Here is a 56,845-nt window from a genome sequence, read left to right on the forward strand (position 1 = left end):
CCACCACCGGCTCAAACACACCACACCCTGGAAACCCACCGAAGCCACCAAAACCGAACCACCCGGCTGGATCTCACCCACCGGCCGCCACTACACCAGCGAACACCCCGACTGGGAACCACCTACCTGGCCAGACCAGATTGTGGATCTACTGCCCTATGGGGACCGTGGCCTTTCCCTGCCCGAAAGCCTGTCCGAATGCCCATCCGAGTTCCCGTCCGAGTTCACGTCCGAAAAACCGGTTCCGGCTGATCCCTGGCAGGAGCTGGCGTGGCTGCGACGTCGTCTCCAGAAACCGGAGCCGGTCGCGTTTGCCTCCGTACCTGACTTCCTCTGGCTCACTGAACAGCCGCTGGCGGGCAGCGGCGCGCGTTCGCCGGCCGGCAGCACTGGCTGATTAGGTCGTACGACCAGACGGGCCCGACCACCATGCTCTTCGACGCCGAGTCACGCATCGTCCATGACCACGGGCGCGGGAACGGGCCTCTGGAAGGACGTCCGCTAGGACTCGTAGGTGAGGTTCTCGTAGTCGGTGTCGTCTTCCTCATCGAGCCGGGCATCAAGCTCTTCGAGCAGCCACGGGTTCACGCGGGCCAGAATATTGCGGATTTCCTCGGTCTCCACGGCGGCATACAGCACCGGCCGGGCGTCCCGGTACTTGGTGACCGGGGGCTTGTCCGGCCATTTCTCGGCCAGTGCCTTGACACGTTCCGGCAGGGAATTGTGGGCGTTGTCCGCGATCTTCACGAGGGCGGCGTCGTGGTCCTCAGCGATGTAGCGGATGCCAGCCTGGTAGTTATCCGGATTGTCGTGCAGCCGGTTGGTAACCCGCTCGATGATGTCCGCTGACCGCTCAGAAACGCCCATCTCCAGAAGTGCCTGCCGGGTGATCGGGGTGTCCTCGGCGATGTCGTGGAGGTAGCCTGCAATCCGGATGTCATCGTCGAAATCAGCCAATGCGTCCCCTACGGCGATGACGTGTTCGCGGTAAGGGCGTTTGAGTTTGTCCTTCTGCCGGTTGTGGGCAACCTCCGCCAGGACCTTTGCGGTCTCAACAGTGAATCTGGGCCTGGCGCTGTGCTCCATGGAGTGCTGGTCTGACATAGTCCAAGCCTACGGCCCCATAGACCGCACCGCCGTACGGCCCCTTACACTGCACCGCCCCACAGCGCCTTGCGCAGCAGCGCCTTCAGGGTGGCCACTTCAGCGGTCTCGAGGCCTTGCAGCGCCTCGGCCTCGGCCTGCGCGGCCGCCTCAGAAGCACGCTCGTGGAGTTTGGCGCCCGCCGCAGTAGCAGTCACGGTCTTGGCCCTGCGGTCCAGCTTGCCGGGAGCCCGGACCACCAGTCTCCGCTTCTCCAGCTCATCCACCAGGGCCACGATCTGGCTCGGATCCAAGCTCAAGAAATCGGCGAGCTCCCGCTGGGTTGGTTCGAGGCCGCTGTTCGCGAGGATCAGCACCGAATACGAGCGCTCCTTGAGATCAAAAGCGGCGAGGGCCCGGTTGTTGAGCACGGACCCCGCTGCGTGCAGTTTTGCCAGCAGGAATCCCATGTCGCTAGTGATCGAAGCGGCCACCAACTTGTCCTCGACGCTGCCCTGCTTTGCTCCCTGCACTTCGATGGTCATGTCACTCCAGATAGTTTTCAAAATAAATCATTGACTTCTACAACAATCCATATTCTCATGGATACAGAACAGCATCCCATGCCGGACGGCAAGGTGAACATGGTCAGCTAGCAAAGGAGCAGCAATGAGCCTGTCAGGCAAAGTAGCAATCGTCACCGGAAGCGGTCAGGGTCTTGGCCTCGCCTATGCCCGCGAACTCGCCCGCCAAGGTGCCGCCGTCGTCATCAACGACGTGAACGCGGAGACCGCTGCGCAGGCTGTGGCACAGATTGAGGCCGACGGCGGCCGGGCCACCGCCGTGGTCGCCCCCGTGGGCAGCACCGAAGCCGCCAAGGCGCTGGTGGCCGGAGCGGTCGAAGCTTACGGCCGCTTGGATATTCTGGTCACCAATGCCGGGATCCTGCGGGACAAGAGCCTGCTGAAGATGTCCGACGAGGACTTCGACCTCGTGATCAACGTCCACCTCAAGGGCACCTTCACCTGCGTCCGGGAGGCCTTCGCCCACTTCAAGGAGAACAACGTCCAAGGCCGGATCATCACCATCGGTTCCCCGACGGGTCAGCGCGGCAACTTTGGCCAGACCAACTACGCCGCAGCCAAGGCGGGCATCGTGGGCATGGTCCGCACCTGGGCGCTGGAAATGAAGAAGGCCGGCGTGACCGTCAACTCCGTCATCCCGGTTGCCGCCACCGCCATGACCAAGACCGTCCCCTACTTCCAAAAGGCCGTGGAAGCCGACGAGCGCGGCGAGGCCATGCCATCCTTCTTCCGGCACGACCTCGGCTTCGGAACGGCCGGCGACGTCGCGGGCCTCATTGCGTTCCTCGCCTCCGACGAGGCCGCCAACATCACCGGACAGGCGATCGGAGCCGGCGGCGACCGGCTGCAGGTCTGGACCCACCCGGAGCCAGCGACCACCGAATACCGCGACGGCGGCTGGAGCTACGAAGCCCTGCGCGAGAACGCCGGTGAGCTGTTCAGCGCTGACACACTCCAGAGCTACGGCGAGGAATTCCTGCCGCTGCCGGAGGAGCTCAAGCCCGAGCCGGCCCCGGCACGCTAGTCCACTGCGCGCCGGCCACTGACTGCTAAGGAAATCCATATGCGTTATGAACTGGGCATCGATGCCGCCAAACTCGATGCGATTGACATGCACGTTCACCTGGAGGTGGATGGCCACGGCCACGAATCACTGCCACAGACCCTGACCGAGGCGTCCGCGAAGTACTTCAAAGCCGAGGACCGCACCCCCTCGCTGGACCGCATCGCGGAGATCTACCGCGAACTGAACATGGCCGCCGTCGTGTTCACCGTGGACGCACGCACCCAGCTCAAGCACGAGCCGAACAGCATCCCGGAGCTGATCGCCGGCGCGGCGAAGAACAACGACGTGCTGATTCCCTTCGGCAGCGTGGACCCCCGCACCGGGGAAGATGCGATTGCCGGCGCCAAGCACCAGGCCATCGAGCTCGGTGCCCGGGGCTTCAAGTTCCACCCGTCCCTGCAGGGCTTCGACCCTTCCAACGAGCGGTTCTACCCGCTCTGGGACACCCTCCAGGAGCTCGGGCTGCCCGCGATCTTCCACACCGGACAGAACGGCATGGGCGCAGGCCTCCCGGGCGGATACGGCATCAAGCTTGCCTACTCCAACCCGCTCCTGCTGGACGCCGTCGCCGCGGATTTCCCGGAACTGCAGATCATCATGGCGCACCCTTCCGTTCCATGGCAGGACGAGGCCAACTCCATCGCGACACACAAATCGAATGTCTTCATTGACCTGTCCGGCTGGTCGCCGAAGTACTTCCCTGAGTCCCTGGTGCGGATGTCCAACTCGGTCCTGCAGGACAAGGTCCTCTTCGGCACCGACTTCCCACTCATCACCCCGCAGAAATGGCTCGGCGCGTTCGCGGACCTCCCACTCAAGGACGAGGTCCGGCCCAAAATCCTTAAGGACAACGCCGTCCGACTGCTGGGACTGGGAGCCTGAGATGGGCACGACGACGGTGGAACCCTCAGTGGGTGCCATGCCTCCCGGAGAGGGACAAGAACGCCTCTATCGATTCTCGGACTTCTACGATGCGGAGTCCCTCCTGACCGACAGCGAGCGCCGGGTCCTGGGCAGGCTCCGCACCTTCCTTGACGAGAAGGCACATCCGCTGCTGGCGGACCACTGGGAGCGCGGCGAATTTCCCACTGAACTCGCGCAGCCGCTGATCGACCTGGACCTGATGGAGCCGGCCGAACTGACGGAACCTGCCGAACCGACGGGCGCCCCGGGTGCAGGACGAGTTCCTGCCCGGGGTATCTACCAAGGGTTCCGGATCTTCGAACTCGCACGCACGGACGCTTCACTGGCAACCTGGTACACGTCGCAGGCAGGGCTCTTCCGCACGGCCATCCGCGTGGGGGCCTCAGAGGCGCAGCAGCAGGAGTGGATGCCCAAGGTCATCGACTTCTCCCTCAAGGGTGTCTTCTCCCTGACCGAGCCGGAGCACGGTTCGGACATCGCCGGCGGACTGTCCACCACCGCACGCCGCGAAGGCGACGGCTGGGTCCTGGACGGCGCGAAGCGCTGGATCGGCGGCGCGTCCACCGCAGACGTCCTGGCCGTGTTCGCCCGGGACGTGGCGGACGGGCAGGTGAAAGCGTTCCTCGTCGAGCGCGAGGCCCCGGGCGTGGCACTGGAGAAGATCCACGGCAAGACGTCCCTGCGGATGATGCAGAACGCCCACATCACCCTCACCGGGGTCAGGGTGCCCGAAGCCATGCGCCTGCACAACGTGAACTCCTTCCGCGACGTCGCAGCGATGCTGCGGGCCATGCGCTCGGACGTCGCGTGGATCGCCACCGGCATCCAGGCCGGCGCCTTCGAAGCCGCCCTGGCCTATGTCAACGAACGCCAACAGTTCGGCCGCAGCCTTGGCTCGTTCCAACTGGTCCAGGAGAAACTGGCCCGGATGCTCGGCAACATCACCTCCTCCCTGTCGTTGGTGGTCCGGTTGACCGAACAGCAGGCCAAAGGCATCTACCGCGACCAGGACTCAGCCCTGGCGAAGATGCAGACGTCCCTGCTGATGCGCGAAACCGTGGCGTTGGCCCGCGAGGTTGTGGGCGGCAACGGCATCACCCTCGACACCGACGTTGCCCGCTTCCATGCGGACGCCGAAGCCGTCTATTCCTACGAAGGCACCCATGAGATCAATGCGCTCATTGTGGGCCGCGCCCTGACCGGCGAAAGCGCCTTCACCCGCTGACCAGCGCTCAAGCACGGAACCCGGCACCCGCCGTCGTGCTTTCAACTACTAACCCCGAACCAAACCCAACCAGGAGGCAAAGATGCCCAATCTCGTCGTCGACTTCGACAAACTGCTCACCCTTTCCGGCACCGACCTGGGCGTTACCGAATACATCGAGATCACGCAGGAGCAGATCAACAAATTCGCTGACGCCACCGGTGACGACCAGTGGATCCATGTGGATCCGGAGCGAGCCAAGGACGGCCCGTTCGGGGCCCCCATCGCCCACGGCTTCCTTACCCTCTCGCTCATCATCCCGTTCTGGGGCGAGCTGTTCGACGTCGAAGGCGTCACCACCAAGGTCAACTACGGCCTGGACAAGGTCCGTTTCACGTCGCCGGTGAAGGTCGGCTCGCGGATCCGCATGCAGGCCACCATCGCCGACGTCACCGAGGTCAAGGGCGGCGCCCAGATCAAGGTCGCGAGCACCATCGAGATCGAAGGCCAGGAACGCCCCGCTGTCGTCGCCGAATTCCTGGCCCGGTTCTACAAGTAACCACCCCTCCGCGCACTTTTTTCAAAGGAACAACCATGTCCGGACTCAACCAGCTGCAAGCCCTGGGCACTGCCGAGCGTCGCAAGGAAGCACGCACCGTCATCGCCTCCAGCTACCTGGGCAGCACCATCGAGTACTACGACTTCCTGCTTTACGCCACCGCCGCCGCCGTAGTGTTCCCGAAGGTCTTCTTCAGCGGAATGGACGACTGGGTGGGCGTTGTGGCCGCCTACGGCACGTTCGCCGCCGGCTATGTAGCCCGCCCCCTGGGCGGCATCATCTTCGGCCACTTCGGCGACAAGCTCGGCCGCAAGAACATGCTGATCATCTCCATGCTGATGATGGGCATCGCGTCCACACTGATCGGCGTGGTACCCGACGCCTCCGTGGCAGGCCCCTGGGGCGCGGTGCTCCTGGTAATCCTCCGCGTCTTCCAGGGCATTGCCGTGGGCGGGGAGTGGGGCGGCGCAGCACTGATGGCGCTGGAGCATTCCGAATCCGGCAAGCGTGGCTTCGCTGCGTCCTTCGTGAACGCAGGCGCTCCCACTGGCGCCGTCCTCGGCACACTCGCCATGGGCGCATTCGCTGCCCTGCCCAATGACCAGTTCCTCAGCTGGGGCTGGCGCGTGCCGTTCCTGCTCTCCTTCGTCCTGCTGGGCGTGGGCATGTTCGTCCGCCTGAAGGTCTCCGAAAGCCCCATCTTCAAGGCTGCACTGGAACAAGAGAAGGCTGAGAAGGCAATGGCCGAACAGGCAGCCACCCGGGCAGGCATCACCCTCAAGCGTGACATTCCGCTGCTGCTGGTTCTGCGGCGTCCCAAGACCCTGATCTTCACCATGCTGGCCGGTGCCGCCGGATTCGCACTCCAGGTTGTGCTGGCGACGTTCTCGGTCACGTATGCCGTGTCCAAGGGCGCGGACCGGCAGGGTGTGCTGTACGCCTTTGCCGCAGCGTCAGCACTGTCCATCGTGTTCGTCATCCTGGGCGGCAAGCTCTCCGACAAACTTGGCCGGCGCCCGGTGATGATCGGCGGCCTGGTGCTGTTCATCATTTACCTGATCCCCATGTTTTCGCTGCTGTCCTCGAACAACATCATGCTGATCTTCGTTGCCTTTGCGATCGGCCTGATGATCCACTCCACCCTGTTCGGCCCCCTGGCGGCCTTCGTGTCCGAACAGTTCGGAACCACATCCCGCTACACCGGCGCTTCACTGGGCTATCAACTGGCAACCCTCCTGGGCGCCGGCTTCACCCCGGGCATCGTGGCCCAGATCTTCAAGGATTCGGGGCAGAACACGTCCTCGGTGGTCACCTATCTGGCCATCATGTCCGTGGTTTCCATCGTGTTCATCCTGCTCACCCGGGAACCCAAGAACAACGACCTCCTCACGGTGAAGTCCTGATGGCCTTCTCCCCCTCCGCCACCACGGACTAACCTCACAGTAGAAAGGATCCGCCATGGAGAACTTCGGTATCGGCTCGTGGCTGGAGCGGCGCCGCCCCAAGTCCGGCAGCAAGACAGCGCTCATCAACGGGGACCGGGAACTCAGCTACGAGCAACTCGCTGACCGGAGCGTCCGGCTGGCCAACGCCCTCCGGGACGGCGGGGTCAGCCGGGGGGACCGGGTGGCCTACCTCGGGGACAACCACCCGTCATTCCTTGAAACGCTCTTCGCGTGCGGACAGCTGGGAGCCATCTTCGTCCCCCTCAATACCCGGCTGGCCCCGCCGGAGATCCAGTTCCAGCTTCAGGACTGTGGAACGGAAACATTGATCCATGCCGGGAGCCTGGATCTCCTCGCCGCCGCCGGAGCGTCGGGCACGGGAGTGAACCGTCGCATCTCGGTGGATGATTCCACCGACGGCGCGGTTACCTCCGGGAGTGCCGGCGGACAAAGCACGACGGCGGCGGAAGACTTCGACGCGGTGCTCGCCTCAGGAGGGGACCAGTACGTTGATGAAGCGGTGGACCTGGCCGACGGTGCCATGATTCTCTACACCTCCGGCACCACCGGGAACCCCAAGGGGGCGCTGCTGACGCACGGGAACATCGTGTGGAACTGCATGAACGTCATCGTCGACTTCGACTTTGTTTCCACGGATGTCGCGCTGATGATCTCGCCGATGTTCCACGTGGCTTCCCTGGACATGGGTGTCCTCCCCACGCTCCTCAAGGGCGGGACGGTGGTTCTCGAGCCCAGGTTCGATCCCGCACGGACTCTGGAGCTGATCGAAAAGCATCGTGCCACAACTATCAGCGGCGTACCCACCACGTATCAGATGCTGTGCGAGCATCCGGCCTGGGACACCACCGAGCTGAGTTCGTTGAACAAGCTAACGTGCGGCGGGTCGGCTGTTCCCCTGCGGGTGCTGGAGGCCTATGAACAGCGGGGCCTGCGCTTCTCCAACGGCTATGGCATGACGGAGACCGCGCCGGGGGCCACCACCCTGCCCGCGGCCCGGTCCCGGGAAAAGGCTGGCTCCTCCGGGCTCCCGCATTTCTTCACGGATGTGCGGATCGCCGACTTCGACGGGACGGTGGCCCCTGCGGGATCTGTGGGCGAGATCCAGATCAAGGGCCCCAATGTGATCCACGAATACTGGAACCGGCCCGCGGCAAGTGCCGAGTCCTATGACGCAGGCGGATGGTTCAAGTCCGGCGATATGGGCTACAAGGACAAGGACGGCTTTGTGTTTGTGTCCGACCGCCTCAAGGACATGATCATCTCCGGCGGCGAAAACATCTATCCGGCCGAGGTGGAGCAGGCCATCACCGAACTGGATGCAGTGGGCAGCGTGGCCGTCATCGGCGTCGCCGACGAGAAGTGGGGTGAAGTCCCGCGAGCCGTCGTCCTCCTGCGTGAGGGCGCCCAGCTCACCGAGGCCGAGCTGCGGACGCATCTTGAGGGAAGGCTGGCGCGTTACAAAATCCCCAAGTCAGTGGTGTTCGTGGACGAAATGCCGCGCACTGCCAGCGGGAAAATCCGGAAGAACGATCTTCGGAAGCTCTCCGCGGGCCAGGGTTAATCGGCCAGGGGCAGGACCCCTATGCCCGTCCACACCCACGGCCCGCGGGGAAGGTCGGCGGGCCGGAACGCAGCGAGCGCTTGTTCCAAAGTCCCTGCGGGCAGGCCCAGGGACTGGAGGATGAGGTCGCGGACCTCCGTTTCAGTAGCACCGGCGAGCGCGAGGTCGGCCAGCGTAACGGCACCGTCGCGCTTGGCCAGCCGGGCGCCGCCGGAATTCACCACCAGCGGCACATGTGCATATTCCGGAACCGGCATATGCAGCAGTGAGGCGAGGTAGGCCTGCCGGGGAGTGGAGGGCAGGAGATCGTCGCCGCGGACTACCTGATCTATCCCCTGGGCGGCATCGTCCACCACCACCGCCAGGTTGTAGGCGGTCACACCGTCGTTGCGGCGCAGGACGAAGTCATCGACAACCCCGGTGAATTCCCCGCACAGGACGTCGTGCACGGTGTATTCCGTGACGTCCGCGCGGAGCCTGATGGCCGCCGGCCGCGTGGAACGTTTGTACTCCAGCTCTGCCGGATCCAGGTTGCGGCACGTGCCCGGATAGGCACCCTGCGGTGCGTGCGGCGCCGATGGCGCCTCCTGGATTTCGCGGCGCGTGCAGAAGCACTCATACGTCAGGCCCGCGGCGGACAACTGGTCAACGGCGTCGTCGTACACCGCGGTGCGCTCTGTCTGGCGGACGACGGCGCCGTCCCAAGTCACGCCGATGGCCGCCAGATCGCGGAGCTGCTCAGCCTCCGCACCGGCACGTGCGCGGTCCAGGTCCTCAATGCGCAGCAGAAAGTCCCGCCCCGTGGAGCGGGCGAACAGCCAGGCAAGAATGGCGGTGCGGAGATTACCGACATGGAGTTCACCGGAGGGGCTGGGGGCGAAGCGTCCGGCACGAGTCATGATTCAACCCTACGCACAGGGACAACGCGGGGTCAGTTACGGCCCGATATGGAGCGGCAAAATCATACGGTCGTTGCAACATTCTGATTATTTGGAGGTTGCAAATGCCGAGTGGTTATCCAGCGTCTGATGTGTTGAAGGATGAGTTCTTTTCGCTCCTGCGCCGCGGGGTGACGGTGAAGGAGGCATCTGCCCGGATTGGGGTGTGGCGCAGCACTACCCAGCGTTGGCTGGGTAAGACTGGCGGCATGCGGATGCGTATGGGTGTCAACGGCGGTGTTGAAGGTGGCCCGGTGCCGGCTGTTCGGGCGGGATCCAATCGGCTTGATCTGGTGGACCGGACGATAATCATGATCCGGTTCCGCGAGGGGGCCACGGTTGCGGCTATCGGGCGGGAGATCGGCAGGGACAGGTCGGTGGTGTGGAGGGAGGTAAGCCGGAACCAGTGCACCGATGGGACGTACCAGGCCGAAGTGGCCCAGGTACGCGCCCATCAGCGCGCCAGGCGCCCGAAGGCCTTCCGGCTTCAGCACCCGGAGCTGGCCACATACGTAGAAGATGCCATGGATGATGGCTGGTCCCCAAAGCTGGTGTCCTTGGTCCTGAAGCAAACCTTCAGCCACGATGAGAACATGCAGGTCAGCCACGAAACGATCTATCGGAGCCTCTACGTTCAGGGCCGGGGCGAACTGCGCAAGGATCTGTACCGGTGCCTAAGCACCAGCAGGAGCAAACGGACCCCGCGCGGGGAACGGCCGCGGGGAAACGTCGGCCATCCTTACCGGGATGCTCCAAAGATTTCTGAACGTCCCGCACAGGTCGCTGACCGGGCCGTTCCAGGACATTGGGAAGGGGACCTTATCCTTGGCAAGGACAACCACAGCGCCATAGGCACCCTGGTCGAGCGGAGCACCCGGTTCACGATGCTCCTGCACCTTCCAGGCCGGCACACCGCACAGGAAGTCGCCGATGCCATGATTGCCCAGATGCGCCGGCTCCCGGACCAGCTGGTCAAAACTGTGACCTGGGATCGGGGGGTGGAGATGACCCAGTACCCCCGCATCCAGATGGCCCTGGACGCGGGGGTTTACTTCTGCGACCCGCACTCACCCTGGCAGCGCGGCACCAACGAAATACCAACCGGCTGCTGCGGCACTGGTTCGAAAAAGGCACAGACCTTTCGGCCTTCACAGCCGAGGACCTTGACACCATCGCCGACAAACTCAACAACCGGCCCCGCCCAACCCTGGACCTCGAAACCCCTAAACAACGCATGCGCCAACTCATCGCCGCCGCGGCATGACCTCCAACTGTTGCAACGACCAGTTGACTTTAAGAGCTCCGGAGGGGCAGGAAGTGACCCCGCGTTGCGGCAGGACGGACGGACAACACAAGAGCCCCTCAGCTACCGATGACGCCGGAGGATCCGACGCCCGGGAGTTCAGGGGCTCTTGCCGTGTTTGCAGAATGACCGTGGTGTGAACAAGTGTCATCAGCGGCGGCCCCCTTGCGGGAGGCTGTGTCCAGGTTCCGGGTGGTGTGCCGGTGAGCCTGTAAGCCAGCGGGATGGGCGGTAGCCTGTTTCCTGCTTGTTGCCATTATTTGAGCAGACACCTTACAGTTGGCGCAACCGACCCGAGAATCAATGGTCAGACTGACCAATACGAGCCCCGGACAGCGACAGGAAATGATCAGATTGCAGGAATTGGACGTAACTGACAAGCGGATCCTCAACGCCCTGGACGAGGACCCGCGCGTTCCGATCATGGTCCTGGCCCAACGGCTTGGCCTTGCGCGCGGGACCGTACAGTCCCGCCTGGAGCGGATGACGGCGTCGGGGGCGCTCCGCCCCAACAGCAGCCGCGTCCTGCCCGCCGCCCTTGGCCGCGGGGTCGCAGCCGCCGTGAGCGCCGAACTGGACCAAAGCCATCTCAATGAAGCCATCGCCGCCCTCCGCGAGATCCCCGAAGTCCTTGAGTGCCACGCCCCCGCCGGCGACACCGACCTGCTGATCCGGGTGGTGGCAACCAGCCCGGACGATCTCTACCGCGTGTCAGAGGAAATCCGCCTCTGCCCGGGGATCGTCCGCACGTCAACAAGCATGTTCCTGCGCGAGGTCATCCCGTACAGGACCACGGGGCTGCTGAAGGACTAAACCCCCGACAGCCAATCGACTGCGGTGCAACGCGGGGTCAGTAGCGGCCAAAAGAAGGGCTCCGGAACGGCATTGAGTAACCCCGCGTTGCAGTTAGACCGGCGGACCGGTGTTGGACTTAAGGTTCTTCATCACCAGCGTGGACGTCAACCGCTCCACGCCGGGAAGTGAAGTGAGCTCGGCGTCGTAGAAACGCTGATAGGCCGGCAGGTCCTCGGCAATGACCTTCAGCAGGTAGTCCGGCGAACCGAAGAGCCGCTGCGCCTCCACAATGTTGGGCGTATCCGCCACACGGTTCTCAAAAACCTCCATCGTGGAGCGGTCCACCTGGCGCAACGTGACAAACACAATCGCCTCAAAACCCAGGCCGACGGCGGCCGGATCGATGTCCGCCTTGTAACCGCGGATCACTCCCGAAGCCTCAAGGTCACGCAGCCTCCGGTGGCAAGGCGCCACCGTCAAACCCACCTTGGCGGCCAGGGCCGTGGCAGTCATTCGGCCATCCTGTTTGAGGTGGCGCAAAATATTCCTGTCGATATGGTCAATCACGCAATAATCTTACCCATAAGGCGCCAGTCGCGGCGAAATTGGTAAGCACTTATGGCCGGAAAATTCATAGGGTTTGTCCTGTAGCCATCGGACAGGAGCCCGCCATGAACCCCCAGTTGTTTTTCGCCTTTGTGCTCGTGGCGGCCGCCCTCGCCTGCACCCCCGGCGTGGACTGGGCCTACTCCATCAGCGCAGGGCTTCGGCAGCGCAGCTTTGTTCCGGCCGTGGCCGGACTTTGCGGCGGGTATGTCCTGCACACGCTGCTGATGGTGGTTGGTCTCGCGGCCCTGCTGTCCGGAATGCCCGGCCTCCTCGGCTGGCTCACCGTCGCCGGGGCCGGATACCTGCTGTGGCTGGGCATCAGCACCCTCCGCTCCTGGCGCGGCGCCTCCTTCAGTGCGGCAGACGCCGTCGGAAAGCCCGCCAACCAGCTCCGGACCTTCCTTCAGGGCATGGGCACCAGCGGCATCAACCCCAAAGGCCTGCTGTTCTATGTGGCGCTGGTGCCGCAGTTCGTCAGCCCGGAAGCCACTCTCCCGCTGCCCGTCCAATCCGGGCTGCTGGGCCTGACGTTTGTGCTGCTGGCGGGCACTGTCTACACCTGCGTGGCGCTGCTGGCCCGCAAACTCCTCCAGTCCCGCCCCGGCGCCGCCCGCGCAGTGACGCTGGCCAGCGGCATCATCATGGTCCTCCTGGGCGCGGTGCTTCTGGCGGAGCAGGTTGTCCCACTGCTTGCCGGACTCACGCAGCAGGCTTAGACATCACGCTCCATGAACCATTCGGTGAAGTCGGAGGCGCGCCCGTCGGGCTCTAACCGGATCACCCACAGGTTGTCATAGCTGGGCCGGTCGCCCAGATAGTGCGTGAAGCCCTGCACAAAAGCCAGCCCACCGTCGGTGCCCAGCAGCGTCCAGTCGAAGGTCCATTCGTCGGGTTCGTCCCGCTCAACCAGCCAGCGGTCCACGATTTGCTCGCGGCCCCGCCACGGAGCCTTGTCATGCGGCCGGGTGGCGTAGACGGCTTCCTCGGTAAACAGCGCCCGGATGTCCTCGGGCTCGTTGGTGGTCCACGCCGCGATGTACTTTTCCATCCAGGACCTGGCTGCGTCGCTCATGCCTCCGTTGTACCCCGCCGCGGGGAGCCCCACAAGGCGTCCGCGGACCGGAAGCCTATTTCCCGTCCAGGTTTTCCCACTCCTGCTCCCACAGCCTGCGCTCGTCCACGTCCTTGCGGATCACCTCGAAGGTTTCCAGCTCCGCCGGCCGGCCCCGGAGCCAGTCCCGCGGGTTGAGGGACCTCCTGCCGTTGTCCAGCACCAGCAGCGCGCGGTCCGTCAGGGCATCGTTGCGGAGCACGGGGTCGGTTTTACGACGGCGGAGCACCTCCTGGAGAGCCTCCTGCGCCTTCGAGTGGGCGCCGAGCCGCCGCAGTGCACGGCCGCGGAGCAGCAGCAAAGCGGCCGACAGGTCGTCGGAATTCAACAGCCCCTCGGTCCAGATCACCACTTCCTTGTCCCGCCCCAGCGCGAAGGCCAGGGAGCAGCGGGCCAGGGCTGACGGCAGCGACGGCGGCAACCCGGTTACTGTCTGCAGCGCCGCTTCCAGCTGGCCCGTTTCCCGCAAGGAATGCGACAGCGCCAGGAAGACGGACTCCTGACCGAAGAGCACGGGGACTTGGACGCGTTCGGCGACCTCCACCCGGGTGACCACACGCGTCAGATACGTGGCCGCATACTGGTTGGCGTCGTCGTCGTTCCTGATGGACAGGCCCCGCTGCAGGAGTTCGGAAGCGCGCAGGTAGCCGCCGTGCTGGTACGCCAGGAGACCGGCCATGACAGAACATAGGCCCGCCCAGCCGGGATACGTGCGGCCCACGGCAATGAGCCGGTCCGGTTCCTTGCTGGTGAAGATGGCGTCATGGACTGCCCTGACCGCCCTGCCCGGCATGAGCTTCAGCCTGGGGACCTCGCCGTCCACGGCCAGGAGCGCCGCATCCCGCCTGCCCAGCACGCCGTGGATCAGCCCGCCCACAGTGCCTGCGAGTTCCCGGACGGGAGTCTGCAGTTGGACATTCCCGAACGGCGTCAGGTCACGGGTATCCCGGTAGATCGGTCCTCTGGCATCCCCCAAGGTCATCTCTCCATGCTACGTGTCAGCCCGGTGTGGTCGCCTGCGTGGCGATGCTAGGTAGCAGCCGCGATCCAGAGTCCGATCACCCAGGTGCTGGCGGCCAGGCAGGCAAGGCCGAACTCCGCGAGCATGCCCAGGCCGGTGGCTTTCAGGGCAGCCCAGCTGGTGGTGGTCGCCGTGCGGATCTGCCGGGTCCGGCGAAGCTCGCTGAGCAGCAGGCCGGCGGCGAACCCAACAAAGAGCCCCACGACGGGGATGATGAACATGCCGATCACGCCAGCGATCAGGCCGACCACCACACTCCGGTTGGGGATGCCGTGCTGCTTGAGCTTCCGGCCGGTCAGCACGGCGCTGGCCGACATGCCGGCGACCACAAAAACCATTCCCACGGCGAAGATCACCCAGCCCAGCGCTCCGGCGCCGCCCCAGATGGCCCATGCCAGCAGGCTGAGTCCGATGAGGAAGCTGCCCGGCAGCACCGGGATGATGGTGCCCGCGACTCCCACCAGGATCGCCACGCCGCACAGGATGCTTACAACGGTTTCGGAGTTCATGTGCCCCAGTTTAGGGTGGCCCAGGTGCACCGGCCGGCACCCGGCTGGCACTCCGGCTTAATGCCCGACGGCGGCGCCTCACCTTTGAAAGGAGAGACGCCGCCGTCCGGCGTTAGGGCAGTGGGTGGCTGCGGAGGTTACTCAGCTTCCACAGCGGCGGCCACGGCGGCCGTCACTGCGGGGGCAACGCGCGGGTCCAGCGGGCTCGGCACGATGTAATCAGCGGACAGGTCCTCGTCGGCCAGTTCCGCGATGGCGCGTGCCGCGGCAAGCTTCATGGCGGGCGTGATCCGGCGGGCGCCGGCGTCCAGCGCGCCGCGGAAGATTCCGGGGAATGCCAGCACGTTGTTGATCTGGTTGGGGAAGTCGCTGCGTCCGGTGGCCACAACGGCGGCGTACTTTGCGGCCACCTCGGGGAGGACTTCCGGGTCCGGGTTGGAGAGGGCGAACACGATGGAATCGGCGTTCATCAGCTTCAGGTGCGCTTCGTCCAGCTTCGAGGAGGAGACGCCGATGAACACGTCGGCGCCGAGCAGTGCTTCGCCGGGGCCGCCGGTGACGCCGCGCGGGTTGCTGCGCTGCGCCATCCGGGACTTCTTGCTCTGCGTGTCGGCCGCAATATCGGCCCGCTCGCTGTTGATGACGCCCTTGGAGTCGAGCAGGACAACATCCTCGATGCCTGCGGTCAACAGGATTTCCGCGACCGCGATGCCTGCCGCACCCGCGCCGGAAACGACGACGCGGAGGCCGGCGAGTTCGCGGCCGGTGACCTTGGCGGCGTTGGTGAGGGCGGCGAGGGCCACCACTGCGGTGCCGTGCTGGTCATCGTGCATAACCGGGCAGTCCAGGGCCTCGATGAGCTTTTCTTCCAGCTCGAAGCAGCGGGGGGCGGAGATGTCCTCGAGGTTGACTGCACCGAAGCTGGGGCGCAGCCGGACCAGGGTTTCCACGATCTCGTCGACGTCCGTGGTGTTCAGGACCAGGGGGATGGAATCCAGTTCGCCGAAGGTCTTGAACAGGGCGGACTTGCCCTCCATGACGGGCAGCGACGCGCTGGCGCCGATGTTGCCCAGGCCAAGAACGGCGGTCCCGTCGCTGACCACTACCACCAGGCGCTGCGCCCAGGTGAGGGTCTTGGCGAGCTCCGGGTTGGCGTGGATGGCGCGGCTGACCTCGGCCACACCCGGGGTGTAGGCGATGGACAGGTCGCGCTTGTTGGACAGCGGAACGGTGCTGGTGACCGAGAGCTTGCCGCCCTGGTGGGCATCGAAAATCTCGGCTTCGGTCAGGGCCGTTGCTGCGGAATTGTCAGTGGGTGCGATTGCGTCAATGGACACTTCGTTGTCTCCTGGGGCTAGCCGTGGGCGCACGGCGCAGAATGGCTCAAGCGCAGGGAGGCTCAAGATGGTGGGGTTCGGCACTTCGCGGACCCAAGGGTGACGGGTCCGGGGTGAAGTCCTTGCAGCTGCGGGTTGCCAGCCACTCCGGTATTGCAATACTAAACAGCGCCTATGGGCGAAACCGGCAGCGCGGGGACTTTGCCGCCGTGCTAAATCGATTTAGCACGCTCAAATGTGATCCACATCACGCCATAAAGACGTATTTAATCGGTCATTGGTCTAGACCAGTTACGCCGATTTGCGGGCGGCCTGCCCGTTCGGTGCCACGGGGGCAAGCAGGGTGCAGGCCTTTTTCAGGTCTTCTTCGGCCTCAAAGAGGGACAGGCGGCGGTTGCGGACGGACTGGACCAGACCAGTGACCGTCAGCAGGAGCACCCGGGCCGCCACGGCGTCGTCGGAAGCGGTGACTACTGCCCTTTCGCTCAGGTCATCGATCTCCTGCAGGAGCTCGGTGGTGTCCTTGCCCTTGAGGTACACGCCGCGCGTCAGGCACTGCTCGACGGCGGGCTGCATCACCCGCATGTGGAAGATCTCCATAACCACGCCGGTGAGGGCACGGCCGCCGAAGCTGGCAGCTGACGTGCGCGCACGCGTCTCAAGCTCGTCCAGCTGCTGGCGGTAGAGCGACAGCATGAGATGGGTTGGGGACGGAAAATACCGGTACACGGTACCGAGCGGGACGCCCGACTTTTCCGAGATTTCCGCGAGGTCCACGGATTCCAGCCCCTTGCGGGCAAACCCTCCGGCGGATTCGAGGACGCGTGCATAGCGCAGCCTCTGGCGTGGGGTGGCGGGCCGGGCGGCCATGGGCGGATGGTCGGGAAGGGTCTCGGGCATCAGCATTCCGGGGTAGTGAATTTATGGTGCAGCAGCCGGCGGATCCCCATCCCGGCCGCCCTGCAGTCCGCGTCAACTATACGGCACGGGCCGATAACGCCTCAGTCCACGCCCTTGATCTTGACCACGAACACGGCGCCCAGCAGGCCAATGACGGCCGCCGTGGTGAACAGCGTGACGTACCCGCCGAAGTGCGTCACGGCGAGGAATGCGAGGCCGGGCGCGAACACCTGCGGGAGCGAGTTGGCGACGTTGATGACCCCCATGTCCTTGCCTCGGTCGGCGGCCTGCGGCAGTACCTGCGTCAGCAGCGCGAAGTCGACGGCAAGGTAGGCGCCGAACCCCACGCCCAGGATGCCCGCTCCAACAAGTGCCCCGGTCCACACGGGGAAGAAAGCCATGGTCAGGCCCGCGGCGGCAATGATGGCGGAGGACCCGATCACAAACGGCTTCCGCCGGCCCAGCCTGTCGCTCCACGGCCCCGCGATCACAGCGGTAATCATCACCATCACCGCATAAATGCCGGTCAGGGTCAGGACCCCCACTGCCGGGTCCTCGTGCTTGAGGACGTCCCGGAGGAAAAAGAGCAGGTACACAATGGTCATCTGGTTGCAGACGTTGACCAGGAAGCGTGTGAGCCACGCCCAGGCGAAGTCCGGGTGGCGGGACGGGCTGATCCAGAAGTCGCGCAGGAAGCTGCCCCGCGAGAACGGCGGCCGGAGCTCCCTGGGCAGCGGCGGGTCATTCCGGTGGAAGAGGTACGGCAGCACCGAGAACAGAAGGGCGGCCGCACACATGGTGTACCCCACCATGTAGTTTCCGGATACCACCGCCCCGAAGACCGCGCCGAGCAGGATGCCGCCCGTCTGGCCCATCGCGGCCAGGCCGCCCACGCCGCCGCGCTGCAGCACCGGCACCCTGTCCGGGACGGCGGCGGTGATGGCGGCGTACGCGGCGTTGGCGCCCAGCTGGACCAGGCACCAGAACACGACCATCAGGGCAACAGCAGTAGCGCCGGACATCGCCAGCAGGGCGGCGGTTGCCAGGATTGCGCCCGCCAGAACCCACGGCGCACGCCGGCCGAAGCCTGAGACCGTCCGGTCAGACAGGGCACCGAAGAGCGGATTGGCCACCAGCGACACTGCGGCGCCACACATTGTGACGAGGGTCAGGATGGCTTCCTTGTTGGCCTCGTCGATACCGATGGCCTGCTGGCCGATAAAAATGTTAAGGGGACCGAAGAAGGCCGCGTTGATGCCGACGTTGACCAGCACCAGTCCGGTGACCCAGCGCGCGGTGACCTTCTGCGTCGGCTCGGCGAGCGCCGCCGTCGGACTTTCTGCTGCTGCCCGGTCCGCTGCCGGGCTGGGACCCAACGCCGGGCGGGGGTCCGCTACCGGGCTGGGATCCAACGCCGGCCCGGAATCCGAGGCCGTGCCGGAATCCGGTGCAGCGGGTGTGTCGGGCAGGCTCATGGCAGGTTCCCCCTGGAACGGTCGGTGATGCTGAAAATCAGACTATCGTGGGCTTGATCGCCCCGCTTGTCATATGTCGCAGGCGCGCAGCGGGGCGCCCCGAACATGACACCGGACATTGGAGATGCAATGAACGCACCCGCACCGAGCCCCAACCACACGGTCAACACTGCCGACCTGTACGACGAGCGCGGCGACGAACTCGCGTCCGTGTCACTGCAGTTTCAGTCCCTGGGCGGGCGTTCCCACTTCAGCGGGCCGGTCCGGACCATCCGCTGCTTCCAGGACAACGGCCTGGTGAAGTCCACGCTGGCCACGCCGGGCAACGGCGCGGTCCTGGTGGTGGACGGCGGCGGTTCCCTGGGCACGGCCCTGATGGGGGACATGATTGCCGAGAGTGCCGTCGCCAACGGGTGGGCCGGCGTCGTCATCAACGGCGCCATCCGCGACCGCGAGGCCATCGCGGGGCTGGACCTCGGCGTCAAGGCGCTGGGCAGCAACCCGCGCAAGAGCGCCAAGGCGGGCGCCGGCGAGGTTGACGTGGACGTGGTGATCGACGGCGTGACCTTCCGTTCCGGCGTCACCGTCTGGTGCGATCCGGACGGCATCCTCGTGGAGCGTTAGGCGCGGCTGCATCCATAGGCGGGATCTCGGCGCTTTGGCGCCGGCTTAGCGCGGAGATCCCGCCGTTCGATTCGGTCGGACAGGAAACCGGGGCTCCCGGGAACAATCAGGGAAGTAACATAGTTACTGAAAGCAACTATCAAGCTTAAATCACCATTTTTCTTCCCTTGGAGAAGCCATGTCCAAAACATCCGCCGTGCGTGCCGCAGGCGAAACCCTGACCCAGCGTCAGGTCGTCACCGTGATGGTGGGGCTCATGCTGGGCATGTTCCTGGCATCCCTGGACCAGACCATCGTGTCCACCTCGATTTACACCATCGCCAACGACCTCGACGGGCTGTCCCTTCAGGCATGGGCCACCACGGCCTACCTGATCACTTCCACCGTCAGCACACCCCTCTACGGCAAGCTCAGCGACATCTTCGGCCGCCGCCCGCTGTACCTGACCGCCATCGTGATCTTCCTGGCCGGTTCGCTGTACGCCGGCTCCGTGCACTCCATGACGGAACTGGCCATCGCCCGCGGCGTGCAGGGCCTCGGCGCCGGCGGCCTGCTGGCCCTCGCGCTGACCATCATCGGCGATATCGTGTCCCTGAAGGACCGGGCCAAATACCAGGGCTACTTCATGTCGGTGTTCGGCATCTCCTCGGTCCTCGGCCCCGTGGTGGGCGGCGCGTTCGCCGGGTCCGCCAACATCCTCGGCTTTGACGGCTGGCGCTGGGTGTTCTTCATCAACCTGCCCATTGGACTGGCTGCCCTGACCGTGGTGTTCCTGTTCCTGCACCTGCCCGCCAAACACATGAAACAGAAGATCGACTACTGGGGTGCGGCGGCCATCACCCTCGCCATTGTGCCGCTGCTGCTGGTGGCCGAACAGGGACGCAGCTGGGGCTGGGCATCGCTGGACTCCTTCCTCTGCTACGGACTGGGCATTGCAGGCATCGTCTGGTTCCTGCTGGCCGAAAAGCGCGCCGGGGACTACGCACTGATCCCGCTGCGACTCTTCCGGAACACCACGTTCGGACTGTCCTCGCTGCTGAACTTCATCATCGGCATCGGCATGTTCGGTGCGATCGCCATGCTTCCGATGTACCTGCAGCTGGTCAAGGGACTGACGCCCACCGAAGCGGGGCTCATGATGATCACATTTACCGTGGGCATCCTGACCGGGTCCATCACTGCCGGCCGCACCATTTCAGCGTCGGGCACCTACCGGATCTTTCCCATCATGGGCACGGGCATCCTTACCGTTGCCGCCGTGACGATGGGCCTGTCCCTGGGCGTGGACACCGGGCTCTGGGTTCCCGGCGTGATCGCGGTGTTCTTCGGCATGGGACTGGGTTTCTGCATGCAGCCGCTTACCCTGGCCATGCAGGTTTCCGTGCCGCCGAAGGACATGGGCGTGGGCACCTCGTCCGCAGCGTTCTTCCGGTCCATGGGTGGCGCGGTGGGTACTGCCGTGTTCATCTCCATGTTGTTCAGCCTGGCGGCAGGCCGGATCGCGGACAGCATGAAGTCGGCCATGTCCAGCGCCGACTACCAGGCCGTTCTCAGGGACCCGGCCGTGGCCGCGGACCCTGCCAACGCCAAGCTGTACGAGTTCTTCCAGAACGGCGCGTCGAACGATTCGCTCAACGACACCAGCTGGCTCCACACGGCCAACAGCGTGCTCACCCGTCCCATCACGGAGGGCTTCGCCTACGCGATCGACGCCGTCATGCTCACCGCCGCCGTTCTCACGGGCATCGCCTTCCTCATCAGCTTCGCGCTGCCGAACAAGAAGCTGACGGACCCGAAGGCGGCCAAGGAGCCGGTGGCAGCCCACTGAGTCGCCGGTTCCGGCACTGAGGACGACGACGGCGGGCCGCTCCGCCGTCGTCGTGGCGCCTTTCCCGGGGGGAGTCCGCCAAGTGGAACGCCGGGCGGTGTCGTGCAACACTGTTTAGCGCGCGTGCGCCGGTCATTCGAGCCGGTACCGCAGCCGACGACGTCCGCACCGCGACCACCCACCCCCAAACCCAGGGAGCATCATGCCCACCGTCCAGGAGCAGACAACCGCCAAAATACCGCAGCGGGTGATCTGGCTGGCACTCGCAGGCGCGGTGGGCGGCTTCCTGTTCGGCTTCGACTCCTCCGTGGTGAACGGTGCCGTGGATGCCATCAAGGATGAGTTCGCGCTCTCAGAGGCCGTCACGGGCTTCGCCGTGGCGATCGCCCTGCTTGGCTGCGCCGCCGGCGCCTTCCTGGCCGGCAAGGTCGCCGACCGCTACGGCCGCATCCCCGCGATGAAGATCGGCGCTTTGCTCTTCCTGATCAGCGCGATCGGGACTGGCTTCGCGTTCGGAATCTGGGACCTGATCTTCTGGCGGCTGGTGGGCGGCCTGGGCATTGGCCTGGCATCGGTGATCGCGCCGGCCTACATTTCCGAGATCTCCCCGCGGCAGGTCCGTGGCAGGCTAGCCTCATTGCAGCAGCTGGCCATCACTACGGGTATCTTCGCCGCACTGCTGTCCGACGCACTCTTTGCCACCAGTGCCGGCGGCGCAGACCAGGCGTTCTGGCTGGGCATGGAAGCCTGGCGCTGGATGTTCCTCGCCGCCGCTGTTCCTGCCGTGGTTTACGGCGTGATCGCCTACACGCTCCCCGAATCCCCGCGGTTCCTGGTGTTCCAGGGCAAGGAGGACGAAGCCCGAAAGGTCTTCAACTCCATCGCCCCGTCCGAGGACACCGACCGGCACATCCGCGAGATCCAGGACGCCATCGAAGAGGACAAGGTGGCCGGCCAGAAGGGCTCGCTCCGCGGCAAGACGTTCGGCCTTCAGGCGGTGGTCTGGGTGGGCATCATCCTCTCCGTCCTGCAGCAGTTTGTGGGCATCAACGTGATCTTCTACTACTCCACCACCCTGTGGAAGGCCGTGGGTTTCCAGGAGAAGGACTCGCTCACCATCTCCGTGGCCACGTCCATCACCAACATCCTGGTGACCTTGGTAGCCATCGCCCTGGTGGACCGGATTGGCCGCCGGCCCATTCTCCTTACCGGCTCAATCGGCATGGCGGTCTCGCTGGGCACCATGGCGCTGGCGTTCTCCTCGGCCGTCGGCTCAGGCTCGGAAATCTCCTTGCCGGGCGCCTGGGGTCCGATCGCCCTCGTGGCAGCCAACGTCTTTGTGGTCAGCTTCGGTGCCTCCTGGGGACCCCTGGTGTGGGTCCTGCTCGGCGAGATTTTCCCGTCCCGGATCCGCGCCCGCGCCCTTGGACTGGCCGCAGCGGCGCAATGGGTGGCCAACTTTGCCATCACCCTGAGCTTTCCCGTGATGGCCGCCGCGTCGCTGCCGCTGACCTACGCCATGTACGCGCTGTTCGCCGCGGCGTCGTTCTTCTTTGTGATGTTCAAGGTGCCGGAGACCAACGGCATGTCCCTGGAGCAGGCCGAGACGCTCTTTGTGCCGAAGGGGTCCAAGAAGGCCTAGTCGCAGCCGTACGCAGGTACGCGTGGCCGCCTGGTGCGGCCACGCGCCGTCGGACTGTCTTCAGGCGTTGCCGGCAGTGAAGTAGTTGTGCACCTCGTGGAAAGTCATCTTCGGCGGACCAGCAAAACCGGCCTCCGTGGTGAGCGGGACCATCTTGTCCCGGGCAAAGGCATCGAACTTCTCACGGCTCTCCCAGACGTCCGTGACCTGCAGGCCCTTCTCCGTCATCGTTGCCCAATGAGAGATGGATCCATCCGGGCCGGCTCCGCCCGGGGTGAGCCCCATCAACCTGTTGACCTGGTCATATTGGTCAAGGGTGGTGCCTTCAAACTCCATGATTATTGCGACCGCCATGACGACTCCTTTGTCGGACAGACCCACCCACAATGGCAGCCTGCGAACGGATAGATAGAGCCTTGTCTACGCCGGGTGCCCCGCACCGTCAATAGGCGGCGGGAGCCGCTGCATGACAGCCGCCGCGGCCCAGCGCTCTCTCACTTTCAGGCAACGCTCTCTCACTTGCTGCGCATTTTCGGGCAACGCTCTCTCACTTTTCAGAGCGTGAGCTTCATGCCCTCGCGGCCGGCCTCAAAGCCCAGCCGCTGGTAGAACCGGTGGCGGCAGTCCGTGACTTGTGCGTGGTCAGCTGCACCAGTGTGCAACCACGACGCCGGGACTCGTCGATTGCCCACCGCACCGTCAGGTTCCCGATGCCCTGGCCGCGGAGGCTCCCGGCCACGCGGAGGCGGAAGGTCCCGCCGTCGACGTCGGCGGTCAGCAAAAAGGTGGGCGCATCTGGGTTCCAGGTCACGCCGCCAGCATTCCACAGCCGCCGGTGTACGGTGGTAAAGCTGATTTTGTAACCGCCGTCACCCTTACCGGCGGACCACTCGAAGGATTTTGCACATGTCTGACCAGACAACCACGGGGCAGAGAACTGCCTCCAGCCGGGACAGCGAGCCCCACCTTTCACGCTCGCTGAGCAACCGGCACATCCAGCTCCTGGCCATCGGCGGTGCGATTGGCACCGGCCTGTTCATGGGCTCCGGCAAGACCATTTCCGTGGCCGGCCCCTCCGTGATCTTTGTGTACATGATCATCGGCTTCATGCTGTTTTTCGTCATGCGCGCCATGGGCCAACTGCTGCTGTCCAACCTGAACTACAAGTCCTTCAGTGATTTCGCCGGCGATCTGCTGGGCCCCTGGGCCGGCTTCTTCACCGGCTGGACCTACTGGTTCTGCTGGGTGGTGACGGGCGTCGCCGACGTGATTGCGATCGCCGGCTACGCCAACGAGCTGTGGCCCGGCGTCCAGCTGTGGATCCCCGGCGTTGCCACCATCGTGATCCTGCTGCTGCTCAACCTGCCAACCGTCAAAGCGTTCGGTGAGACCGAGTTCTGGTTCGCCCTCATCAAGATCGTTGCCATTGTGGCCCTGATCGTCGTGGGCCTGGTGATGATCTTCACCGGCTTCACGTCCAACGCCGGCACAGCAAGCTTCACCAACCTGTGGAGCCATGGCGGATTCTTCCCCAAGGAGTTCATGGGCTTCGTGGCCGGCTTCCAGATCGCCGTCTTCGCGTTCGTTGGTATTGAGCTCGTGGGCACCGCTGCCGCCGAAACCAAAAACCCGGAGCACAACCTGCCCCGCGCCATCAACGCCATTCCCCTGCGCGTGATGCTCTTCTACGTAGGCGCCCTCATCATCCTGATGTCCGTCACACCGTGGACCGAGTTCCAGGCCGGCCACAGCCCGTTCATCGGCATGTTCTCTCTGGCCGGCCTGGGCATGGCCGCGATGGTGGTCAACCTTGTGGTGCTGACGTCCGCAATGTCCTCCGCCAACTCCGGCATCTACTCCACGTCACGCATGGTGTTCGGACTGGCCCACGACGGCGACGCCCCGAAGCTCTTCGGCCGCCTCTCGAGCCGCAAGGTTCCGCAGAACGCCCTGTTCCTGTCCTGTGTGCTGCTGCTCGCCGGCGTGGCGCTGCTGTACGCGGGCAAGGACGTTGGCGTGGCGTTCGACATGGTCACCACCGTCTCCGCCGTCTGCTTTATGTTCGTGTGGTCCATCATCCTGGCCAGCTACCTGGCGTTCCGGAAGCGCCGGCCGGAACTGGCCAAGTCATCCGCCTTCAAGATGCCCGGCGGGATTCCGATGGTGTGGGTGGTCTTCGCCTTCTTCGCCTTCCTGATCTGGGCGCTCACCACACAGCCGGACACGCTGACGGCCCTGCTGGTTACCCCGGCTTGGTTCGCCGTACTCGGCGTGGCCTACGCCGTAGTCCGGAGGACGCCGCTGCACCAGGCCCGCGTGGCCGAGTGGAAGGCAATGGCCGACGCCGAAAACTCCGCGGCCGCGACGTCCGCAGTCTGACCCGCGCCTCACCACCACCACCCACCCCCGCACCCCCGCACCGCACCCCCGACGCTCTCTCACTTAATGTGGGTTTTTCGGCGACCCTCTCTCACTATCCGTGGGAGAGGGTCTTGCCTTTTCTGCCGGACGTGAGGATTCTGCCGGGGATGGGACGGTTCCTTGTGATTCGGCCCGGCTCGTGTTTGGCCTGGCACTCGCGCGGCGGACGCACGCACCAATCGACGCCGCGGCGCCAACCGAGGAGGCGGCGGCTTCAGCCCCGGGTGAGGCCCGACGGCGGCACTCACCGTAAGTGCCGCCGTCGTGCGTTAAATTCTGGGAACCCAACGCAGATGCTGCGACAAGTGCGAGAGCGTCGCCGGAAGACCCACATCAAGTGAGAGAGCGTTTGGGTCAGGCGAAGTAGACGCCGATGCGGTTGCCGTCGATCTCCTCGATCCGAATGTCGATGTCGTACACGTCATGCAGCATCGCGGCCTGCATGATCTGCGCGGGGCTCCCCTGGTGGATGAGGCGGCCGTTCTTCATGGCGAGGATGGTGTCCGAGTAACAGGACGCGAAGTTGATGTCGTGGACCACCAGGACGATGGTCTTGCCCAGTTCGTCGGCCAGCCGGCGGAGCAGGCGCATCATCTCCACGGAGTGCTTCATGTCCAGGTTGTTCAGCGGCTCGTCCAGAAGCAGGTATTCGGTGTCCTGCGCCAGGACCATGGCGATGTAGGCGCGCTGGCGCTGGCCCCCGGAGAGCTCGTCCACGAACTTGTCCGCCATGGCCGTCAGGTCCAGCTGCCGGATGGCTTCCTCCACCACGGCAAGGTCCTCGACCGTGGGGCGGCCGCCCGAGTGCGGGAACCGGCCGAAGGCCACCAGGTCGCGGACCGTCAGCCGCATGGTCAGGTGGTTCTCCTGGCGAAGGATCGCCATGGTCCGGGCCAGGTCGCGGCTGGGCGTTGCCGCGATGTCCAGCCCCGCCACGGTCACGGCTCCGCTTTCCAGCGGCTGAAGCCGGCTGATCAGGGACAGCAAGGTGGACTTGCCGGCGCCGTTGGGCCCGATGATCGAGGTGATGCCGCCGCGGGGAATAACGCAGCTGACGTCGTCGAGGACCGCTTGGCCGCCATAGCTTTTCGAGACGTTCCGGACGTCGATCATTTCAGCGAGCCTTTCAGCAGGAGGTAAAGGAAGAGAATTCCGCCAGCGAACTCGATGACCACGCTCAGCGCGGTGGCGAAGCCGAAAACCCGCTCAAGGATCAGCTGCCCGCCCACCAGCGCCACAGCCCCGATCAGCACCACAATCGGGAGCAGCCGCGCATGGTTGAAGCCGCGGCAGAGCTGGTAGCCCAGGCTGACCACCAGCAGGCCGAAGAATGTCACGGGCCCCACCAGTGCGGTGGAAACGGCCACCAGCAGGGAACAGGCCAGCAGGATCCGCATCACGACCCGGCGGTGGTCCACCCCCACATTGATGGCCAGCTCACGGCCCAGGGCCAGGACATCCAGGGTGTGCCGGGCGCGCCACACGGCCACGCAGACGGCGCCGATGATCACGGCGGAGACGCCCAGCAGCGCCGGATCCACGTTGTTGAAGCTGGCAAAGAACAGGTCCTGCAGGATGATGAACTCGCTGGGCTCCATGAGCCGCTGCAGGAGCGAGGAGAAGCCGCGGAACAGGCTGCCAAGGATGATGCCCACCAGCAGCAACAGGTGCAGCGACCGGGTGGCGCCGGTGAACATCCAGCGGTACAGCAGGGCGCTGAAGGCAACCATCAGGACAACTTCGACGCCGAACTGCAGCGTGGGCGGCGCTGCGGTGACAGCCGCGGCACTCACGGTGAAGACGAGCGTGGTCTGCACCAGGATGTAGAGCGAGTCGAAGCCCATGATGGAGGGCGTGAGGATCCGGTTGGCGGTGACGGTCTGGAACAGCAGGGTGGAAACGCCCACCGCCACGGCCACCAGCAGCATGGCGGCCACCTTCAGGGCGCGGCGCGGAAGCACGTAGCCCACGTTGCCTTTGAGGTCGCTGAACAGGAAGAAGGCGACGGCGGCGATGGTGGCGGCGAGCAGGATGCCGATCACCAGGCGCGGCGGGGCGCGGCGGATGCTGTCCCGCAGGCAGGCAAGGGGCTTGGGCGCGGCCGGTTTCGGGGTGGCCGCGCTAGGCGTGCTGGGTGTGGCCGTTTCAGGCATTGCGTTTCCTCAGGATCAGGATGAGGAACAGGATGGCTCCCACCACGGCCATCACCATGCCCACGGGTACTTCGTAGGGATAGCGGATGGTCCGGCCGATGATGTCGCAGACCAGCACAAACCCTGTCCCAAAGAGGGCCGTCCACGGTACTGCCCGGCGCAGGTTGTCGCCGAACAGGAGGGAGACGATGTTGGGCACCACCAGGCCGAGGAACGGCACGGCGCCCACGGTGGTCACCACCACTGCCGAGATCAGCGAGACAATGATGAGCCCCAGCCGCATGGTCGCGTTGTAGTTCAGGCCGAGGTTGGTGGTGAAGTCCTCCCCCATGCCGGCCACGGTGAACCGGTCTGCGGCCAGCAGCCCCACCAGCATCAGGGCCGCGACGATCCACAGCAGCTCATACCGCCCTCGGAGCACTCCGGAGAAGTCGCCGATCATCCAGTTGCTCAGCGTCTGGAGCAGGTCGTACCGGTAGGCGAAGAACGTGGTGATGGCTCCGATGACCCCGCCCAGCATGATGCCCACCAGCGGGATGAGGAGGGTGTTGCGGGTGGGCAGCCGCCGCAGTACGGCCAAGAAAAGTGCCGTGCCGAGGACGGCAAAAACGCTGGCGACGCCCATTCGAAGGAGGATCGGCGCCGTCGGGACAGCCACGGTGACCACCAGGATTCCCAGCGTGGCGGATTCGACGGTCCCCACGGTGGACGGCTCCACAAAACGGTTGCGCGCCATCAGCTGCATGATCAGCCCGGCCACGGCCACCGCCATGCCGGCGAGGACCACGGCCAGGGTGCGCGGGACTCGGGAAACCCAGAAAATTTCGACGGCGGCCGGGTCGCCGCCGAGGAGTGCGGGCAGCGATACGTCGCTGACGCCCACGAACATACTCGCGATGGCCAGGCCCAGCACAACGGCCGCAGCCGCAACCAGTCCCACGTAATCGCGGGACCGGCTGCGGCTTACCGGCGCGGCAGTCCGCACCGCCGTTGCTGTCATGATCGAACGTCAGTCAGTGGTCAGGAAAGGCTCAGGCCACCGAATCGGCGACGGCCTCAACCATTGCCTGGACGTTGTTCAGTCCGTATCCAACGATGTACCAGGCAGCGGGGTCCAGGCTGATGACCTTGTTGTTTTTGGCGGCATTGGTGGACTGGACCAGCTCGTTGTCCAGGACCGGGTTGGCAGCGGCCGCTTCGGAGCCGATGGCGGTGTCGCGGTTGATGACGTACAAGAGGTCGGGGTTGACCTGCTTGATGTATTCGAAGGAGACGGCCTCGCCGTGGCTGCCCTCGGCCTTGACGTCCGCCGCGGTGGGGACGCCCAGGACGTCGTGGATGAGTCCGAAGCGCGAGCCGGCCCCGTAGGCGGTCACTTCGCCGCCGGAGGTCAGGACGATGAGGCCCTTGCCGGCATCGGCGGCCTTATCCTTGGTTGCGGCGATGGTGGCGTCAACGCTGGCCAGCTTCGCGTCCACGTCGGCGGACTTGTTGAAGATGGTGCCCAGCTTCCTGGTCTGGTCCTTGAAGCTTTCCATCGGGTTCTTGGCATCGATGGACAGGTCGATGGTGGGGGCGATCTTGCTCAGTTCCTCGTAGGCGCCTGCGGTGCGGCCGGAGATGATGATGAGGTCCGGGGCCCCTGCGCTGACGGCTTCGAAGTCGGGTTCCTTGAGCGAACCGATCTTCTGGTACTTGGCATCGGCGTACTTCGAGAGGGACGCCGGGTAGCTGGCCTCGGGCACGCCCGCGGGCTCAACGCCGAGCGCATCGAGGGTGTCCAAAACGCCGAGGTCGAACGTGAAGACCTTCTCCGGGTTGACCGGCACGTTGGCCGTGCTGCCCTGGGCGTGCTCCACGGTGATGCTGGAGGCTGCCTCGGATGCGGGCGTCGCGGTGGCAGCGCCGCCGCATGCGGTCATGGTCAGAAGCGCCGCTCCCGCCGCCAGTGCCCCCAGGTAGCTCGAAAGCTTCTTCTTCACGTCAGTTCTCCACTCCGGTAATAACGTCACACGTTTGTTGCCTAATGTCCCTGCACTCTATAAGTAAGGTAAGGCTAAGTTCAAAACGTAACGCCAGTTATTGGACTAATCGTGAGTGGGATCACAACGCGCGACGCCGGCACTCGGGTGAGTGCCGGCGTCGTACTTCCGTGCGAGAGGGTTCCGGAAAAACCCGCAGGAACTGCGAGAGGGTTCCCGAAAAGGGCGCATCAAGTGAGAGAGCGTCCGGGGGGGTGGGGGCGGGATGGGGGGGGTGGGGCGGGTGCGGGGGCTGGCGCTAGGCGGGGGCCTTTGCACCCTCCGCCTGGCGCTCCTCCACCAGCGTGGACACCGGCGCGAACAGCGGGTGTTCGGGCGCCAGGCCGGTGATCCGGGCGGTGGCGTCCGCCGGAGATGAGGACGCCAGGATCTGCGCGAGTTCGGTGGCCTCGGCGTCGGCAGGGTCGTTGAAGCGCAGGGCCGCGGCAATGGCCCCGAGCAGGGCCTCCGGCACAATCCCGCGCTCGGCCAGCTCAGCAGCCGGCCCGATGAACCGCTCATGCCGGCTGAGTTTCCGCATCGGCGCGCGGCCCACGCGGGTCACAGTGTCCGGCAGGTGCGGGTTGGAGAACCGGACCAGGATCTTCTGGACGTAGGCTTCCTGCTCATCGCTGTTGAAGCCGTGCTTGGCCACGAGCAGCTGCTTCGTCTCCTCCAGGACGGCCCGGACGTCCTCTGCAACGTCCTGGTCGGCCATGGCATCGGAGATCTTCTCCAGGCCTGCCTCGAACCCGAAGTACGCCGCGGAAGCGTGCCCGGTGTTCACGGTGAAGAGCTTCCGCTCGATGTAGGGCGAGAGCTCGTCCACGAAGGTGGCCCCCGGAATCACCGGCGCCGCATCGCCGAAGGCGGTCCGGTCTATGACCCACTCGTAGAACGTCTCCACCGTGACATCCAGGCCCTGACCGGGTTCCTGGTTGGGCACGATCCGGTCCACGGCGGTGTTCGCAAACACCGCAATGGAGTCCAGGGAGCCGGCGGCGTCGTCCCAGAGCGCGGCCACTTCGGTCCGCAAGATGTCCGTGGCGTTGATGGCGTTCTCACAGGCCATGATCTGAAGCGGCGCCAGCACGGCCTCGCGCGCGGCAATGCCCTTGGTGATGGCGGGTGCCACGAACTTCAGGATGTGCGGCCCCACGGCGGTGGTGACGATGTCCGCCGTCGCGATTTCCCGCACCAGTTCCTCTTCCTGGGTGGCTGAATTCAGCGCCCGGAAGTTGTCCACCGTCCGGACGGTGGGGTTCTCCCCCACCTCGTTGACGTTGTAGCTGTCCGCTGCTGCCAGCTGGTCAATGAGGGCGTCCGCTACGTCGGCGAACACCAGCTCATACCCGGCCTGGTGCAGCAGCAGCCCCACGAACCCGCGGCCGATGTTCCCGGCGCCAAAATGTACTGCCTTCACTATGCGTTGACCTTTCCGAACAGGTCCAGGACTTCCTCGACGGACGTCGCGGCCTCCAGCTGGGCCACCTGGGCCTTGTTGGTGAAGACCTTGGCGATGGAGGACAGGATGTGGAGGTGCTCGTTGTTGATGCCGGCCACGCCCACCACGAACTTGACCTGCTTGCCGTTCCAGTCGATTCCGTCCGGGTAGCGGATCACGGAGACAGCGGACTTCATGATGTGGTCCTTGGCGGCGTTGGTGCCGTGCGGGATGGCCAGGAAGCTGCCCATGTAGGTGGACACGGACTCCTCGCGCTCGTGCATCGCGGCGATGTAGTCTTCGTCCACGGCGCCGCGGTCCAGCAGGAGCCGGCCCGCCTCGTCGATGGCGGCATCGCGGCTGGTGGCGCTGCCGTTGAGGATGACACTGTCGGCCACCAGGATGTCGGAGGGCGCGACGGCGGCTGGTGCAGTACCGCTGTCAGCGGCAGCTGTTGCATCAACCGGGGCGTCGGCCACGTGCGCTCCATGGGCCGCCGCGGCGGCGCCTGCGCCGGCGGCACCGGCCGTGGCACCAGCGCTGCCCGCGGCTTCCGGTGCGTTGCTTTCCTTGACCAGCTCCACGATCTCGTCGTACCGGGGGCTGTTCATGAAGTTGTCCACAGAGAAGTGCACCGCGCTCGAGGTGGCCGGCTTGGCCCGCTCGGTGAGGTCCTGGTGGGTGATCACAACGTCGTAGGTGTCGCTGAGGCTGGCGATGGCCGCGTTGGTGACCTTGACCTCCGGGAACCCGGCAGCCTTGATCTTGTTCCGCAGCACCGAGGCGCCCATGGCACTGGAGCCCATGCCGGCGTCGCACGCAAACACGATGTTCTTGACGGGACCGGCCAGCACGGCCGTGCCAACGCCTGCGCCTGCGCCTGCGCCCGCACCAGTCAGGACCGAGGAGACGGAGCTCTTCTTGCCCTTCATGCCCTCCATCTTGGCCGTTGCGTCGGCGAGGTCCGTCTCGTCGCTGTGCTTGGTGGTCTTCAGGATCACGGAGGCCACCAGGAAGGAGACCGTGGTGGCCAGGACCACCGCGAGGATCACCCCGACGTAGCTGTCACGGGAGGTCTGGGCGAGCACAGCGAAGATGGATCCAGGGGCCGCCGGCGCAACAAGCCCGGAGCCGGTGACGGCCAGGGTGGCGATACCCGTCATGCCGCCCGCAATCGCGGCCAGGATCAGCAGCGGGCGCATCAGGACGTACGGGAAGTAGATCTCGTGGATGCCGCCGAGGAAGTGGATGGCGGCGGCGCCGGGGGCAGAGGCCTTCGCAGCTCCCCGGCCAAAGACCATGTAGGCCAGCAGGATGCCGAAGCCCGGGCCGGGGTTGGCTTCGAGCAGGAACAGGATGGATTTGCCCTGCTCCAGCGACTGCTGGATGCCCAGCGGGGTCAGCACGCCGTGGTTGATGGCGTTGTTGAGGAACAGCACCTTGGCCGGCTCGATGAAGATGCTGGTGAGCGGGAGCAGGCCGTTGTTGACCAGGAACTGCACCACATTTCCGGCACCCGTGCTGAAGGCCTGCACCAGCGGGGCGATGCCGTAGAAGCCCAGCAAGGCCAGCAAAGCGCCCCAGATGCCCGCGGAGAAGTTGTTCACCAGCATCTCGAAGCCGGGCCGGATCTTGCCGTCCCAGAGGGAGTCGATCTTCTTCATGGTCCAGCCGCCCAGGGGGCCCATGATCATGGCACCGATGAACATCGGGATGCCGGCGCCCACAATAACGCCCATGGTGCCAATGGCACCCACCACGCCGCCGCGGACGTCGTAGACCATCCGGCCCCCGGTGTACGCGATCAGCAGTGGCAGCAGGTAGGTGATCATCGGGCCAACGAGGCCAATGTTCGGCTTCCCGTCGGTCTCGCCGAAGCCTCCCAGCCCGGGGACCGGGATCCAGCCCTTCTCGATGAAGAGGGCGGTGATGAGGCCCCAGGCGATGAATGCCCCGATGTTGGGCATGATCATTCCGGACAGGAACGTCCCGAACTTCTGGACGCCGACCCGCACGCTGGTGCGGGGTTTTGCAACTGTCTCTGTTGCCATGTGATTTCCTAACCGTCATTCCTGCTGCTGCGCAGGATGGGTCCGATATTTACGACTATTTACGACGATGCGCTGGTGGAGATCCGGTGGAGCCATTCGAGGAACAATTTAAGTTCCGAGCTTGAAAGCTGATCTGAGTGCGACGCCTGGAGTGCGGCATTCAAGGCGATCGCCGCCACCACCACCGAGGACCGCCCCGAGTTTTCGGGGGATGTCCCTGCGGCCTGCTCCGTGGACACCGCAAAGATCATGGCGTCCCGGGTCATGGTGGACAGTTCAAGGTTCCGTTCGGCGGCGGGCTCCGCTATCAGCATGAGCGTCACGCCCACGTTGGCGGCCAGGATGGACCTGGCTGCCTCCCGTGGCTGGACATTCAGCTGGCCCGCGGCCGCTGCCTTGGTCAGCATTTCCTCCATGAGCGCCTCGGCATCGGCAACGATGGCGGGACGGCTTTCCGGGCGGATATTGCCGAACATGACCAAGTACAGTTCCGGCTGCTTAAGCCCGAACAGGACGTGGTTGTCCCACATCCGCCGGATATCCTCCAGCGGATGTCCGGACGGGGCGAAATCCCTCTCGCCCGCAACATACTCTTCAAACCCTGCGGCAACAACGGCGTCGAAGAGACCTTCCTTGTCACCGAAGTGGTGGTACAGGGTGGGCGCCGTGACACCTGCCAGCTGCGTGATCTGGCGGGTGGAAACGGCTGCTCCGGCTGAATTTGCCAGCAATTCGGCTGCTGCTCGCAACAGTCGCATTTTGGGGGGAAGCTGGCCATCCAAACTCATAGCCGCTACCCTATCACCTATAGCATTGCTATATGAACTGAATCACATACAATTTTTTCAGGCACGTTTCCACTGCCGCACGCAGTAGTTGCGGCACCCCCGGCATGGCGCCGGGGCTGTTCCGGGGCGCGCCTGGTTACCGGCAGAGAATGAGGACCTTCAGTGCAGACCTTTTCAGGAGTAGGCGTCAGCCCCGGCCGCATCATCGGAACCGTCCGGCAGATGCCTAAACCGATCAGCGAACCCCCCGCAGGCGAGCAACTGGCGGCCGGAACTTCCGCCGAAGACGCCACCGCAGCCCTGAAGGCGGCGTCCCAGGCCGTGCACGACGAACTCAAGGCCCGCGCCGCCCACGCCACGGGTGACGGCAAAGCGGTCCTGGAAGCCACGGCGCTGATGGCCAAGGACACGATGCTGATCAAGGGAGCCGCCAAGCTTGTGGCCCGCGGCACCTCGAGCGAGCGTGCCATCTGGGAGTCCGGCTCTTCGGTTTCGGAAATGCTCCACAACCTCGGCGGCTACATGGCTGAACGCGCCACCGACGTCCTGGACGTCCGCGCCCGCATCGTGGCGGAGCTCCGGGGCGTGCCCGCGCCCGGCATCCCTGCGTCCAATACACCCTTTGTGCTGGTGGCGGAGGACCTGGCCCCGGCCGACACCGCCACCCTGGATCCGAACAAGGTCCTTGCGCTCGTCACCGCAGGCGGCGGCCCGCAGTCCCACACGGCCATCATCGCCCGCTCCCTGGGCCTTCCGGCGGTTGTTGCCGCGGTCGGCGTTGACGAGCTGGCGGACGGAACCGAAGTATTCGTTGACGGCGCGGCCGGCAGTGTCACGTCAGAGCCCGACGCCTCCTTCCGTGCAGCAGCAGATGCCTGGGCAGCCACGGCTTCCCTGCTGTCCGAGTTCACCGGCACGGGCACGACGGCGGACGGTCACCTGGTGCCGCTGCTCGCCAACGTTGGCGGCGGCAAGGACGCGGCAGCTGCCGCGAAGCTGGGAGCGCAGGGCGTGGGGCTCTTCCGCACCGAGTTCTGCTTCCTGGAACGGGACACCGAACCCAGCGTGGAAGAGCAGGCCGCTGCGTACAAGAGCGTCTTTGACGCCTTCCCCGGCAAGAAGGTGGTCCTGCGCACGCTGGACGCCGGCGCCGACAAACCGCTCCCCTTCCTGACCGACTCCACAGAGCCCAACCCGGCGCTCGGCGTCCGCGGCTACCGCACGGATTTCACGACCCCCGGCGTCCTGGACCGCCAGCTGGAAGCAATCGCGCTGGCCGAGAAGCAGTCCGAAGCAGACGTGTGGGTCATGGCCCCCATGATCTCCACGGCCGAAGAGGCGGCTCGCTTTGCCGCCATGTGTGCAGACGCCGGCATCAAGACCCCCGGCGTCATGGTGGAGGTTCCGTCCGCCGCGCTCACCGCCGAATCCATCCTTCGCGAGGTAGGTTTCGCGAGCCTCGGCACCAACGACCTCACGCAGTACGCCATGGCCGCAGACCGCCAGCTGGGTCCCCTCGCCAACCTGAACACCCCGTGGCAGCCGGCAGTCCTTCGCCTGGTGGGACTCACCGTGGAAGGCTCCCGCGCGGAAGGCAACGGTAAGCCCGTGGGCGTCTGCGGTGAGGCTGCCGCTGACCCTGCCCTCGCCGTCGTCCTTACCGGCCTGGGGGTCAACACGCTGTCCATGACGGCGCGGTCCCTCGCCGCCGTGGCGGCCGTCCTGAAGACGGTCACCCTCGCCGAGGCGCAGGAACTGGCCAAGCTGGCACTGTCCGCGCCGAGCGCCACCGAGGCCCGCGCGTGGGTGCGGGAGAAGCTTCCCGTGCTCGAAGAGCTCGGGCTGTAAACAGCGCTCCGGCGCCGTGCCGTTGCCAACCACCGCCAAGCACCAACCAGGAGGAACCATGCCCGAACGCATCGCCACCATCGCCAGCCGCTCCGGCCTGCACGCCCGCCCCGCCGCGCTCTTCGCAGAGGCAGCCGGGGACGTGGGAGTGGAAGTCACCATTGCCATGCAGGGCGAACCGGCAGACGAGGCGCTGGACGCTTCCAGCATCCTGTCCCTTATGACGCTTGGCGCGGCGAAGGGCGACGTCGTGGTGCTGCGGGCAGACGGTGACGGCGCCGATGCGGCGCTGGATTCGCTGGTGAAGCTCCTGGAAACGGACCTGGACGCCGAATAGATCGGTGCCCAAAAAGAGTACGACGCCGGCGCTCACCCGAGGCGGTGCGCGTCAGGCGGTGCGAGTCAGCTGTGCGCGTCAGGCGGTGGGCGTCAGGCGCTGCGCGTCAGCTGTCCGCGTCAGGCGGTGATGCCGAAGCCGTCCACGGCCCTGGCCCAGCTGGTGATCGCTGCGGCGGCCGGTCCGGTGGCGGTGTGCTGAAAAACGTGGCCCTGGCCCGGGATTTCGGTGAGGCTTCCCCGGGCCGCCTGGGCTGCGAGCCGCCGGCACCACTCGCGGCCGGCCACGGGGTCTTTGCTGCCACGTAGTATAAGCACTGGCTGACTGACGCCGGGTATCCGCGCCTCCAGGGGGTACTGCATCATCACGGGCAACTCGGTGAGATACCAGCGGGGACCCGCCCGGAAGTAGTCGGAAAAGACGATGGCGTTGGCGGACAGGCTCTCGCTGAACATGGAATCGCGGGTCAAGGCCAGCGCTTGTTGCGCAACCGACTTGCGGCGAGGGTCCACCACCGGGCCCATCAGCACGACGCCGGCGACGAGTTCAGGCTCTTGCAGGGCGAGTTCCACCGCATGCTGGGTCCCCATGGAATGCCCGATCACCACGCAGGACGTCACGCCGGCGTCCACCAGCGCAGCACGGACAAAGGCCGCGTACTCCCCCACCGGTACCTGGCGCTTGGGTCTGGGCGCATCGCCGAATCCGGGGAGGTCAAATGAGTAGACGGTGGCCGTCAGGGCCAGCTCCTGGTGCAGGCGCGCGAGGTAACGGTGGGAAACGCCGATCCCGTGCAGCAGGACAAAGGTTTGGCTCGGAGACTCGGCCGCGGGGGCCACGGAAGCGTAGAGCCGGCCGGCCAGGCCGCCGGCTTCGATATCCAGCCCACCAGTAAGTTTCACCCAGCGAGCATACCGCCCACCGCTGCCGGCGGCGGTTAGGGTGGGGGCATGGCACTGATAGCTCCCCGGATGACTGCCGGCCTGCCGGCCGACGACGCAGGCAAACTGCGGCAGGCACTGGAAGGCGGCCACGACATCACCGTCTTCGTGGACGGCACTGTCCACCGGCTGACGCCCCAGGCGAGGGACGCCGTCGTCGACCTCCTTAGCCGGTTGGGCCGCGGCGAAGCGGTGACCGTAAGCAGTGTGGAGGAAATGCTCACCACCTCCCAGGCCGCCGAACTCGCCGGAATCAGCCACACCTATCTGCGCAACATGACCGATCGCGGCGAGATTCCGGTGGAATACCGCGGCACACACCGCCGGATCAGGCTGGCCGCCATCATGGCCTGGCTCGAGCAGCAGAAGCACAGCGAGCACGCGAAGCAGGCCGGCCAGCCCGCCGAAACCAGCTAGATCCGGGGACGCGCCGCCCAGCGGCGCATCTTCAAGGCCGCATGGAGTTCCAGCCGGGGCAGGCCTTTCAGGGGGTCGACGCCGAGAAGCTGGCGGATGCGGCCCAGCCGGTTGTAGACGCTGCTGCGGTGGAGATGAAGTTTGGTGGCCACGTCCTGGACCGAGCCGTCGTTGTCGTAGATGAGCTCCAGGACCGGTAGGAGCTCGTGGTTCCGGTCGTGGTCTTCGAGCATTCGAACGTAGACGGACCCGGTGTCCGTCCAGGCGCCGGCTCCTCCGCCCGCTGATGCCAGCAGCTGGTAAACGCCGGTGGCCCGGCAGTCCACCAGTTCGCCGAGCTGGGGATCCACGGCGGCCGCCTGCGCTGCCTGCCGGGACTGCCGGTAGGCCTCGGCCAGCTCGCGGGGCCGCGCAAACCCCTCGCTGATGCCCAGGATGATGCGGTGCACCGGCCGGCCGGAGCGTTTGGCCAGCTCAAGCTGGTAGTGGACCAGGACCTGGGCATGGTTGGCGCGCCCCACGGACTCGCTGAACAGCACCACGGAGTGGGTTTCCGTGCCCGCGCTGAACAGTGCCATGTCCACCCCCACTGTGGCCTGCAGGGCGGCCGAGCTGTGAATCAGCGTGGAGGCAATGGGGTCGGGACCGCCGGCCCAGCCATCAGCGTCAAGCACGGTCACCACCTGCCACGGACCCTTGCCTTGGATTTCCTTCCAGCCCGCCACGGCGGCCACCGCGTTGGCGTCGCCGGAGCAGGCCGCCAGGAACTCGCGTTCACGGCTGCGCCTGAACTCAGACTCTGCCGTGTTGGAATCCAGGAGCAGGCCCGAAAGCAGCTCGATCTCCCGGGTCACCGCCGGCAGCTGGGAGACGATCGCGGCCGGGTTCTCCTCCGCAGAGTCCTGCTGCACCCAGAGGTAGCCCACGCGGAATCCGCGCACCATCAAGGGAACGCACACGCGGCCCAGCATGCCCAGGTCTGCATTGGCAGGGATCACTACCGGGCGGACCGCCGTCGCGATGCCATGGGACAACTGCCATGCACTGACGTCCGCCGGCACCCTTTTGCTCAACAGGAAGTTCACGCGGACCTGGTCCGCGTGGGACTGGTTGGAGCTGTAGGCGAGCAGCAGGCCGTCCAGGTCTTCCAGCGAAAGTCCGCGCCCAAGCTTCTGGGCCACCTGCTCCACGAGCTCTTCCACGTCCTGCTGCATGGGCTAACACTACTGCCCCGGAGGTTCCCCGGACGAACGGACACGAGGCGACACCTGACGCCCTCACGCTAAACATTTGTCGAACCGTGAAATCCCAATTCCGCGGAATCATGCGGGAGTTCCCTGCTTGGAAGTCGGGATCGCTGTCAGCTGGATCACAGCCGGATTTATTCTGGAATCACAACCTTCCCCGCAATTTCGGACCTATCCGGCCCGAGAACATGGAGCCCAGAATGATCATCGGTGTCCCCAAAGAGATCAAGAACAACGAATTCCGCGTCGCCATCACTGCCGCTGGTGTTAACGAGTTCCGCACTCACGGCCACGACGTCCTCGTTGAGCGCGGGGCAGGGCTGGGGTCGGGGATCACCGACGAGGAATACGCTGTCGCAGGTGCGGAGATCGTGGCAGACGCCGACGACGTCTGGGCCCGCGCCGACATGGTCATGAAGGTCAAAGAACCCATCAAGGCCGAGTACCACCGCTTCCGCAAGGGCCTGATCCTGTTCACCTACCTCCACCTCGCGGCCGAGCCCGAACTTACCCAGGAACTCATCAACTCCGGCGTCACGGCCATCGCTTACGAGACCGTCCAGGAAGGCCGCACGCTGCCGCTGCTCGCCCCCATGTCTGAGGTGGCCGGACGCCTTTCCGTGCAGGTGGGCGCCACATCCCTCATGGCGCCGGCAGGCGGCAAGGGCGTTCTTCTCGGCGGCGTTCCGGGTGTCCGTCCGGCCAAGGTGGTTGTCCTCGGCGCCGGCGTCGCCGGTACCAACGCCGCGGCCATGGCCCTGGGCCTCGGCGCGGACGTGACCATCCTGGACATCAACATCAACCGCCTCCGCGAACTGGACGCCCAGTATGCCGGCCGGCTCAAGACCGTGGCATCGAACAAGTACGAGATCGAAAAGTCAGTGGTGGACGCGGACCTGGTGATCGGTTCCGTCCTGATCCCCGGCGCCAAGGCCCCCAAGCTGGTCAGCAACGAGCTTGTCTCCCGGATGAAGCCCGGCTCCGTGCTGGTGGACATCGCCGTGGACCAGGGCGGCTGCTTCGAGGACACGCACCCCACCACGCACCAGGAACCCACGTACAAGGTGCACAACACCATCTTCTACTGCGTGGCCAACATGCCCGGCGCCGTGCCCAACACCTCAACCTACGCCCTGACCAACGTCACCCTCCGCTACGCCGTGGCACTGGCCAACCTGGGTGTCAGGACCGCCTTCGACCGCGACCCCGCCCTCGCCGCCGGCCTCAACATCGCCGGCGGCCACGTGGCACACCACTCCGTCTCCGAGGCCCACAACCTGCCCCTCGTGGCGGACTGGCACGAACTCGTTTCGGCCTAGCCACCCTCCATCGATTGCTCCGTAACCGCCCTTTTGGACGTCCAGAACGGCTGTTACGGAGCAGTCGATTGCTTTTAGGCCAGCGCGCGGGCTTGCTCTATAAGTTTCAGGGTCTCGACGGCGTCTTCCGGGTCTACTGGGACGGGCAGGTCGGAGGATATGCCGCCGTCGAGGATTTTTTCCGCGAGGATCCGGTAGAACTCCGGGTAGGCGCCCCGCTCGGTCGGCAGCGCGTCCAGGTGGCCGTCGCGGCCCAGCACTCCGGCCCACTCCGGCGCCTCAACACCGTACTCTGCGTCCAGCGGCCCGCCGCCGGCCACAATGTAGGGTTCCTGGGGGTCCACACCATGCTTGGTGAAGCCGCCGGTTGAGCCAAGGATGCGGAATCGCGGTCCCTGCTGGGCGCACAGCATGTTCATCGTCAGGTGGGTGAGGACGCCCGACTCGTGCCGCAAGGCCACGAACGAATCGTCGTCGGCTTTCTCCTCGGGACGGCGGATCTGAAGCTCCGCGTGAACCACCACCGCCGGGCCGAACAGCTGCAGCGCCTGATCGATCAAGTGCGCGCCGAGGTCGAACAGCACACCGCCGCCGTCCGCCGCCGTGGCACTGGCCTTCCAGGCCTTGGAAATAGCCGGCGACCACCGTTCAAAGCTTGACTCGAAGCGCGCGACGCTGCCCAATGCTTCCCCGGCCAGGAGCTTGCTGACGGTCAGGAAATCCCCGTCCCAGCGCCGGTTCTGGAAGACCGTGAGCACCCGGCCCAGCCGTTCCGCCAAGGCGATCAGCTCCTGTCCCTGGGCGCTGCTGACAGCGAACGGTTTATCCACCACAACGTCCAGGCCCGCCTCCAGCGCCGCCTTCGCCTGCGGAAAATGGGTGGCAGGCGGGGTTCCCAGTACCACGAGGTCAAGGTCCCCGGCGAGCTCAAGGACGGCATCGGCGTCGCGCACTGTTTTGACGCCCGGGTACCGCTGCGTCGCCGCCGCCTGCCGGCCGGCGTCGGACGTTGCGATGACGTCCAGGGAGTAGCGGGGGTCCGCCGCGATGAGCGGCGCGTGGAAAACGCTGCCGGAGAGGCCATACCCGACGACGGCAGTCCGGACAGTGCGGTGAAGTTCAGTCGAGTTCATAGGCAGTACCGTACCCCGAACGCTCTCGCAGATAATGTGCCTTAAAGCCAAACGCTCTCTCACATCCCGCGGATGACCGACCGGAAGTGAGAGAGCGTTGGCGAAAAACCCGCAGTAAGTGAGAGAGCGTTACAGGGAAGTGTTACTTCTTTTCCCAGCCGAGGGTGCTCCAGTCCGGAACCTGGGACAGGCTCTGGAACAGGGACGGGCCGTAGTTGGCCAGGCCGGTGCGGACGAAGGAGATCTGCGGGCCGTTCATCACCACACCCATGGAGAAGTACTTCGCCATGTGCTCCTTCTCCACGTCCATCGCTGCCTTGTTGCGTGCGGCGTTGTCCTCGATGGAGGCGAGGTCGGCGATCTTCTTGTCCAGTTCCGCGTCGCCCAGGCCGTTCTCGTTGACCTTGGAGTCGTAGTACTGCTTGACGGCGTCGGTTGCATCCGGGCCAACTGTGTAGCCAGAGACGCTGATGTCGAACTCGCGTGAGCCCAGGACTTTACCGAAGTCAGCGGAGGCGCGCTGGTCGATTCCCACATCCATGCCGCCGGCTTTGAGCTGGTTCTGGAGGGTCTGCGTGAAGGCCAGCGTGGTGGGATCGTCGCCGAAGTTGCTGATCTTGAAGGCTGCGGGCTTGCCGTCCTTCTCCATAACGCCGCTTGCGTTCGCGGTGTAGCCGGCGTCGGTGAGGACCTTCTTGGCGGCGTCCGGGCCGGTTTCCTTGACGGGGTAGTTGTCCTGGTAGTAGTCGGAGAAGGGCAACAGCATCATGGAACCGGAGCTGGGCTCCTCCCAGTTCAGGCCGTTGAACCGCACCTTGCGGAGGGCCTCACGGTCGACGGCCGCGAAGATCGCCTTGCGGACGGCCACATCCGAAATTCGCTGCGCGTTGATGTTCATGCCACCGGCGAAGAGCCGCTGGCCGCGGCGGACCTCAGAGTTGGTGCTGCCCTCAAGCTGCTTGTAGAGCGCGATGGTGTTCGCGGACATGGCATCGATCTCGCTGTTCTTGAAGGCCGCGATCTGTGCGCTGGTCTCGAGCTGGCGGAAGACGACCTTTTCCAGGACCGGCTTGGCGCCCCACCACTTGTCGTTGGGAACCAGGGAAACGGTCTTGGCCGCGGTGTCGTACTGCTCCACCTTGAAGGGACCGGCCATCCACTCCGGATGCATTTCACCCACGAAACCTTCGTTGAAGAGTGCCGGGGTGTTCACTGCGGGGTGGAGGAGGCCAAAGAAGAGGGCGTCCAACGGGTATACCGGCTGCTTGAGCTTGACGATCACTTCCTTGGCGCTGCTGCCGGCCTCTACTGACTCAACAAATTCGTAGGCACCGGAGCTGACAATGTCGTATCCGGCATCCGGGCTCTTCAGGGCGTTCCACGTGTTCTGGAAGGCCTTGACATCAATGGGGGTGCCGTCGTTGAAGGTGGCCTTCTCATTGACCTTGATGGTGATGGTCTGTTTGCCGTCCTTGACCTCGCTCTCCACGGATTCGCAGAAGTCCTTGTTAGGGGTGGCCTTGCCCTCGAAATTGAGTTTCCAGCAGCCGCCGATGCCGCCACCGGTCACGGCGACGGGGTTGATCGCAGCCATCAGCGCGGAGTTGTCCGAGTTGTTGCCGTTGTTGGAGAAGCCGTTGAAGTCCGGCCCAATGCTGCCCAGCGGCAGGGTGACCGTGCCGCCCTGCCCAAGATCCGCGGCTGGCTTTTCGTTGATGCTGATGAGCTTGGACAGATCGCTGCCCGATTCCTGCCCCTTGGCCGTTTCCGGGCCGGTGGGAGTACCCCCACCGCCACAGGCCGTCAGCGTCAAAGCTGCAGCTATTGCCGCGGCTCCGCCGATCCTGGTCAGATTCCTCATTGTTTTCCCTTCATAGGTGCGGGTGATGCTTGTGATGCGTATGTAAAACCTAGGGTCCATGGGGGTCCGCCGTCTCGTGGACCACCAGCATGTCCTCGTCCAGTTCGCCGTCCGGGAAGAAGCAAGCGAACTGCTGGTCGAGGGCAGCCGTGGGGCCGGCTTCCAGGGCTTGCACTGCCGGAGACGGCAGGACAGCTTCGAGCGGCGGCTCAAGGGTAAGGCACTTTTCCTGCTTCGCCGCCGGAAGCGCAGCGAAGACGGGGCACCGGGTGGCAAAGTTGCAGCCCTTGGGGGCATCCAGCGGGGACGGGAGATCGCCCTTGAGGATGATCCGCTCCCTGGTTCGCTCGAACTGCGGGTCCGGAACGGGGATGGCAGACAGCAGCGCCCGGGTGTACGGGTGGCGGGGATTGCCAAAGACCCGGTCCACCTCGCCGATTTCCACAATCTTTCCGAGGTACATCACTGCCACCCGGTTGGAGATGTGCCGGACCACCGAGAGATCGTGCGCCACCATGAGGTAGCTGAGGCCGAGTTCGGCGCGGAGCTTGTCCAGCAGGTTGATGACACCGGCCTGCACGGAAACGTCCAGCGCGGACACGGGTTCGTCCAGGACCACCAGTTTCGGGTTCACGGCGAGGGCCCGGGCTATGCCCACACGCTGGCGTTGGCCACCGGAGAACTGGTTGGGGAAGCGGTTGACGTGATCGGGCTGCAGCCCCACGAGCTTCATCAGTTCCATGATGCGCTTCCTGATGGCCTGTTTATCCATGCCCGCGTTCTGGAGCGGTTCGGACAGGACCTCATAAACCGTGAAGCGGGGATCCAGTGCCCCCGTGGGGTCCTGGAAGACCATCTGCATTTCCCTGCGCATGGCGCCCTTGGCTTTGGCATCGACGGCCTGCTTGTTGCTGATCCCGCCGATGACCACCTCGCCGTCCTGGTCCTTGTGGAACTCCATGATTTCCAGGAGGGTGGTGGTTTTCCCGGAGCCGGATTCCCCCACGATGGAGAAGCACTCCCCTTCCCGGATGTCGAAGCTCAGACCGTCCACAGCTTTGACGGTGCCGATGCGCCGCTTGAGGAGGGCGCCCTTGGTCAGCGGGAAGTGCTTCCGGACGTCCTTGAGTTCCAGGACAGTCGAGCGTTCGCCGCGCGGGACGGCGTCAAACCGGGAGACGGGAACCGGCGGCGCCGAGAAGATCTCAAGGACGTTGACATCTCCGCCTAGTTCTTCGGACCTAATGCAGGCCGCCTTGTGCGCGGCCCCACCGTCGGCCGGCAGCAGCGGCGGTTCGCCGGCCAGGCAGGCGTCGGTCACCAGCGGGCACCGCGGGGCGAAGGAGCAGCCAGTGGGGGTATGGAGCAGGTTGGGCGGGATGCCGTCGATCGGTACCAGCGAGGATTTCTCCGCGACGTCAACCCTGGGGACAGCCCCGAGCAGGCCCATGGTGTAGGGCATCCGGGGGTTGTAGTAGATGTCGTCCACGCTGCCGGTTTCCACCGGCTTTCCCGCGTACATGACCATGATGTCATCGGCGATTCCCGCCACCACGCCAAGATCGTGCGTGATCATCACGACGGCGGCACCGGTCTCCTCCTGCGCTGTATGCAGCACCTCGAGCACCTGGGCCTGGATGGTGACGTCCAGGGCCGTCGTCGGCTCATCCGCGATCAGCACGCGCGGGTTGTTGGCGATGGCGATGGCGATCATCACGCGCTGGCGCATGCCGCCGGAGAACTCGTGCGGGAAGGCCTTGAGCCGGTTCTTCGGGCTGGGGATGCCCACCATGGCCAGCAGTTCGACGGCGCGGGCCTCCTTTGCCGGTTTGCTCATGCCGGGGTTGTGGATGGTGAGGGCCTCGGTGATCTGGGCTCCCACCGTGTACACCGGGGTCAGGGAGGACAGCGGGTCCTGGAACACCATGGCGATGTCGTTGCCGCGGTAAGCGCACATGGCCTTGTCGCTAAGGCCCAGCAGTTCCTGGCCCTTGAGCCGGACCGAGCCGGAGATCTCCGCCGTGGACGGCAGCAGGCCCATGATGGCCAGTGACGTGACCGACTTGCCGGAACCGGACTCTCCCACGATTCCCAGGGTCTTGCCGGGCATCAGGTCGAAGTCAACGCCGCGGACAGCGTGCACTGAGCCGTTTTCGGAGTTAAAGCTGACGTAGAGGTCCCGGACGGACAGCACAGCGTCCGACGGCGAGTGAAGGCCTGCGATGTGCAGCCGCTCGGCTGTTGCGCCGGAAGGGTCAGCCGGCCCGATGGTGGTTTCGTTGCTCATTTGCCGGTCCTCTGTCCGCTCTTCTTTTTTGCCCGGCCAACGGAACTGGAGCTGGGGTCGAAGGCGTCACGCAGGCCGTCGTTCATCATCGCCAGGGACCCCGTGAGCAGGAACATCACCGTCAACGGCACCCAGAACATCCAGGGAAAGGTCTGGACCTGGGACGTGGCCCCGCCGATCAGCACGCCCAGGCTGACATCGGGAAGCTTGATGCCGATGCCGATGAACGAGAAGGCCACCTCCGCGAGAATGGCCCCGGTGACGCCGCGCGTGACGTCCAGGACAAGCAGCGAACCGATGTTTGGAACCAGGTGCCGCCAGACGATCCTGCGTGGCGGGACGCCCATGTACTGGGCGGCTTTGACGAAGTCACGCTGCATGAGCGACATGGACAGCGAGCGGATCAGCCTGGCCGTGCCCATCCAGCTGAAAACCAGCAGCACGATGATCAGCAGGAGCCAGCTGGGGAGGTTCTTCTTCAGCGTGTCCCCACCGCCGCTGGTGGCAACTGCCACCACCAGCAGGGCCGGCATCATGATGAGCGCTTCCAGGACAAAAAGCATCACTTTGTCCACTTTCCCGCCGAAGTAAGCCATGGTGCAGCCGTACACGGCAGCGATCAGGACCGACACGAGGCCCACGATCAGTCCGATGAGGATGGAGATGCGGGTCCCCTCAACGGTCATGGCATAAAGATCGATCCCTGCCTGGGAGGTGCCCAGGAAGTGGTCCCCAGAGGGCGGCATGCCAATGTTGAAGGGGTCGATGGTTTCTTTGTTCCAGGGCGTGAAAAAGCCGCCGACGAAGGAAAAAAGGGTCAGGGCCAGGAAGATCGCAAGGCCCGCGACCGCCGTCTTGTTCCGCATAAAGCGGCGGAAGATGATGGTGGATTTGGCGATTACCGCGTCGGCACTCTCCAGGTGGGCGTCCTGTGCGACGGCTGCCGCATCAACGGTATTGAGGTTGGTCAATGGCTATTGCACCCGCACTCTCGGGTCGACAAGCGTGGTGGCGAAGTCCGCGAGGATGGCGCCGATGGCGAAGATGACCGAGCCGTAGGCCAGGGTGGCGGTTGCGGCGTTGACGTCCTGCAGCGAGATGGCGTCGATGCTCCACGAGCCCACGCCGGGCCAGGCAAAGATCTTCTCCGCGAAGAAGCCGCCGGCGAAAATGGCCGGGATGGTGAAGGCGATGCTTTGGGCCACGGGGATGAAGGAGACCCGGAGGGCGTGCCGGGAAATGGCCTGGTTGCGGGTCAGCCCCTTGGCACGGGCCGTGCGGACGAAGTCCGCGTTGACGTTGTCCAGCAGGTACTGCCGCTGCGCGATCTGGTACGAACCCCACCCCACCAGTGTGATGGCAATGGTAGGCACCGCGTAGTGCGCCAGCATGTCCACGAACTGTGCCCATCCCGCTGCCATGCCGGGCGTGGAGATGCCGGTGACGAAGAAGATGCGCTTACCGACGGTCTCGTTGATGTTGATGGCGCCGAGCTGCACCAGGAAGTACGCGATGGGTGCAGGCACGATGTAGGCGAGGTAGCTGTAGGAGGTGATCACCCGGTCCTGGAACTTGTATTGGCGGGCCGCCGAGTAAACACCGAGGGCAACGCCGATGACCAGCGTCAGGATGATGGCGGCGAGGAACAACCTGGTGGAGATCCATACGCGTTCGCCGAACTCAGCGTTAATGAACGCGCCGTTGGGGCTGCGTCCCCAATCCCAGCGCGTGACGATCGCGGTGAGCCACTCAACGTAGCGTTCCCATGGACTGAGATCCGGGTCCAGCCCTTTCAGGCGCATGGAATTGGCAACCTGCTCGGGCGTGGGGCGCGGAATCCGCTCCTGTTCCAACAGGGCCGGCTTGAGGGAACTGACCGCCAGGAAGTATCCGGCCGAAGTGGTCAGGAAGATCATAAAAACGTAAGTGATGCCTCGTTTGGCAAGGTACCGGAGCATGTGGCGCCTAATTCAGGGTCGAGGACGCCGCCTGGACTGCGCAAGAACACCCGAGGGGATAGCCCCGGGTTGGCAACGGAGTATTTGCCTTGACTGCATCCATGTTCCAGATCCTTCCGATTTCCCGGCTACCCCGCGGGTCTCGCGGCTTCCAGGTGTCCACCAGCGAACCGCTGGCCTCCAGCGACCAAGCAGGCATGCCCGGATAGTGGACTATGTTGCGGGTCACATTCCAGAGGAAACTACCACATAGATGAAGCGGGAAAGCCGCCAATTCCCGGAAACCGCCGGCCCCGTATCAGATCGTTATGAAGAATTCAGGGGAAGCGATTTGACTGGACGATGACGGCGCTTGTAGCTATGCTATCGGCCGCTGACAACCCGCGTGACAAGTTCACGCCACGTGGACGTGAGCCGCTCGGTGGTGAAACCCTGCACCCGCACGGCATGGAGCAACCGTTCAGGGTCAAGGGTGGAGATCAGCGTCATGGCCATCAGTAGAGGGTCCGCCTCCATGCCCTCTTCCCGCAGCAGGATTTCGACGTGGCGCTGCCACAGCAGTGCCGCGGGGACCTCATACCTGCTCTGCGCAGAACTCTCGGCGGCACGCACCAGATCCCCGTGCTCCAGCACGTACGCGATCCGCGCCGAGCCAAAGGCGATCAGCCGCTCCAGTCCGGGAGCCCCGGGGCCAAGCGGCGGCGGACCAAACATAAACCGGGCCTGGAAAGCAGCTTCGGAATCGCTGAGCAAGGTAATCATCAGGCCGGTACGGCTGCCGAACCGGCGGAAGACGGTTCCCTTGCCCACCCCGGCCCGCCCGGCCAGCCTGTCCATGGTGAGGGAGTCCACCCCGCATTCAGCGATCAGTTCGCGCGCTGCCTCCAGCAGGCGCTCCCGGTTCCGCGCCGCATCGCTCCGCTCAGCGACGGGGGCGGCAAGAGAACCGGGCAGCAATGGGATGTAACTCACAGTCCACATCCTAGCCGCTGGGAATATTAATCGGACCGCGGTCCGTTTAGCTTCCAGAGGCAACAAAGCCCTTCCACCGGCCGAGCCCCGGCCCGAATACAGGAGTTCGTATGTCAAAGAGCACCGTTCTTACCCTTGTTGGCAGCCTGCGCGCCGAATCCACCAACCAGAAGCTGGCGGAAGCCATCCAGCTGAACGCTCCCGAGCAGGTTGACGTTGTCATCCACGAAAGCCTGGGCAACATCCCGTTCTACAACGAGGACATCGACGTCGAGGGCCAGGTCCCCGCTGCCGCCGCCGCCCTTCGCGCCGCCGCGAACGAAGCCGACACCCTCCTGCTGGTGACCCCGGAGTACAACGGCACCCTGCCCGCAGCCCTGAAGAACGCCATTGACTGGCTGTCCCGCCCCTACGGCGCCGGCGCCCTCACCGGCAAGCCCACCGCCGTCGTGGGTTCCGCCTTCGGCCAGTTCGGCGGCGTCTGGGCCCAGGACGAAGCCCGCAAGGCCGTCGGCATCGCCGGCGCCCAGGTCCTCGAGGACGCCAAGCTCGCCGTTCCCGGATCCCTGGTCCGTTTCGCCGAACTGCACCCGAAGGACGACGCCGAGGTTGTTGAGCAGATCAAGGGCGTCTTCGACGCGATCACCGCAGCCCAGCCGGCAGCCCAGCCCGCAGCGTAAGGCTACCGCTGGCACGAGCCGGCGATGATGCCACCTCGATGCCCCGGACACTGCAAGGTGTCCGGGGCATCGGCCTGCCTGAAGCGATTTTGTTACCGCACCGGCCTCCTCAGGCCCCTGCGTGACCAACTCTTGGCCCAACCGGTACCGGACGGGCATTCTCAAGGCCCGGAGACCGCCGTACCGTTAATTGCACGATTCAGCGGTTAGCTGCATGCGGTGCTGCATGCCGCGCAGCGGCCAACTGCACGGCATGCAGGGTGATGGGAACGCGGCGGGGACATGGCAGGCAGGTGGAGGGCCGGAGGGATTGCGGTGGCGACGGCGGCGCTGACGCTACCGCTTTGGCTCGGTTCCTGCACTCCCGGCTCCGCTCCTTCCGGCAGTGGCGCCCCCGCCGGGGCCACCGCGATCGAACCGACGGAGACCCCCGGAACAGTTCCGGTCCCGGCCCCCCAGCCGCAGGCACCTCCGCCCGCGGCAGCGCCGGCTGAGGCCGGGACTGCCGCGCCCGCCGCGCAACAGACCCCGACGCAACAGTCCCCCACACCCGCCGCCAGTGCGGGAGCCCCGGAAACCGGCAGCAGGACCGCTCCGGTGCCCGGCGCAGGACCGGGAGCGAACGCCTCCATCGTGCCAAGGCCGTCGCCTGCACCTGAGGCCTCCGCGCCGCCGCCGCCCACGCCATCCGGCCGTCCGCCTGCCCAGCAGGCCACCACCCGGCCGGTCACGGCCTACTACGTACTGCTTGACGACGGCGGCGCGAGGGGTGTGCGCTTTGGCTGCAATGACAGCCTCGCCGGGGTCCGCCGCTCCACTCCCGGACCGGCCGACCCGCTGCCCGCCGCCATGAACGCCCTGCTGGACGGATCCGCAGAGCCTGCGCCCGGACTGTACAACGCGTTGTCGGCCTCGACGCTGACGTTCCTGTCCGGTTCGTTCGATGGCCACACCGTTACCGTCTACCTCTCCGGCGCGCTCCGGCCGGGCGGCGTGTGCGACATCCCCCGGGTCGAGGCCCAGCTCACGCAGACCGCCCTGGCGTCTGTCGGCGCCATCCGCGCGGATGTCTACGTCAATGGCGTGGGACTGGCCGATGCCCTCAGCCTCAAGTGACGCCGTCGGCTGTACAGATCAACAGATGTTGCCTTGTTGGCAACCCGCGGCTGTATCCTGAGGGTGTGACCCACGAAACGCTTGACGCTGCAGCAGCGCCGCTCCCAGCAGAAGCCATCGACGCCATCGAGCGGGCGGCCACGTCCGCGCACCGCTCGGCCCATCCGCACGAGGCCCTCTTTTCCGAGCGCGCCGCCAACATTAAGCAATCAGCCGTCCGCGACGTCTTCGACATCTCGCTGCGCCCGGGGCTGGTGTCCCTCGCCGGGGGCAGCCCCTACCTGCAGTCCCTCCCCCTGGAACGCCTGGCGGCGACTGCTGCCAACATCATCGCCAAGGACGGCCTGACCGCCCTGCAGTACGGCGGCGGCCAGGGCACCGAAGAACTGCGCACCCAGATCTGCGAGGTCATGGCCGCCGAAGGAATCGTGGACGCCCTCCCGCAGAACGTGGTGATTACCGCGGGCTCCCAGTCAGCCCAGGACGTGGCCACCAAGGTCTTCTGCAATCCCGGGGACGTGGTGCTGGTGGAGAACCCCACATACGTGGGAGCCCTCAATACCTTCGAGGCGTACCAAGTGGAGGTCGCCACCGTTGAGATGGACGACGACGGCCTGGTGCCTGAGCTGTTGGAAGCCAGGATCGCAGCGCTCCAGACCGCCGGGAAGAGCGTCAAGCTCCTCTACACCATTCCGAACTTCAACAACCCCTCCGGAATCACCTTGGCCGCGGAACGCAGGCAGCAGATCGTAGATATATGCCGAAAGGCGAATATTCTGGTGCTTGAAGACAACCCGTACGGGCTCCTCCGTTACAAGGGCCGGCCGCTGGCGCCCCTCCGCGCAGCCAACCCGGCCGACGTGATCTACCTGGGATCCTTTTCCAAGATCTTTGCCCCCGGCCTGCGCATCGGCTGGGCCCTGGTGCCCGAACACCTCCAGCGGCGTTACTACCTGGCCTCGGAGTCCGTCACCTTGTGCCCGCCTGCGCTCAACCAGATGCTGGTGTCCGCCTATCTGCGGGACTACGACTGGAAGGGCCAGATCGAAACTTACCGGGGGCTCTACGCAGAACGGTGTGCCGCGATGCTGGCTGCCCTCGAAACCCACATGCCCGCCGGTGCCAGCTGGACCAGTCCCGAGGGCGGCTTCTTCGTGTGGGTCACTCTGCCGGAAGGGGTGGACACCTACCCCTTGCTGAAGCAGGCTATCGATGCCGGCGTCGTTTTTATCCCGGGCGCCGCGTTCACTCCGTCCGATCAACCCTCCAACAAGCTGCGGCTGGCTTTCAGCGCAGTCCCTCCGGCCGCCATTGGCGAGGGCGTGCGGCGGCTGGCCGGGGTACTGCGCGAAAGTCTCGCGGCGTTGTAACGTTGGCCGGACTGAGTACGGCAAACTTCATCTCTAGCAAGGAGCGCAAAGCATGAGCGGAATTATCGTTGTGGGTGTTGACGGCAGCGGAACTGCCAAGAAGGCCGCCGAATCGGCCCGGGACCTGGCCGCCGCCACCGGAGCCTCGCTGCACGTGGTCTCAGCCTTCGACAGCGACCGCACCGAAGTGTTCGGATCCGGCAGCGACCGGTGGATCGTTTCTGACGCCGACGGGGCCGAGCACGTGGCCAGAACGGTGGCCGAGTCCCTCGCCGGCAGCGTGAAGGTCACCTACTCCGCCGCCCGCGGCAAGCCGGCCGAGGCCCTGATCAACGAAGCCGAACGGCTGGGCGCCCGGATGATCGTGGTGGGAAACCGCCGGATGCGCGGCATCGGCCGCGTGCTCGGCAGCGTTGCCAACAGCGTGGCGCACAACGCAACCTGCGACGTCTACATCGCCAATACGTACGACGCCGACTGACAGGCGGCCGGACACCATGCACCGTCCTGAGTGGCGCGTGCATGGTGTCCGTTCTCACCCCTTTTAGGCCAGATCCGGCCAGTGCCGGGCGATAAAATGGAAGTGCCCTCAACGGAGCGGACAATCACTCTCCACTTCAGCAAAAGGGGCCCCCTTGCTTACTCTTCAGCGCCGCCAACTTGTTGGCCACGACATCCTCCTCGCCCGCCACGGCAACCACATCTGCTCCATGCGGGTTGACCGCGGCAACGGCCGGGTCATTGCGCTCCTGGATGACGGCTCCGTGGACAGCGCACCCAACCTCATCGCACCGGACCTTCGCCTGCCGGACACCATCCGCAGCGTCATGCGCGAGGACTGGACGTTCTTTGCCAGCATCACAACGGTCGCCGTGATCCTCGGCGGCCTGCTTTTCGGAACGTCCGCCGCCCTGACCGGCACGTGGGGCGGGAGCCCCGAAATGGTCGAAATGCTCACGGCTTACTCCGCGTACGCGTACTGACGGAGGCGCGGGTGGCTGCGGCTTTGGGTGGCCGCGCTAGAGGAGCCAGCCCCGCAGGAGCATCCACAGGCCTGCCATCACCAGACCGCCGAAGAGGGAACCCGCCACCACCTGCGCGAGCGTGTGGGCCCGCAGGACCACCCTGGACCAGCCGACGGCGGGAATGAGCGCCAGCAGCGGCAGCCACTCCGGACCGAGCATAAGCACGGAGATAACTGCCGCCGACGACACTGCCGCCGCGTGCCCGCTGATCTTCCAGAACGGGCTGACGGCGGCCAGCACAACGATGCCTGCCACGATGCCGAGCACCATCACCACTACGCTGCGCGGCGACCCCACAGCAGCCAACACCGCCAGCCCGGCGATGACGGAGGCCAGCGCCATGAGCAGCACGGGCGCCCGCTGGCGGCGGTCACTGACGTGATGGTCAGTGACCTTGCCCAGCCGCACGAGGATGAGAAGCAGAAACAGGGGCAGCACACAGACAAAGAGGGCAGCCAGTGCTCCGTAGCCCATGGTCCCCGGGAATCCCGGCTCGATCACGGGGCTGATGAGTAATTGCAGCGTCACCACGACCGGCGGCTGGAACGCCTCGGTCAGCCACCTGGCGGCCCGGTTTTTTGCACGGATCGCTGCCGGGTCCGCAGCTCTGGAATCCCTAGTCAAGTAGGAGCGCCGGCTCCTCGAGGATCGCGGCGACGTCGGCCATGAAGCGGGCGGACAGGTCGCCGTCAACCACCCTGTGGTCGAAGGAGCCGCCCAACGTGGTGATCCAGCGCGGAATGACCTCGCCGTCCAGCACCCAGGGCTTCTGCTTGATGGTTCCGAAAGCCACGATGGCCACTTCACCGGGGTTGATGATGGGCGTTCCGGTGTCGATTCCCAGCGCACCAATGTTGGTGATGGTGAGCGTGCCACCCTGCATCTCGGCGGGCCGGGTCTTGCCGGCGCGGGCCGTGGTGGCCAGGTTGTTCAGTGCCAGTGCCAGCTCTTTGAGCGAGAGATCCTGTGCGTCCTTGATGTTCGGCACCATGAGCCCCCGTGGCGTGGCCGCAGCGATGCCCAGGTTCATGTAGTGCTTGACCTGGATTTCGGCGGCGTCCGTCCCGCCCACGTTGTCCACCCACGTGGCGTTGACGCTGGGGTTCCGGGCCGCGGCCCAGATGACGGCTTTGGCCAGGATCAGCAGCGGCGAAACCTTGATGCCCTCGAAGTCGCGTGAGGCCTTGAGCCGCTTGACGAATTCCATGGTGCGGCTGGCGTCGACGTCAACGAAGATGCTCACATGCGGAGCCGAGAACGCCGACTCCACCATGGCCTTGGCCGTCGCCTTGCGGACGCCCTTGACGGGAATGCGTTCTATCCGCTGGCCCTGCGGCTTGCCCGCCTTGCCCCAGAAACCGTCGGCTTTGTCATGTTCGGCGTCACGCTGGGCCTGGTAGCTGACAAGGTCCTCGCGCGTCACTTCGCCGCGGAAGCCGGTGGCCACCACGTCGGCGAGATCGATGCCCAGGTCGCGGGCGATTTTGCGCACCGGCGGCTTGGCCAGGACCCGGTTCACCAGGCCGGTGATGGTTCCGCCGAGGGTGGGCCGGGTATCAACGACGCCGGTCTGGCCCGGAGCCTGGTTGTCAGTGCCTGCCGCACTCTCCTGCCGCCCCGCGAAGACTTCGGCCAGCGTGTGGGGCTGCACAGGCTCGATCTCCGGGGCGTTCACCGACACGGCAGCGGCCGGAGCCGCTTTCCGGGGGCGGCGCTTGACGGCGTCCGCCTTCGGACCCGATCCCACCAGCGGACCGCCGGCCGGGGCACCACCGGACGTGTCGGCGTCGTCCGCTGGAAGCTTGCCGTACAGCGGCTGGACCGGTGCGGCCGGTGCGGCCGGAGCGGGGACGTCGGCCGGTGTGGGGTCACCGGAGACGGCATCCGAGACGCTGATGATGGCGGTGCCGACGTCGATGGTCACGCCTTCCGGGACCAGCAGTTCGGTGACGGTGCCGGCAAAAGGGGACGGCAGTTCAACGAGTGACTTGGCGGTTTCAATCTCGCACAGGACGTCGTTGACGGCCACAGTGTCCCCGGGCTTGACCTTCCAGGCGACGATTTCCGCCTCGGTGAGACCTTCGCCCACATCGGGCAGGTTGAACTTGTTGAGAGTCATGGTGTCCTCTTTTGCGACGAGTTTTGCGGCGAACGCAAGCGGCCGGGCGCCTAGTAGGCCAAGGCGCGGTCCAGCGCCTCGAGGATTCGGTCGATGCCGGGAAGGTAGTCTTCTTCGACCTTAGCCACGGGGTACGGCATGTGGAAGCCGCCGACGCGGATCACGGGAGCCTCCAGCGAAAGGAAGGCACGCTCGCTGATCCGGGCTGCGATCTCGCCGCCGATGCCGCCGAAGGTCGGCGCCTCGTGGGCCACTACGAGGCGGCCGGTTTTCTTGGCGGAGGCGGTGACGGTGTCGAAGTCGATCGGGGAAATGGAGCGCAGGTCGATGACCTCGATGCTGTGACCGTCCTCAGCGGCAGCGTCAGCCGCGGCAAGAGCCACCGGCACCAGCGGTCCGTACGCAACAACAGTGGCGTCGGTGCCCTCGCGCAACACGTGGGCCTTGAACGGATCGGCCGACGCGCCCGGAGATTCGGTATCAACTTCACCTTTGAGCCAGTAGCGCCGCTTGGGCTCGAAGAAGATGACCGGGTCCTGGCACTCGACGGCCTGCCGGATCATCCAGTAGGCGTCATGGGCGTTCGACGGCGTGATGATCCGCAGGCCTGCCGTGTGGGCGAAGAGCGCCTCCGGCGACTCCGAATGGTGCTCAATTGAACCAATGCCGCCGCCGTAGGGGATGCGGACCACCACGGGAACTGTGAGGTTTCCGTTGCTCCGGGCGTGCATCTTGGCCAGCTGGGTGGTGATCTGGTTGAAGCCGGGGAACACGAAGCCGTCAAACTGGATCTCACACACGGGCTGGTAACCGCGCAGGGCCAGGCCGATGGCAGTGCCGATAATGCCGGACTCGGCCAGGGGCGTGTCCACCACCCGGTCCGCGCCGAACTCCGCGAGGAGACCGTCAGTGACGCGGTAAACGCCGCCCAGCGCCCCGATGTCCTCGCCCATGAGCAGCGAACGGGGGTTGTTGTCCAGAGTGGCGCGCAGGCCTTCGTTGATGGCCTTCGCTATGGTCATAGTGGTCATCAGCGGGCCACTCCTGTCGCTGCTTCATCGTCTTGCGTGCCTGCGGACCCGGGTCCGCCGGCGTGTGCTTCGTCAGTGAACCCGGCACTGTACTCCTCGAACCAGGCCAGCTCCTCCGCCACCAGCGGATGGGCCTCCACATAAGTGTTGGCGAAGGCCGTCCGGATGTCCGGGGTCTCGAGGTCGTGCGTTGTTTTGCGGACATAGGTGGCAAGTTCGTCGCCGTCCGCTTTGACCTGCGCGAAGAAGGCGTCGTCCGCCAGCCCCTGGGCGCGGAGGTATTTCTCCAGGCGGTCGAGCGGATCTTTGGCCCGCCAGAGGGTTTCCTCGGACGATTCCCGATACTTCGTGGGGTCATCGGCCGTCGTGTGGGCGCCGACCCGGTACGTAAACGCCTCGATCAGCACCGGCCCGTGGCCCTCCCGGGCCCGTTCCAGGGCCCATTCGGTAACGGCATGGACGGCGATGACATCATTGCCGTCCACGCGGATGCCCGGGAAACCGTAGCCCTTGGCCCGGTTGGACAGCGGAATGCGCGTCTGCACACTGCTGGGCACCGAGATGGCCCAGTGGTTGTTCTGGCAGAAGAACACCACCGGCGCATCGTAGGAGGAGGCGAACACCATGGATTCGTGGACGTCGCCTTCCGAACTGGCGCCGTCGCCGAAATACACCATGACTGCAGCTTTGGGCTCGGCCGGGCGGTCGGTCCCCTCCGCGGCCGCCGCGGCTGCGAGTTTTTGGTCCCGCTGGATTCCCATGGCATAGCCGACGGCGTGCGGCGTCTGCGCGGCGAGGACGAGCGTGTAGAGGTGGAAATTGGTGTCTTTGGGGTTCCAGCCACCGTTGGAGACGCCGCGGAACTGGCGGAGGAGTTCGGCGAGGTCCACGTTGCGCGTCAGGGCCACTCCGTGTTCGCGGTACGTGGGGAAGATGTAGTCCTGCGGCTGGCTGGCACGTCCCGAGCCGATCTGCGCGGCTTCCTGGCCCGTGAGCGGGACCCAGAGTGCCAACTGGCCCTGGCGTTGCAGCGCCGTTGCCTCGACATCAAAGCGGCGGATCTTGGCCATGTCGGCGTAAAAGCCCCGGAGCTGCTCCGCGTCCAGCCGGTCCGCGTACGCCGAGTAGACCGGGTCGGTACCCAGCGTCCCGTCAGGCGCAAGCAGTTGCACCATAGGCACGGCGGGGCCGCCCAGGCGCGCCTCGGCCTCGGCCTCAAGCCGGTCGTCTACCGCTGTTCCGTCGAACTCGGTGGAGGGCAAATGTGTGGCGCCCATACCGTCTCCTTGCTTGCCGCATGCGGATGCGTTGCAATGTCGCTGGGATATATGCCACTTGCGGAATGCATTCCGCGTCCGGCATATATATTGGCTTACTGGTCCTTACTTTATCTTCAGTAGGTCTTCGTCCAAGCCCACGTTAAGCGCTAGGAACGCCGTGGCGGCTTTGTATAGTTCGCACAGAGCGCCAGGAACCGGCTGTTCGCTTCCGGTTCGCCGATGCTGACACGAACACCCTCGGCACCAAACGCGCGCACCGAGAGCGCCTGCCGCCCCGCAAGCTCGGCGAATTCCGCGCTGTTGTGGCCCAGGTCCAGCCAGACAAAGTTGCCCTGCGCCTCAGGAACAAACCAACCGAGCTCCCGCAGCCCGGATGTAACCCGGTCACGTTCGTCCACGATGCTTTGTACCCTTTCTACAACCTGGGGGTAATTCTGCAACGAAACCATCGCGGCCTGCTCGGCGATCTGTGACACCGAGAACGGCG

Annotated in this window: 52 protein-coding genes and 3 pseudogenes (1 of these 55 cut by a window edge); 23 read left to right on the forward strand and 32 right to left on the reverse strand. The window is 65.4% G+C overall.

Annotated features, from left to right (window positions below; genetic code table 11):
* Positions 1-397, forward strand: a pseudogene (locus IAQ70_RS22930) (hypothetical protein); the annotation flags it as partial.
* A gap of 104 nt (positions 398-501) precedes the next feature.
* Here IAQ70_RS22930 and IAQ70_RS20450 read toward each other — a convergent pair.
* Entirely contained in the window at positions 502-1,104 is a 603-nt protein-coding gene (locus IAQ70_RS20450) for a phosphohydrolase (protein WP_190991718.1), read from the reverse strand.
* 44 nt (positions 1,105-1,148) lie between these two features.
* Positions 1,149-1,628 (reverse strand): MarR family winged helix-turn-helix transcriptional regulator, encoded by a 480-nt coding sequence (locus IAQ70_RS20455; protein WP_190991720.1) that lies wholly within the window; start codon positions 1,626-1,628, stop codon positions 1,149-1,151.
* Positions 1,629-1,752: 124 nt separating this feature from the next.
* On the opposite strand from IAQ70_RS20455, the gene IAQ70_RS20460 reads away from it, so the two are divergent.
* The 6 genes from IAQ70_RS20460 (at position 1,753) to menE (ending at position 8,447) form a co-directional block, all read left to right on the forward strand.
* The gene (locus IAQ70_RS20460) at positions 1,753-2,691 is read left to right on the forward strand and encodes an SDR family NAD(P)-dependent oxidoreductase (protein WP_190991722.1); all 939 of its coding nucleotides are present in this window, start codon (positions 1,753-1,755) and stop codon (positions 2,689-2,691) included.
* Positions 2,692-2,730: 39 nt separating this feature from the next.
* Complete coding sequence (locus IAQ70_RS20465; protein ID WP_190991724.1) at positions 2,731-3,615, forward strand: amidohydrolase family protein; 885 nt, start codon at positions 2,731-2,733, stop codon at positions 3,613-3,615.
* Position 3,616: 1 nt separating this feature from the next.
* Positions 3,617-4,882 carry an acyl-CoA dehydrogenase family protein gene (locus tag IAQ70_RS20470; protein WP_190991726.1) on the forward strand — a complete coding sequence of 422 codons (1,266 nt, stop codon included), beginning with the start codon at positions 3,617-3,619 and terminating at the stop codon, positions 4,880-4,882.
* An 82-nt stretch (positions 4,883-4,964) separates the two neighbouring features.
* The gene (locus IAQ70_RS20475; RefSeq protein WP_190991728.1) at positions 4,965-5,420 is read left to right on the forward strand and encodes a MaoC family dehydratase; all 456 of its coding nucleotides are present in this window, start codon (positions 4,965-4,967) and stop codon (positions 5,418-5,420) included.
* A 35-nt stretch (positions 5,421-5,455) separates the two neighbouring features.
* Complete coding sequence (locus tag IAQ70_RS20480) at positions 5,456-6,823, forward strand: MFS transporter (protein ID WP_190991730.1); 1,368 nt, start codon at positions 5,456-5,458, stop codon at positions 6,821-6,823.
* A 55-nt stretch (positions 6,824-6,878) separates the two neighbouring features.
* Complete coding sequence (gene menE / locus IAQ70_RS20485) at positions 6,879-8,447, forward strand: o-succinylbenzoate--CoA ligase (RefSeq protein ID WP_190991732.1); 1,569 nt, start codon at positions 6,879-6,881, stop codon at positions 8,445-8,447.
* Here the strand turns inward: menE and gluQRS are convergent.
* Positions 8,444-9,346: a tRNA glutamyl-Q(34) synthetase GluQRS gene (gene gluQRS / locus IAQ70_RS20490; RefSeq protein WP_190991734.1), complete on the reverse strand. Its 903-nt coding sequence runs from the start codon at positions 9,344-9,346 to the stop codon at positions 8,444-8,446. The genes menE and gluQRS overlap by 4 nt on opposite strands.
* A gap of 104 nt (positions 9,347-9,450) precedes the next feature.
* On the opposite strand from gluQRS, the pseudogene IAQ70_RS20495 reads away from it, so the two are divergent.
* Positions 9,451-10,649 (forward strand): annotated as a pseudogene (locus tag IAQ70_RS20495) (IS30 family transposase).
* A gap of 384 nt (positions 10,650-11,033) precedes the next feature.
* On the forward strand, positions 11,034-11,501 hold the full coding sequence (locus IAQ70_RS20500) for an Lrp/AsnC family transcriptional regulator (protein ID WP_190991736.1): 468 nt from the start codon (positions 11,034-11,036) through the stop codon (positions 11,499-11,501).
* 93 nt (positions 11,502-11,594) lie between these two features.
* Here IAQ70_RS20500 and IAQ70_RS20505 read toward each other — a convergent pair whose 3' ends face one another.
* Positions 11,595-12,050, reverse strand: a complete 456-nt coding sequence (locus tag IAQ70_RS20505) for an Lrp/AsnC family transcriptional regulator (protein WP_190991738.1) — start codon at positions 12,048-12,050, stop codon at positions 11,595-11,597.
* A 104-nt stretch (positions 12,051-12,154) separates the two neighbouring features.
* Here IAQ70_RS20505 and IAQ70_RS20510 point away from each other — a divergent pair, with 104 nt between their 5' ends.
* On the forward strand, positions 12,155-12,808 hold the full coding sequence (locus IAQ70_RS20510) for a LysE family translocator (RefSeq protein ID WP_190991740.1): 654 nt from the start codon (positions 12,155-12,157) through the stop codon (positions 12,806-12,808).
* On the opposite strand, the gene IAQ70_RS20515 is transcribed toward IAQ70_RS20510, so the two are convergent.
* From IAQ70_RS20515 to IAQ70_RS20540, 6 genes are all read right to left on the reverse strand, one after another.
* Complete coding sequence (locus IAQ70_RS20515; protein ID WP_190991742.1) at positions 12,805-13,164, reverse strand: nuclear transport factor 2 family protein; 360 nt, start codon at positions 13,162-13,164, stop codon at positions 12,805-12,807. The genes IAQ70_RS20510 and IAQ70_RS20515 overlap by 4 nt on opposite strands.
* 55 nt (positions 13,165-13,219) lie before the next feature.
* Positions 13,220-14,185, reverse strand: coding sequence for a hypothetical protein (locus IAQ70_RS20520; RefSeq protein ID WP_190991744.1), 966 nt, complete (start codon positions 14,183-14,185; stop codon positions 13,220-13,222).
* Positions 14,186-14,232: 47 nt separating this feature from the next.
* Complete coding sequence (locus IAQ70_RS20525) at positions 14,233-14,733, reverse strand: DUF456 domain-containing protein (RefSeq protein WP_190991746.1); 501 nt, start codon at positions 14,731-14,733, stop codon at positions 14,233-14,235.
* A gap of 137 nt (positions 14,734-14,870) precedes the next feature.
* Entirely contained in the window at positions 14,871-16,070 is a 1,200-nt protein-coding gene (locus IAQ70_RS20530; RefSeq protein ID WP_190991748.1) for an NAD(P)-dependent malic enzyme, read from the reverse strand.
* A gap of 291 nt (positions 16,071-16,361) precedes the next feature.
* Positions 16,362-16,970, reverse strand: coding sequence for a TetR/AcrR family transcriptional regulator (locus IAQ70_RS20535; protein WP_190991750.1), 609 nt, complete (start codon positions 16,968-16,970; stop codon positions 16,362-16,364).
* A 101-nt stretch (positions 16,971-17,071) separates the two neighbouring features.
* Entirely contained in the window at positions 17,072-18,445 is a 1,374-nt protein-coding gene (locus IAQ70_RS20540; protein WP_190991752.1) for an MFS transporter, read from the reverse strand.
* A gap of 129 nt (positions 18,446-18,574) precedes the next feature.
* Between IAQ70_RS20540 and rraA the strand changes: the two genes are divergently transcribed.
* The 3 genes from rraA (at position 18,575) to IAQ70_RS20555 (ending at position 22,539) form a co-directional block, all read left to right on the forward strand.
* Positions 18,575-19,069 (forward strand): ribonuclease E activity regulator RraA, encoded by a 495-nt coding sequence (gene rraA, locus IAQ70_RS20545; protein WP_190991754.1) that lies wholly within the window; start codon positions 18,575-18,577, stop codon positions 19,067-19,069.
* 178 nt (positions 19,070-19,247) lie between these two features.
* Positions 19,248-20,897 (forward strand): MDR family MFS transporter, encoded by a 1,650-nt coding sequence (locus IAQ70_RS20550; RefSeq protein WP_190991756.1) that lies wholly within the window; start codon positions 19,248-19,250, stop codon positions 20,895-20,897.
* A gap of 202 nt (positions 20,898-21,099) precedes the next feature.
* Entirely contained in the window at positions 21,100-22,539 is a 1,440-nt protein-coding gene (locus IAQ70_RS20555; protein ID WP_190991759.1) for a sugar porter family MFS transporter, read from the forward strand.
* A 60-nt stretch (positions 22,540-22,599) separates the two neighbouring features.
* Here IAQ70_RS20555 and IAQ70_RS20560 read toward each other — a convergent pair whose 3' ends face one another.
* Positions 22,600-22,893, reverse strand: coding sequence for a hypothetical protein (locus IAQ70_RS20560; RefSeq protein ID WP_190991761.1), 294 nt, complete (start codon positions 22,891-22,893; stop codon positions 22,600-22,602).
* A 200-nt stretch (positions 22,894-23,093) separates the two neighbouring features.
* Positions 23,094-23,284 (reverse strand): annotated as a pseudogene (locus IAQ70_RS22935) (GNAT family N-acetyltransferase); the annotation flags it as partial.
* A 161-nt stretch (positions 23,285-23,445) separates the two neighbouring features.
* Here IAQ70_RS22935 and IAQ70_RS20570 point away from each other — a divergent pair.
* Positions 23,446-24,918, forward strand: a complete 1,473-nt coding sequence (locus tag IAQ70_RS20570) for an amino acid permease (protein ID WP_190991763.1) — start codon at positions 23,446-23,448, stop codon at positions 24,916-24,918.
* 396 nt (positions 24,919-25,314) lie between these two features.
* Here IAQ70_RS20570 and IAQ70_RS20575 read toward each other — a convergent pair whose 3' ends face one another.
* The 7 genes from IAQ70_RS20575 to IAQ70_RS20605 form a co-directional block, all read right to left on the reverse strand.
* Positions 25,315-26,073, reverse strand: coding sequence for an iron ABC transporter ATP-binding protein (locus IAQ70_RS20575; RefSeq protein ID WP_190991765.1), 759 nt, complete (start codon positions 26,071-26,073; stop codon positions 25,315-25,317).
* Positions 26,070-27,113, reverse strand: a complete 1,044-nt coding sequence (locus IAQ70_RS20580; RefSeq protein WP_190991767.1) for an iron chelate uptake ABC transporter family permease subunit — start codon at positions 27,111-27,113, stop codon at positions 26,070-26,072. The genes IAQ70_RS20575 and IAQ70_RS20580 overlap by 4 nt, the downstream gene beginning before the upstream one ends.
* Entirely contained in the window at positions 27,106-28,113 is a 1,008-nt protein-coding gene (locus IAQ70_RS20585) for an ABC transporter permease (protein ID WP_190991769.1), read from the reverse strand. The genes IAQ70_RS20580 and IAQ70_RS20585 overlap by 8 nt, the downstream gene beginning before the upstream one ends.
* 31 nt (positions 28,114-28,144) lie before the next feature.
* Positions 28,145-29,095, reverse strand: a complete 951-nt coding sequence (locus IAQ70_RS20590; protein WP_317983725.1) for a siderophore ABC transporter substrate-binding protein — start codon at positions 29,093-29,095, stop codon at positions 28,145-28,147.
* Between the two features lie 298 nt (positions 29,096-29,393).
* The gene (locus IAQ70_RS20595) at positions 29,394-30,557 is read right to left on the reverse strand and encodes a mannitol-1-phosphate 5-dehydrogenase (RefSeq protein ID WP_190991771.1); all 1,164 of its coding nucleotides are present in this window, start codon (positions 30,555-30,557) and stop codon (positions 29,394-29,396) included.
* Positions 30,557-32,629: a PTS mannitol transporter subunit IICBA gene (locus tag IAQ70_RS20600; protein WP_190991773.1), complete on the reverse strand. Its 2,073-nt coding sequence runs from the start codon at positions 32,627-32,629 to the stop codon at positions 30,557-30,559. Before IAQ70_RS20600 ends, IAQ70_RS20595 begins: the two co-directional genes overlap by 1 nt.
* Positions 32,630-32,688: 59 nt before the next feature.
* Positions 32,689-33,417, reverse strand: coding sequence for a TetR/AcrR family transcriptional regulator (locus IAQ70_RS20605; RefSeq protein ID WP_190991776.1), 729 nt, complete (start codon positions 33,415-33,417; stop codon positions 32,689-32,691).
* 162 nt (positions 33,418-33,579) lie between these two features.
* On the opposite strand from IAQ70_RS20605, the gene ptsP reads away from it, so the two are divergent.
* Positions 33,580-35,265 (forward strand): phosphoenolpyruvate--protein phosphotransferase, encoded by a 1,686-nt coding sequence (gene ptsP, locus IAQ70_RS20610; protein ID WP_190991778.1) that lies wholly within the window; start codon positions 33,580-33,582, stop codon positions 35,263-35,265.
* A gap of 58 nt (positions 35,266-35,323) precedes the next feature.
* Positions 35,324-35,602, forward strand: a complete 279-nt coding sequence (locus IAQ70_RS20615) for an HPr family phosphocarrier protein (protein ID WP_190991780.1) — start codon at positions 35,324-35,326, stop codon at positions 35,600-35,602.
* 119 nt (positions 35,603-35,721) lie between these two features.
* Here the strand turns inward: IAQ70_RS20615 and IAQ70_RS20620 are convergent, their stop codons facing one another.
* On the reverse strand, positions 35,722-36,504 hold the full coding sequence (locus IAQ70_RS20620; protein WP_317983726.1) for an alpha/beta fold hydrolase: 783 nt from the start codon (positions 36,502-36,504) through the stop codon (positions 35,722-35,724).
* A gap of 48 nt (positions 36,505-36,552) precedes the next feature.
* Here IAQ70_RS20620 and IAQ70_RS20625 point away from each other — a divergent pair, with 48 nt between their 5' ends.
* Entirely contained in the window at positions 36,553-36,960 is a 408-nt protein-coding gene (locus IAQ70_RS20625) for a helix-turn-helix domain-containing protein (RefSeq protein ID WP_190991782.1), read from the forward strand.
* Here the strand turns inward: IAQ70_RS20625 and IAQ70_RS20630 are convergent.
* On the reverse strand, positions 36,957-38,174 hold the full coding sequence (locus IAQ70_RS20630; RefSeq protein WP_190991784.1) for a PucR family transcriptional regulator: 1,218 nt from the start codon (positions 38,172-38,174) through the stop codon (positions 36,957-36,959). The genes IAQ70_RS20625 and IAQ70_RS20630 overlap by 4 nt on opposite strands.
* Positions 38,175-38,407: 233 nt before the next feature.
* On the opposite strand from IAQ70_RS20630, the gene ald reads away from it, so the two are divergent.
* Positions 38,408-39,526, forward strand: a complete 1,119-nt coding sequence (gene ald, locus IAQ70_RS20635) for an alanine dehydrogenase (RefSeq protein WP_190991786.1) — start codon at positions 38,408-38,410, stop codon at positions 39,524-39,526.
* A 74-nt stretch (positions 39,527-39,600) separates the two neighbouring features.
* Here ald and IAQ70_RS20640 read toward each other — a convergent pair whose 3' ends face one another.
* From IAQ70_RS20640 to IAQ70_RS20665, 6 genes are all read right to left on the reverse strand, one after another.
* On the reverse strand, positions 39,601-40,659 hold the full coding sequence (locus IAQ70_RS20640; protein ID WP_190991788.1) for a Gfo/Idh/MocA family protein: 1,059 nt from the start codon (positions 40,657-40,659) through the stop codon (positions 39,601-39,603).
* A 142-nt stretch (positions 40,660-40,801) separates the two neighbouring features.
* Positions 40,802-42,520, reverse strand: a complete 1,719-nt coding sequence (locus IAQ70_RS20645; protein ID WP_190991790.1) for an ABC transporter family substrate-binding protein — start codon at positions 42,518-42,520, stop codon at positions 40,802-40,804.
* Between the two features lie 49 nt (positions 42,521-42,569).
* The gene (locus IAQ70_RS20650) at positions 42,570-44,807 is read right to left on the reverse strand and encodes a dipeptide ABC transporter ATP-binding protein (RefSeq protein WP_190991792.1); all 2,238 of its coding nucleotides are present in this window, start codon (positions 44,805-44,807) and stop codon (positions 42,570-42,572) included.
* Entirely contained in the window at positions 44,804-45,778 is a 975-nt protein-coding gene (locus IAQ70_RS20655; RefSeq protein ID WP_190991794.1) for an ABC transporter permease, read from the reverse strand. The genes IAQ70_RS20650 and IAQ70_RS20655 overlap by 4 nt, the downstream gene beginning before the upstream one ends.
* A gap of 3 nt (positions 45,779-45,781) precedes the next feature.
* Entirely contained in the window at positions 45,782-46,765 is a 984-nt protein-coding gene (locus IAQ70_RS20660; RefSeq protein ID WP_190991796.1) for an ABC transporter permease, read from the reverse strand.
* 363 nt (positions 46,766-47,128) lie between these two features.
* On the reverse strand, positions 47,129-47,737 hold the full coding sequence (locus IAQ70_RS20665) for a TetR/AcrR family transcriptional regulator (protein WP_407682607.1): 609 nt from the start codon (positions 47,735-47,737) through the stop codon (positions 47,129-47,131).
* A gap of 110 nt (positions 47,738-47,847) precedes the next feature.
* Here IAQ70_RS20665 and IAQ70_RS20670 point away from each other — a divergent pair, with 110 nt between their 5' ends.
* From IAQ70_RS20670 to IAQ70_RS20690, 5 genes are all read left to right on the forward strand, one after another.
* Positions 47,848-48,417 (forward strand): NAD(P)H-dependent oxidoreductase, encoded by a 570-nt coding sequence (locus IAQ70_RS20670; protein ID WP_190991800.1) that lies wholly within the window; start codon positions 47,848-47,850, stop codon positions 48,415-48,417.
* A gap of 282 nt (positions 48,418-48,699) precedes the next feature.
* Positions 48,700-49,533: a GerMN domain-containing protein gene (locus IAQ70_RS22940; RefSeq protein ID WP_223860466.1), complete on the forward strand. Its 834-nt coding sequence runs from the start codon at positions 48,700-48,702 to the stop codon at positions 49,531-49,533.
* Positions 49,534-49,598: 65 nt separating this feature from the next.
* The gene (locus IAQ70_RS20680) at positions 49,599-50,903 is read left to right on the forward strand and encodes an aminotransferase-like domain-containing protein (protein WP_190991802.1); all 1,305 of its coding nucleotides are present in this window, start codon (positions 49,599-49,601) and stop codon (positions 50,901-50,903) included.
* 52 nt (positions 50,904-50,955) lie between these two features.
* Positions 50,956-51,384: a universal stress protein gene (locus IAQ70_RS20685; protein ID WP_190991804.1), complete on the forward strand. Its 429-nt coding sequence runs from the start codon at positions 50,956-50,958 to the stop codon at positions 51,382-51,384.
* A gap of 154 nt (positions 51,385-51,538) precedes the next feature.
* Positions 51,539-51,886, forward strand: coding sequence for a hypothetical protein (locus IAQ70_RS20690; protein ID WP_190991806.1), 348 nt, complete (start codon positions 51,539-51,541; stop codon positions 51,884-51,886).
* Positions 51,887-51,922: 36 nt separating this feature from the next.
* Here IAQ70_RS20690 and IAQ70_RS20695 read toward each other — a convergent pair whose 3' ends face one another.
* The 5 genes from IAQ70_RS20695 to IAQ70_RS20715 all read right to left on the reverse strand — a co-directional run.
* Positions 51,923-52,552 carry a phosphatase PAP2 family protein gene (locus IAQ70_RS20695; protein ID WP_190991808.1) on the reverse strand — a complete coding sequence of 210 codons (630 nt, stop codon included), beginning with the start codon at positions 52,550-52,552 and terminating at the stop codon, positions 51,923-51,925.
* Complete coding sequence (locus IAQ70_RS20700; protein ID WP_190991810.1) at positions 52,545-54,047, reverse strand: dihydrolipoamide acetyltransferase family protein; 1,503 nt, start codon at positions 54,045-54,047, stop codon at positions 52,545-52,547. The genes IAQ70_RS20695 and IAQ70_RS20700 overlap by 8 nt, the downstream gene beginning before the upstream one ends.
* A gap of 50 nt (positions 54,048-54,097) precedes the next feature.
* A complete protein-coding gene (locus IAQ70_RS20705) occupies positions 54,098-55,078 on the reverse strand; it encodes an alpha-ketoacid dehydrogenase subunit beta (RefSeq protein WP_190991812.1) in 981 nt (326 codons plus the stop codon).
* Positions 55,078-56,355 carry a pyruvate dehydrogenase (acetyl-transferring) E1 component subunit alpha gene (gene pdhA / locus IAQ70_RS20710; protein WP_223860467.1) on the reverse strand — a complete coding sequence of 426 codons (1,278 nt, stop codon included), beginning with the start codon at positions 56,353-56,355 and terminating at the stop codon, positions 55,078-55,080. Before pdhA ends, IAQ70_RS20705 begins: the two co-directional genes overlap by 1 nt.
* A 149-nt stretch (positions 56,356-56,504) precedes the next feature.
* A protein-coding gene (locus IAQ70_RS20715) for a histidinol-phosphate transaminase (RefSeq protein ID WP_223860468.1) crosses the window boundary here: on the reverse strand, positions 56,505-56,845 show its final stretch. Its footprint extends 778 nt past the window's final position; 341 of the gene's 1,119 nt are visible here — the last part of the coding sequence; its start codon lies beyond the right edge, outside the window; it ends in the stop codon at positions 56,505-56,507.

Source organism: Pseudarthrobacter sulfonivorans (genome assembly GCF_014712225.1).
Classification (GTDB): Bacteria; Actinomycetota; Actinomycetes; order Actinomycetales; family Micrococcaceae; genus Arthrobacter; species Arthrobacter sulfonivorans.

Excerpts from the sequence above, each read along its gene's own strand:
- IAQ70_RS20450 (WP_190991718.1), bottom strand. The coding sequence starts at position 1,104 with ATGTCAGACCAGCACTCCATGGAGCACAGCGCCAGGCCCAGATTCACT.
- IAQ70_RS20455 (WP_190991720.1), bottom strand. The coding sequence starts at position 1,628 with ATGACCATCGAAGTGCAGGGAGCAAAGCAGGGCAGCGTCGAGGACAAG.
- IAQ70_RS20460 (WP_190991722.1), top strand. The coding sequence starts at position 1,753 with ATGAGCCTGTCAGGCAAAGTAGCAATCGTCACCGGAAGCGGTCAGGGT.
- IAQ70_RS20465 (WP_190991724.1), top strand. The coding sequence starts at position 2,731 with ATGCGTTATGAACTGGGCATCGATGCCGCCAAACTCGATGCGATTGAC.
- IAQ70_RS20470 (WP_190991726.1), top strand. The coding sequence starts at position 3,617 with ATGGGCACGACGACGGTGGAACCCTCAGTGGGTGCCATGCCTCCCGGA.
- IAQ70_RS20475 (WP_190991728.1), top strand. The coding sequence starts at position 4,965 with ATGCCCAATCTCGTCGTCGACTTCGACAAACTGCTCACCCTTTCCGGC.
- IAQ70_RS20480 (WP_190991730.1), top strand. The coding sequence starts at position 5,456 with ATGTCCGGACTCAACCAGCTGCAAGCCCTGGGCACTGCCGAGCGTCGC.
- menE (WP_190991732.1), top strand. The coding sequence starts at position 6,879 with ATGGAGAACTTCGGTATCGGCTCGTGGCTGGAGCGGCGCCGCCCCAAG.
- gluQRS (WP_190991734.1), bottom strand. The coding sequence starts at position 9,346 with ATGACTCGTGCCGGACGCTTCGCCCCCAGCCCCTCCGGTGAACTCCAT.
- IAQ70_RS20500 (WP_190991736.1), top strand. The coding sequence starts at position 11,034 with ATGATCAGATTGCAGGAATTGGACGTAACTGACAAGCGGATCCTCAAC.
- IAQ70_RS20510 (WP_190991740.1), top strand. The coding sequence starts at position 12,155 with ATGAACCCCCAGTTGTTTTTCGCCTTTGTGCTCGTGGCGGCCGCCCTC.
- IAQ70_RS20515 (WP_190991742.1), bottom strand. The coding sequence starts at position 13,164 with ATGAGCGACGCAGCCAGGTCCTGGATGGAAAAGTACATCGCGGCGTGG.
- IAQ70_RS20520 (WP_190991744.1), bottom strand. The coding sequence starts at position 14,185 with ATGACCTTGGGGGATGCCAGAGGACCGATCTACCGGGATACCCGTGAC.
- IAQ70_RS20525 (WP_190991746.1), bottom strand. The coding sequence starts at position 14,733 with ATGAACTCCGAAACCGTTGTAAGCATCCTGTGCGGCGTGGCGATCCTG.
- IAQ70_RS20535 (WP_190991750.1), bottom strand. The coding sequence starts at position 16,970 with ATGCCCGAGACCCTTCCCGACCATCCGCCCATGGCCGCCCGGCCCGCC.
- IAQ70_RS20540 (WP_190991752.1), bottom strand. The coding sequence starts at position 18,445 with ATGAGCCTGCCCGACACACCCGCTGCACCGGATTCCGGCACGGCCTCG.
- rraA (WP_190991754.1), top strand. The coding sequence starts at position 18,575 with ATGAACGCACCCGCACCGAGCCCCAACCACACGGTCAACACTGCCGAC.
- IAQ70_RS20550 (WP_190991756.1), top strand. The coding sequence starts at position 19,248 with ATGTCCAAAACATCCGCCGTGCGTGCCGCAGGCGAAACCCTGACCCAG.
- IAQ70_RS20555 (WP_190991759.1), top strand. The coding sequence starts at position 21,100 with ATGCCCACCGTCCAGGAGCAGACAACCGCCAAAATACCGCAGCGGGTG.
- IAQ70_RS20560 (WP_190991761.1), bottom strand. The coding sequence starts at position 22,893 with ATGGCGGTCGCAATAATCATGGAGTTTGAAGGCACCACCCTTGACCAA.
- IAQ70_RS20570 (WP_190991763.1), top strand. The coding sequence starts at position 23,446 with ATGTCTGACCAGACAACCACGGGGCAGAGAACTGCCTCCAGCCGGGAC.
- IAQ70_RS20575 (WP_190991765.1), bottom strand. The coding sequence starts at position 26,073 with ATGATCGACGTCCGGAACGTCTCGAAAAGCTATGGCGGCCAAGCGGTC.
- IAQ70_RS20580 (WP_190991767.1), bottom strand. The coding sequence starts at position 27,113 with ATGCCTGAAACGGCCACACCCAGCACGCCTAGCGCGGCCACCCCGAAA.
- IAQ70_RS20585 (WP_190991769.1), bottom strand. The coding sequence starts at position 28,113 with ATGACAGCAACGGCGGTGCGGACTGCCGCGCCGGTAAGCCGCAGCCGG.
- IAQ70_RS20600 (WP_190991773.1), bottom strand. The coding sequence starts at position 32,629 with ATGGCAACAGAGACAGTTGCAAAACCCCGCACCAGCGTGCGGGTCGGC.
- IAQ70_RS20605 (WP_190991776.1), bottom strand. The coding sequence starts at position 33,417 with ATGAGTTTGGATGGCCAGCTTCCCCCCAAAATGCGACTGTTGCGAGCA.
- IAQ70_RS20615 (WP_190991780.1), top strand. The coding sequence starts at position 35,324 with ATGCCCGAACGCATCGCCACCATCGCCAGCCGCTCCGGCCTGCACGCC.
- IAQ70_RS20625 (WP_190991782.1), top strand. The coding sequence starts at position 36,553 with ATGGCACTGATAGCTCCCCGGATGACTGCCGGCCTGCCGGCCGACGAC.
- IAQ70_RS20630 (WP_190991784.1), bottom strand. The coding sequence starts at position 38,174 with ATGCAGCAGGACGTGGAAGAGCTCGTGGAGCAGGTGGCCCAGAAGCTT.
- ald (WP_190991786.1), top strand. The coding sequence starts at position 38,408 with ATGATCATCGGTGTCCCCAAAGAGATCAAGAACAACGAATTCCGCGTC.
- IAQ70_RS20640 (WP_190991788.1), bottom strand. The coding sequence starts at position 40,659 with ATGAACTCGACTGAACTTCACCGCACTGTCCGGACTGCCGTCGTCGGG.
- IAQ70_RS20645 (WP_190991790.1), bottom strand. The coding sequence starts at position 42,520 with ATGAGGAATCTGACCAGGATCGGCGGAGCCGCGGCAATAGCTGCAGCT.
- IAQ70_RS20650 (WP_190991792.1), bottom strand. The coding sequence starts at position 44,807 with ATGAGCAACGAAACCACCATCGGGCCGGCTGACCCTTCCGGCGCAACA.
- IAQ70_RS20660 (WP_190991796.1), bottom strand. The coding sequence starts at position 46,765 with ATGCTCCGGTACCTTGCCAAACGAGGCATCACTTACGTTTTTATGATC.
- IAQ70_RS20670 (WP_190991800.1), top strand. The coding sequence starts at position 47,848 with ATGTCAAAGAGCACCGTTCTTACCCTTGTTGGCAGCCTGCGCGCCGAA.
- IAQ70_RS22940 (WP_223860466.1), top strand. The coding sequence starts at position 48,700 with ATGGCAGGCAGGTGGAGGGCCGGAGGGATTGCGGTGGCGACGGCGGCG.
- IAQ70_RS20685 (WP_190991804.1), top strand. The coding sequence starts at position 50,956 with ATGAGCGGAATTATCGTTGTGGGTGTTGACGGCAGCGGAACTGCCAAG.
- IAQ70_RS20700 (WP_190991810.1), bottom strand. The coding sequence starts at position 54,047 with ATGACTCTCAACAAGTTCAACCTGCCCGATGTGGGCGAAGGTCTCACC.
- IAQ70_RS20705 (WP_190991812.1), bottom strand. The coding sequence starts at position 55,078 with ATGACCACTATGACCATAGCGAAGGCCATCAACGAAGGCCTGCGCGCC.
- pdhA (WP_223860467.1), bottom strand. The coding sequence starts at position 56,355 with ATGGGCGCCACACATTTGCCCTCCACCGAGTTCGACGGAACAGCGGTA.